58 protein-coding genes and 1 pseudogene (2 of these 59 cut by a window edge) are annotated in these 55,019 nt (G+C 66.4%); 23 read left to right on the forward strand and 36 right to left on the reverse strand.

From position 1 onward, the window contains the following. From flhA to motD, 6 genes are all read left to right on the forward strand, one after another. A protein-coding gene (flhA, locus tag ASC94_RS10195; RefSeq protein WP_056393930.1) for a flagellar biosynthesis protein FlhA crosses the window boundary here: on the forward strand, window positions 1-529 show its final stretch. The gene continues 1,619 nt to the left of window position 1, outside the view; the window shows 529 of its 2,148 coding nt (coding positions 1,620-2,148); its start codon lies beyond the left edge, outside the window; its stop codon occupies window positions 527-529. 218 nt (window positions 530-747) lie between these two features. Further along, window positions 748-2,148 (forward strand): flagellar biosynthesis protein FlhF, encoded by a 1,401-nt coding sequence (flhF, locus tag ASC94_RS10200; protein ID WP_056393933.1) that lies wholly within the window; start codon window positions 748-750, stop codon window positions 2,146-2,148. Beyond that, a complete protein-coding gene (locus ASC94_RS10205) occupies window positions 2,141-2,965 on the forward strand; it encodes a hypothetical protein (protein ID WP_056393935.1) in 825 nt (274 codons plus the stop codon). Before flhF ends, ASC94_RS10205 begins: the two co-directional genes overlap by 8 nt. Before the next feature lie 16 nt (window positions 2,966-2,981). Next, window positions 2,982-3,713, forward strand: a complete 732-nt coding sequence (locus tag ASC94_RS10210) for an RNA polymerase sigma factor FliA (RefSeq protein WP_056393936.1) — start codon at window positions 2,982-2,984, stop codon at window positions 3,711-3,713. Next, window positions 3,695-4,444 carry a flagellar motor protein gene (locus ASC94_RS10215; protein ID WP_056393939.1) on the forward strand — a complete coding sequence of 250 codons (750 nt, stop codon included), beginning with the start codon at window positions 3,695-3,697 and terminating at the stop codon, window positions 4,442-4,444. The genes ASC94_RS10210 and ASC94_RS10215 overlap by 19 nt, the downstream gene beginning before the upstream one ends. A 1-nt stretch (window position 4,445) precedes the next feature. Then, window positions 4,446-5,216: a flagellar motor protein MotD gene (gene motD / locus ASC94_RS10220; RefSeq protein WP_056393940.1), complete on the forward strand. Its 771-nt coding sequence runs from the start codon at window positions 4,446-4,448 to the stop codon at window positions 5,214-5,216. Window positions 5,217-5,286: 70 nt separating this feature from the next. Here motD and ASC94_RS10225 read toward each other — a convergent pair whose 3' ends face one another. The 4 genes from ASC94_RS10225 to flgA all read right to left on the reverse strand — a co-directional run bounded on the left by ASC94_RS10225 (window position 5,287) and on the right by flgA (window position 8,512). Continuing rightward, entirely contained in the window at window positions 5,287-6,873 is a 1,587-nt protein-coding gene (locus tag ASC94_RS10225) for a hypothetical protein (RefSeq protein WP_200955626.1), read from the reverse strand. Window positions 6,874-6,935: 62 nt separating this feature from the next. After that, a complete protein-coding gene (locus tag ASC94_RS10230; RefSeq protein WP_056393942.1) occupies window positions 6,936-7,400 on the reverse strand; it encodes a flagella synthesis protein FlgN in 465 nt (154 codons plus the stop codon). A 7-nt stretch (window positions 7,401-7,407) separates the two neighbouring features. Further along, window positions 7,408-7,713 (reverse strand): flagellar biosynthesis anti-sigma factor FlgM, encoded by a 306-nt coding sequence (gene flgM, locus ASC94_RS10235; protein ID WP_056393944.1) that lies wholly within the window; start codon window positions 7,711-7,713, stop codon window positions 7,408-7,410. Between the two features lie 82 nt (window positions 7,714-7,795). Continuing rightward, on the reverse strand, window positions 7,796-8,512 hold the full coding sequence (gene flgA, locus ASC94_RS10240) for a flagellar basal body P-ring formation chaperone FlgA (protein WP_056393945.1): 717 nt from the start codon (window positions 8,510-8,512) through the stop codon (window positions 7,796-7,798). 154 nt (window positions 8,513-8,666) lie between these two features. Here flgA and flgB point away from each other — a divergent pair, with 154 nt between their 5' ends. From flgB to flgL, 11 genes are all read left to right on the forward strand, one after another. Continuing rightward, on the forward strand, window positions 8,667-9,080 hold the full coding sequence (flgB, locus tag ASC94_RS10245) for a flagellar basal body rod protein FlgB (protein ID WP_056393947.1): 414 nt from the start codon (window positions 8,667-8,669) through the stop codon (window positions 9,078-9,080). Window positions 9,081-9,082: 2 nt separating this feature from the next. After that, a complete protein-coding gene (gene flgC / locus ASC94_RS10250; protein WP_025595533.1) occupies window positions 9,083-9,490 on the forward strand; it encodes a flagellar basal body rod protein FlgC in 408 nt (135 codons plus the stop codon). Between the two features lie 23 nt (window positions 9,491-9,513). Then, on the forward strand, window positions 9,514-10,194 hold the full coding sequence (locus ASC94_RS10255; protein ID WP_056393949.1) for a flagellar hook assembly protein FlgD: 681 nt from the start codon (window positions 9,514-9,516) through the stop codon (window positions 10,192-10,194). A gap of 34 nt (window positions 10,195-10,228) precedes the next feature. After that, a complete protein-coding gene (locus ASC94_RS10260; protein WP_056393950.1) occupies window positions 10,229-11,773 on the forward strand; it encodes a flagellar hook protein FlgE in 1,545 nt (514 codons plus the stop codon). Between the two features lie 19 nt (window positions 11,774-11,792). After that, complete coding sequence (flgF, locus tag ASC94_RS10265; protein WP_056393953.1) at window positions 11,793-12,536, forward strand: flagellar basal-body rod protein FlgF; 744 nt, start codon at window positions 11,793-11,795, stop codon at window positions 12,534-12,536. A gap of 68 nt (window positions 12,537-12,604) precedes the next feature. Beyond that, on the forward strand, window positions 12,605-13,387 hold the full coding sequence (gene flgG / locus ASC94_RS10270; protein ID WP_025595540.1) for a flagellar basal-body rod protein FlgG: 783 nt from the start codon (window positions 12,605-12,607) through the stop codon (window positions 13,385-13,387). A gap of 9 nt (window positions 13,388-13,396) precedes the next feature. Further along, complete coding sequence (locus ASC94_RS10275; RefSeq protein ID WP_056393954.1) at window positions 13,397-14,053, forward strand: flagellar basal body L-ring protein FlgH; 657 nt, start codon at window positions 13,397-13,399, stop codon at window positions 14,051-14,053. Between the two features lie 2 nt (window positions 14,054-14,055). Continuing rightward, window positions 14,056-15,174, forward strand: a complete 1,119-nt coding sequence (locus ASC94_RS10280; RefSeq protein ID WP_056393957.1) for a flagellar basal body P-ring protein FlgI — start codon at window positions 14,056-14,058, stop codon at window positions 15,172-15,174. A 10-nt stretch (window positions 15,175-15,184) separates the two neighbouring features. Further along, the gene (gene flgJ, locus ASC94_RS10285; protein ID WP_056393959.1) at window positions 15,185-16,180 is read left to right on the forward strand and encodes a flagellar assembly peptidoglycan hydrolase FlgJ; all 996 of its coding nucleotides are present in this window, start codon (window positions 15,185-15,187) and stop codon (window positions 16,178-16,180) included. Window positions 16,181-16,270: 90 nt separating this feature from the next. Continuing rightward, window positions 16,271-18,226, forward strand: coding sequence for a flagellar hook-associated protein FlgK (flgK, locus tag ASC94_RS10290; protein WP_056393961.1), 1,956 nt, complete (start codon window positions 16,271-16,273; stop codon window positions 18,224-18,226). A gap of 18 nt (window positions 18,227-18,244) precedes the next feature. Continuing rightward, entirely contained in the window at window positions 18,245-19,498 is a 1,254-nt protein-coding gene (gene flgL, locus ASC94_RS10295) for a flagellar hook-associated protein FlgL (RefSeq protein ID WP_056394992.1), read from the forward strand. Here flgL and fliR read toward each other — a convergent pair. The 13 genes from fliR to fliF form a co-directional block, all read right to left on the reverse strand. Then, complete coding sequence (fliR, locus tag ASC94_RS10300) at window positions 19,486-20,349, reverse strand: flagellar biosynthetic protein FliR (RefSeq protein ID WP_056393963.1); 864 nt, start codon at window positions 20,347-20,349, stop codon at window positions 19,486-19,488. The two genes, flgL and fliR, sit on opposite strands and share 13 nt — an antisense overlap. A 13-nt stretch (window positions 20,350-20,362) precedes the next feature. Next, the gene (gene fliQ / locus ASC94_RS10305) at window positions 20,363-20,632 is read right to left on the reverse strand and encodes a flagellar biosynthesis protein FliQ (RefSeq protein ID WP_056393965.1); all 270 of its coding nucleotides are present in this window, start codon (window positions 20,630-20,632) and stop codon (window positions 20,363-20,365) included. 12 nt (window positions 20,633-20,644) lie between these two features. Continuing rightward, entirely contained in the window at window positions 20,645-21,409 is a 765-nt protein-coding gene (gene fliP / locus ASC94_RS10310) for a flagellar type III secretion system pore protein FliP (protein ID WP_056393967.1), read from the reverse strand. Then, the gene (gene fliO / locus ASC94_RS31670; RefSeq protein WP_082616385.1) at window positions 21,399-22,184 is read right to left on the reverse strand and encodes a flagellar biosynthetic protein FliO; all 786 of its coding nucleotides are present in this window, start codon (window positions 22,182-22,184) and stop codon (window positions 21,399-21,401) included. Before fliO ends, fliP begins: the two co-directional genes overlap by 11 nt. After that, window positions 22,181-22,600 (reverse strand): flagellar motor switch protein FliN, encoded by a 420-nt coding sequence (fliN, locus tag ASC94_RS10320; protein WP_056393969.1) that lies wholly within the window; start codon window positions 22,598-22,600, stop codon window positions 22,181-22,183. Before fliN ends, fliO begins: the two co-directional genes overlap by 4 nt. Before the next feature lie 20 nt (window positions 22,601-22,620). Further along, window positions 22,621-23,601 (reverse strand): flagellar motor switch protein FliM, encoded by a 981-nt coding sequence (gene fliM, locus ASC94_RS10325; protein ID WP_056393971.1) that lies wholly within the window; start codon window positions 23,599-23,601, stop codon window positions 22,621-22,623. 33 nt (window positions 23,602-23,634) lie between these two features. After that, window positions 23,635-24,126: a flagellar basal body-associated protein FliL gene (gene fliL, locus ASC94_RS10330; RefSeq protein WP_056393973.1), complete on the reverse strand. Its 492-nt coding sequence runs from the start codon at window positions 24,124-24,126 to the stop codon at window positions 23,635-23,637. An 85-nt stretch (window positions 24,127-24,211) separates the two neighbouring features. Then, the gene (locus tag ASC94_RS10335) at window positions 24,212-25,840 is read right to left on the reverse strand and encodes a flagellar hook-length control protein FliK (RefSeq protein ID WP_056393976.1); all 1,629 of its coding nucleotides are present in this window, start codon (window positions 25,838-25,840) and stop codon (window positions 24,212-24,214) included. A 27-nt stretch (window positions 25,841-25,867) separates the two neighbouring features. Next, entirely contained in the window at window positions 25,868-26,308 is a 441-nt protein-coding gene (gene fliJ, locus ASC94_RS10340; protein WP_056393978.1) for a flagellar export protein FliJ, read from the reverse strand. A 35-nt stretch (window positions 26,309-26,343) separates the two neighbouring features. After that, window positions 26,344-27,750 (reverse strand): flagellar protein export ATPase FliI, encoded by a 1,407-nt coding sequence (gene fliI / locus ASC94_RS10345; RefSeq protein ID WP_056393980.1) that lies wholly within the window; start codon window positions 27,748-27,750, stop codon window positions 26,344-26,346. Window position 27,751: 1 nt separating this feature from the next. Continuing rightward, window positions 27,752-28,492, reverse strand: coding sequence for a flagellar assembly protein FliH (locus tag ASC94_RS10350; RefSeq protein ID WP_056393982.1), 741 nt, complete (start codon window positions 28,490-28,492; stop codon window positions 27,752-27,754). Window positions 28,493-28,506: 14 nt separating this feature from the next. Further along, window positions 28,507-29,505: a flagellar motor switch protein FliG gene (gene fliG, locus ASC94_RS10355; RefSeq protein WP_056393983.1), complete on the reverse strand. Its 999-nt coding sequence runs from the start codon at window positions 29,503-29,505 to the stop codon at window positions 28,507-28,509. Further along, on the reverse strand, window positions 29,498-31,240 hold the full coding sequence (gene fliF, locus ASC94_RS10360) for a flagellar basal-body MS-ring/collar protein FliF (RefSeq protein WP_056393986.1): 1,743 nt from the start codon (window positions 31,238-31,240) through the stop codon (window positions 29,498-29,500). Before fliF ends, fliG begins: the two co-directional genes overlap by 8 nt. 233 nt (window positions 31,241-31,473) lie before the next feature. On the opposite strand from fliF, the gene fliE reads away from it, so the two are divergent. Continuing rightward, the gene (gene fliE, locus ASC94_RS10365; RefSeq protein WP_056393987.1) at window positions 31,474-31,821 is read left to right on the forward strand and encodes a flagellar hook-basal body complex protein FliE; all 348 of its coding nucleotides are present in this window, start codon (window positions 31,474-31,476) and stop codon (window positions 31,819-31,821) included. A 67-nt stretch (window positions 31,822-31,888) separates the two neighbouring features. On the opposite strand, the gene ASC94_RS10370 is transcribed toward fliE, so the two are convergent. From ASC94_RS10370 to ASC94_RS10425, 12 genes are all read right to left on the reverse strand, one after another. After that, window positions 31,889-32,650, reverse strand: coding sequence for a flagellar brake protein (locus ASC94_RS10370; RefSeq protein ID WP_056393989.1), 762 nt, complete (start codon window positions 32,648-32,650; stop codon window positions 31,889-31,891). Then, complete coding sequence (locus ASC94_RS10375; protein WP_056393990.1) at window positions 32,650-32,988, reverse strand: EscU/YscU/HrcU family type III secretion system export apparatus switch protein; 339 nt, start codon at window positions 32,986-32,988, stop codon at window positions 32,650-32,652. Before ASC94_RS10375 ends, ASC94_RS10370 begins: the two co-directional genes overlap by 1 nt. Then, window positions 32,978-34,540 carry a flagellar hook-length control protein FliK gene (locus tag ASC94_RS10380; protein ID WP_082616386.1) on the reverse strand — a complete coding sequence of 521 codons (1,563 nt, stop codon included), beginning with the start codon at window positions 34,538-34,540 and terminating at the stop codon, window positions 32,978-32,980. The genes ASC94_RS10375 and ASC94_RS10380 overlap by 11 nt, the downstream gene beginning before the upstream one ends. A gap of 20 nt (window positions 34,541-34,560) precedes the next feature. Next, on the reverse strand, window positions 34,561-34,890 hold the full coding sequence (locus ASC94_RS10385; RefSeq protein ID WP_056393992.1) for a flagellar protein FliT: 330 nt from the start codon (window positions 34,888-34,890) through the stop codon (window positions 34,561-34,563). A 3-nt stretch (window positions 34,891-34,893) separates the two neighbouring features. Then, window positions 34,894-35,337, reverse strand: coding sequence for a flagellar export chaperone FliS (gene fliS, locus ASC94_RS10390; RefSeq protein WP_056393994.1), 444 nt, complete (start codon window positions 35,335-35,337; stop codon window positions 34,894-34,896). A gap of 17 nt (window positions 35,338-35,354) precedes the next feature. Continuing rightward, window positions 35,355-38,030 carry a flagellar filament capping protein FliD gene (gene fliD / locus ASC94_RS34015; protein WP_056393996.1) on the reverse strand — a complete coding sequence of 892 codons (2,676 nt, stop codon included), beginning with the start codon at window positions 38,028-38,030 and terminating at the stop codon, window positions 35,355-35,357. Between the two features lie 189 nt (window positions 38,031-38,219). Further along, window positions 38,220-38,600, reverse strand: a complete 381-nt coding sequence (locus tag ASC94_RS10400) for a flagellar protein FlaG (protein ID WP_056393998.1) — start codon at window positions 38,598-38,600, stop codon at window positions 38,220-38,222. A gap of 98 nt (window positions 38,601-38,698) precedes the next feature. Beyond that, window positions 38,699-40,216 carry a flagellin gene (locus ASC94_RS10405; protein WP_056394000.1) on the reverse strand — a complete coding sequence of 506 codons (1,518 nt, stop codon included), beginning with the start codon at window positions 40,214-40,216 and terminating at the stop codon, window positions 38,699-38,701. Between the two features lie 292 nt (window positions 40,217-40,508). After that, on the reverse strand, window positions 40,509-42,104 hold the full coding sequence (locus ASC94_RS10410; RefSeq protein ID WP_056394001.1) for a GGDEF domain-containing protein: 1,596 nt from the start codon (window positions 42,102-42,104) through the stop codon (window positions 40,509-40,511). 145 nt (window positions 42,105-42,249) lie between these two features. Further along, entirely contained in the window at window positions 42,250-42,897 is a 648-nt protein-coding gene (locus ASC94_RS10415) for a response regulator transcription factor (protein ID WP_056394003.1), read from the reverse strand. Between the two features lie 44 nt (window positions 42,898-42,941). After that, on the reverse strand, window positions 42,942-44,150 hold the full coding sequence (locus tag ASC94_RS10420) for a sensor histidine kinase (protein WP_056394996.1): 1,209 nt from the start codon (window positions 44,148-44,150) through the stop codon (window positions 42,942-42,944). Further along, window positions 44,147-44,743 (reverse strand): hypothetical protein, encoded by a 597-nt coding sequence (locus ASC94_RS10425; RefSeq protein WP_056394005.1) that lies wholly within the window; start codon window positions 44,741-44,743, stop codon window positions 44,147-44,149. The genes ASC94_RS10420 and ASC94_RS10425 overlap by 4 nt, the downstream gene beginning before the upstream one ends. 32 nt (window positions 44,744-44,775) lie before the next feature. Between ASC94_RS10425 and greB the strand changes: the two genes are divergently transcribed. Together greB and ASC94_RS10435 are read left to right on the forward strand one after the other, a co-directional pair. Continuing rightward, window positions 44,776-45,342 (forward strand): transcription elongation factor GreB, encoded by a 567-nt coding sequence (gene greB, locus ASC94_RS10430; RefSeq protein ID WP_056394007.1) that lies wholly within the window; start codon window positions 44,776-44,778, stop codon window positions 45,340-45,342. Between the two features lie 34 nt (window positions 45,343-45,376). After that, complete coding sequence (locus ASC94_RS10435) at window positions 45,377-46,228, forward strand: hypothetical protein (RefSeq protein ID WP_056394009.1); 852 nt, start codon at window positions 45,377-45,379, stop codon at window positions 46,226-46,228. A gap of 26 nt (window positions 46,229-46,254) precedes the next feature. Here ASC94_RS10435 and ASC94_RS10440 read toward each other — a convergent pair whose 3' ends face one another. The 7 genes and pseudogenes from ASC94_RS10440 to ASC94_RS10465 all read right to left on the reverse strand — a co-directional run bounded on the left by ASC94_RS10440 (window position 46,255) and on the right by ASC94_RS10465 (window position 53,180). Continuing rightward, the gene (locus tag ASC94_RS10440; RefSeq protein ID WP_056394011.1) at window positions 46,255-48,540 is read right to left on the reverse strand and encodes a bifunctional (p)ppGpp synthetase/guanosine-3',5'-bis(diphosphate) 3'-pyrophosphohydrolase; all 2,286 of its coding nucleotides are present in this window, start codon (window positions 48,538-48,540) and stop codon (window positions 46,255-46,257) included. A 70-nt stretch (window positions 48,541-48,610) separates the two neighbouring features. Beyond that, entirely contained in the window at window positions 48,611-48,814 is a 204-nt protein-coding gene (gene rpoZ, locus ASC94_RS10445; RefSeq protein ID WP_005665923.1) for a DNA-directed RNA polymerase subunit omega, read from the reverse strand. A gap of 40 nt (window positions 48,815-48,854) precedes the next feature. After that, the gene (gene gmk / locus ASC94_RS10450; protein WP_056394012.1) at window positions 48,855-49,502 is read right to left on the reverse strand and encodes a guanylate kinase; all 648 of its coding nucleotides are present in this window, start codon (window positions 49,500-49,502) and stop codon (window positions 48,855-48,857) included. 73 nt (window positions 49,503-49,575) lie between these two features. Next, window positions 49,576-50,877: an FAD-binding oxidoreductase gene (locus ASC94_RS10455; RefSeq protein ID WP_056394013.1), complete on the reverse strand. Its 1,302-nt coding sequence runs from the start codon at window positions 50,875-50,877 to the stop codon at window positions 49,576-49,578. Between the two features lie 10 nt (window positions 50,878-50,887). Continuing rightward, the gene (locus ASC94_RS10460; protein WP_373888111.1) at window positions 50,888-51,787 is read right to left on the reverse strand and encodes a saccharopine dehydrogenase C-terminal domain-containing protein; all 900 of its coding nucleotides are present in this window, start codon (window positions 51,785-51,787) and stop codon (window positions 50,888-50,890) included. Between the two features lie 120 nt (window positions 51,788-51,907). Then, window positions 51,908-52,305: pseudogene (locus ASC94_RS33625) on the reverse strand (saccharopine dehydrogenase NADP-binding domain-containing protein); the annotation flags it as partial. Between the two features lie 65 nt (window positions 52,306-52,370). Next, a complete protein-coding gene (locus tag ASC94_RS10465; RefSeq protein ID WP_082616387.1) occupies window positions 52,371-53,180 on the reverse strand; it encodes a DUF72 domain-containing protein in 810 nt (269 codons plus the stop codon). A 75-nt stretch (window positions 53,181-53,255) separates the two neighbouring features. Here ASC94_RS10465 and ASC94_RS10470 point away from each other — a divergent pair, with 75 nt between their 5' ends. The 3 genes in view from ASC94_RS10470 to ASC94_RS10480 are tightly spaced (at most 31 nt apart) and all read left to right on the forward strand, a layout consistent with a single transcriptional unit that may run on beyond the window. Then, a complete protein-coding gene (locus ASC94_RS10470; protein WP_229417233.1) occupies window positions 53,256-53,879 on the forward strand; it encodes a TetR/AcrR family transcriptional regulator in 624 nt (207 codons plus the stop codon). A gap of 17 nt (window positions 53,880-53,896) precedes the next feature. Continuing rightward, the gene (locus tag ASC94_RS10475) at window positions 53,897-54,898 is read left to right on the forward strand and encodes a serine aminopeptidase domain-containing protein (protein ID WP_082616388.1); all 1,002 of its coding nucleotides are present in this window, start codon (window positions 53,897-53,899) and stop codon (window positions 54,896-54,898) included. A 31-nt stretch (window positions 54,899-54,929) separates the two neighbouring features. Continuing rightward, window positions 54,930-55,019: the beginning of a serine hydrolase gene (locus tag ASC94_RS10480; protein ID WP_200955628.1), read on the forward strand. The gene runs 1,089 nt beyond the window's last position; 90 of the gene's 1,179 nt are visible here — the first part of the coding sequence; its start codon is at window positions 54,930-54,932; the stop codon falls past the right edge of the window.

The raw sequence follows: 55,019 nt of genomic DNA on the forward strand, positions 1-55,019 counted from the left end.
CAAGCTGGTGGAAGACCTGGTGCCGAAGATGCTGTCGCTGTCGACCCTGCAGAAAGTGCTGCAGAACCTGCTGGCGGAAGGCGTGCACATCCGCGACATGCGCTCCATCATCGAAACGCTGGCCGAGCACACCGTGCACACGCAGGACCCGAACGAGCTGACCGCGCTGGTGCGTATCTCGCTGGGCCGGGCCATCGTGCAGCAGCTGTTCCCGGCGGGCGGCGAGCTGTCCGTGATGACCTTGGACAACCGCCTGGAACGCCTGCTGATGCAGGCGCTGGCGGCCAGCGGCCCGGACGGCGCCGGCATCGAGCCCGGCCTGGCCGACACCATCGCCCAGCAAGCGCAGGCGGCGGCCGCGCAGCAGGAAGCGCTGGGGCTGACGCCGGTGCTGCTGGTGCCCGGTCCGCTGCGCACCTTGCTGTCGCGCTTCCTGCGCCGCGCGCTGCCGCAGCTCAAAGTGCTGTCGCACGCCGAGATCCCAGAAAACAAGACCATCCGCGTCACCGCCCTGGTCGGCGCGCAGTAAGTCCAGTATCTCCGCAACCCAAAATGGGGTCAGGGTTAATATTTCGCTGTGCGGAATATTAACCCTGCCCCCATTTTGGAGGCCCGGGTTCTGAATAGGGGGCGGTTTTCGGCCCTGTTCCTCCGATCGTTTCTCCTATGCATCAGCAATAATGAAAGCATGAGAGTGAGCCGCGCCCGACTTGACGGCGCGGCACTTGTGTAACAGGGGAACCGGTCATGAACGTCAAAAAATTTACTGCACCTACGTCGCGTGAAGCGCTGCGCAAAGTACGCGAGGCCCTGGGGCCCGATGCGGTGATCTTGTCGAATCGTCCTACCGACGGCGAGGTGGAAATCCTGGCCCTCGCCAACGACGACGCCGCTTCGCTGGCGCTGCCGTCCCTGGATTCGCCGATGGCGCGTCCCGAACCGTATCTGGATCTGCCGGAAACCCCGTCCTACCTGGCGCCCCTGGCGCCGGTCGCTGCCGTGGCGCCGGCGGCCCGTCCTGTTCCTAGGATGGCTGCTCCAGCCGCGCCGGCCGCAGCCGCGCCGCGCGCGCCCGCCCCGGCGCCCGCGCCGTCGCTGGACATGGACCGCATCACCGCCCTGGTGGCCGACGCCGTCAACAGCGCCAAGGCCAACGCCGCCGCCGAGATGAGCGGCATGATGAACGAAATCCGCGCCATGCGCGGCATGATGGAAACCCAGCTGGCCGAGCTGTCCTGGGGCACGACCCAGCAGCGCGAGCCGCAGAAGGCCGCCGTGCTGCGCGAACTGCTGGCGGCCGGCTTCTCGGCCAGCCTGGCGCGCTACCTGATCGAGAAACTGCCGGCCGGGCGCGACGCCGCCGACAGCCTGCGCTGGATCAAGACCGTGTTGACCCGCAACCTGTCGGCCATCGCCAATGAGGACGCGCTGATCGAGCAGGGCGGCGTGTTCGCCCTGGTGGGCCCGACCGGCGTGGGCAAGACCACCAGCACCGCCAAGCTGGCCGCGCGCTGCGTGATGCGCCACGGCCCGGACAAGCTGGCCTTGATCACCACCGACGCCTACCGTATCGGCGCCCACGAGCAGCTGCGCATCTACGGCAAGATCCTGGGCGTGATGGTGCACTCGGTGAAGGACGAGGCCGACCTGCGCATCGCCCTGAAGGAATTGAAGAACAAGCACACCGTGCTGATCGACACCGTCGGCGTGAGCCAGCGCGACCACATGGTGGCCGAGCAGGTGGCCATGCTGCAAGGCACCGACGCCAACGTCAAGCGCCTGCTGTGCCTGAACGCCACCTCGACCCAGGAAACCCTGAACGAAGTGGTGCGTGCCTACCAGGGCAGCGGCCTGGCCGGCTGCATCATGACCAAGCTGGACGAAGCGGCCTCGCTCGGCAACGTGCTGGACGTGGTGATCCGCCAGAAACTGAACATGTTCTACGTCTCCAGCGGCCAGCGGGTGCCGGAAGACCTGCACCTGGCCGACCCGGCCGCGCTGATCGAGCGCGCCTTCCGCCTCAAGCCGGCCAGCGCCGCCAGCCAGTACGCCGACAGCGAACTGCCGCTGGTGATGGCTGCCGCCAGCGCGGCCAACGCAGCCAATGCGGCCAATGATTTCGCCCTGCGCGAGGTGCGCCTTGGCTAATTTCGATTTCGACCAGGCCGAAGGCCTGCGCCGCATGCTGGCTGGGCCGCAGCCGCGCATCGTCACCTTCCTGTCCGCCACCCCGCAGGACGACAAGGGTTCCATGCTGGTGAACCTGGGCGCCTCGCTGGCGCGCGCCGGTAACGACGTGCTGCTGGTCGATGCCTGCGCCAGCGCGCACGGCGTCGCGTCGCGCCTTGGCGTGGACGACGGCGCCAGCCTGCTGGACGTGGCGCGCCAGGAGTGCGGCCTGAACCAGGTGATCCACCAGGTGCCGCAGGGCTTCGGTGTGGTATCCATGACACGCGGCGTGGCGCGCGCCGGCCCCGACGAAACGCGCCGCCTGGCCAAGGCCTTCGACGTGCTGGCCAAGCAGACCGGCCTGGTGATCGTGGACGGGGAGTTCGACGGCGAGGCGTTTCCGGTGCCGGTGATGGCCAGTTCCGACATCGTGGTGCAGGTCTCCAACAGCGCCACCTCGATCAAAAACGCCTACAGCATGATCAAGCGCCTGAACCACGAACTGGGCCGCCGTCCCTTCGGCATCGTGGTAACGGGCGCATCCGAGGCCGAAGCGAAGGTGGTTTACGATAATATGGCGCAAGCGGCGAGCCGATACCTGGCCGTCACCCTGGTTTCCATGGGTTCGGTGCCGGCCGATGAGTACTTGCAGCGCGCGGCGCGCCTGGGGCGCGCGGTGGTCGATGCCTTTCCTCTGGCCGGTGCATCGGTCGCGTTCCGGCAACTGGCAGGCCGTCTGGCGCTGGCCGGTGCGCCTCAATTCCGTACGGGGAGCAGCAACCATTTTAGCGTCTGAGAAAAATTAGAACGATATGTACACGGCCAAAGGGAAAGCGGACAAGAACTCGCTGCTGACGGAGCACATGCCGCTGGTGAAGCGGCTGGCCCACCATATGAAGGCCAAATTACCACCCAGCGTGGAAGTCGATGACCTGGTCCAGGCCGGCATGATAGGCTTGCTCGATGCAATCAACCGCTACGAGGAAACCCACGGCGCGCAGTTTGAAACCTATGCCGTGATGCGCATCCGCGGCGCCATGCTCGACGAGCTGCGCAACAGCGACTGGATGCCGCGCAGCATGCGCCAGGACATGCGCAAGATCGAAACCGCCATGGCCACCCTGCAGCAGCGCCTGGGCCGCCCGCCGAGCGAATCGGAAGTGGCCAAGTCGCTCAAGCTGTCGCTGGCCGACTACCAGGAAATGCTGTCCGAAGGCGGCGGCCACCAGCTGATCTATTACGAGGATTTCCGCGACGACGACGGCGGCGAAAGCTTCCTCGACCGCTTCCATAGCGACGAGGATGCCGACCCGCTGCGCGCGCTGCTCGACACCGACTTCCGCCAGGCCGTGATCGATGCCATCGACGCGCTGCCGCCGCGCGAGAAAATGTTGATGGGCTTGTACTACGAGGAAGAATTGAACTTGAAGGAAATTGGCGCCGTCATGGGCGTATCCGAATCACGCGTATCGCAGCTGCATACGCAAGCGGTAGCGCGGCTGCGCGCCTCGTTACGGGAGCAGGCATGGACTGGGCCAGCATAGCAGGACTGATACTGGGCGTGGCCGGCGTGCTGATCGGCCAGGGCCTCGAAGGCGGCAAGCTGAGCTCGCTGCTCCAGCCGGCCGCGTTCGCCATCGTGGTGATCGGTACCCTGGGCGCGGTGCTGCTGCAGACCCGTCCGGCCACCTTCGTGCGCGGGCTGCGCATGGCCAGGTGGATCGTGGCGCCGCCGCCCGACACCCGCATCGCGCTGGCGCGCGACATCGGCGCCTGGAACACCACTGCCAAGCGCGACGGCATGCTGGCGCTGGAGCGCTACATGCTCTCGTCCAAGGACAAGTTCAACGTCAAGGGCCTGCGCCTGATCGTCGACGGCATCAACCCCGACAAGCTGCGCAACCTGCTCGACACCGAAATCACCGCCTTTGAAACGGCCGAGCGCCAGGCGGTGCGGATCTGGGAATCGGCGGCCGGCTACTCGCCCACCATCGGCATCCTGGGCGCGGTGCTGGGCCTGATCCAGGTGATGGAGAACCTGGCCGACCCGGCCAAGCTGGGCTCGGGCATCGCCATCGCCTTCGTCTCCACCATTTACGGCGTGGGCCTGGCCAACCTGATCTTCTACCCCATCGCCAACAAGCTCAAGGTCATCGTCACGCAGCAGGTGCATCAGCAGGAAATCGCGGCGGCCGTGTTCTACGACATCGCCACGGGCGACCACAGCCGCGTGATCGACGAGCGCATCGCCACCTTGCTGCGCGAGTACCACTGAGATGGAACGCCGCGCGCGCAGGAAGTTCGACGACGAGCCTGAAAACCACGAGCGCTGGCTGATCTCCTATGCCGACTTCATCACGCTGCTGTTCGCGTTTTTCGTGGTGATGTACTCGATCGCCGCCGTCAACACCGGCAAGTACAAGATCTTTTCGGACGCGCTGGGCGACGCCTTCGGCGGCCAGGGCGCGGCCAAGCCCATCAACACCCAGGTGCAGAACCTGCCCATCCCCAATCCCGCGCTGCGCCGGCGCACCGAGCTGCTGCGCAAGGAAAAGGAGCAGATGACCAAGCTGGCGCAGGATTTGCTGTCCACGCTGGCGCCGCTGGTCAAGGAAGGCAAGGTGCGGGTGACGCAGAACAGCCGCGGCGTGAGCGTGGAAATCAACGCCAGCGTGCTGTTCGATCCGGGCGCGGCGGTGCTCACCAGCGAATCGCGCGAAGCGCTGCAGGCGGTGGCCGTGCTGCTCAAGCAAGACCCGCACGCAGTGCAAGTGGAAGGGCACACCGACAACCAGCCCATCCGCAACAACAACTTCCCGTCCAACTGGGAGCTGTCGGCCTCGCGCGCCGGCGCCGTGGTGCGGCTGTTCATCGACGCCGGCGTGGCGCCGTCGCGGCTGACGGCGGTGGGCCACGCCGACAACCACCCGGTCGCGCCCAACGAGCAGCCCGACGGCCGCGCCCGCAACCGCCGCGTGGCGGTCACCATCCTCTCCGGCATCCCCGACCCCGCCACCGAAGTCCCCACCACCCCGCCACCCCCGTAAAAAAATGGGGTCAGGGTTAATTATTCGAGAAACAATTGCCCGAATAATTAACCCTGACCCCATTTTTTATTCAGCTCCGGGCGCGTTTGCGGCGGCGGTGCCAGTGCCAGCCGGCGCCGGCCATGCCGAGCAGCATGCCGCCCACCGGGGCGGGGACCGGCAGGCTGCTTTCTTCGGCCGGCGCCGGGCCGTCGCGCAGTGCGGCGGGGAAGGGGCGCGGCGGGACTGGCACGATCTGCCATTGCGCCTGGTCTTGCGGCGCGCGCGCCATGTATTCGTCGATGGAGAACACGGGCGCGGAGCCGAAGGCGCGGCTGGAGGGCACTTGCGGGATGTGCACCAGCACCAGCGCTTCGACGTCCTCCTGCAGCTGGCGCTCGTAGGCGCTCAGGGCGCGGCCGGGCGGATTACCGCCGAGCAGCTGCAGCAGGTCCTGGCCCAGCGCGGCGAAGGCCACCGCAGGATAGAGCCGGGTCTGCTCTTCGGTGAAGTAGTCGTAGGCTCGGTGGCCGCTGGCCAGGCTCATGTCCTTGGCGGCCTTGTAGCCGTAGGCGCCGATGGCTTTCAGGCGGCCGGTGGGCCCCTGCTCGGGTACTTGCCAGCCGAGCGCCTTGAACACGTCCATGCTGATGCCGGCGCAGTTGGCGGCTGCGTGGCGGTAGCGGAAGTCGTGCCGGTAGAAGCGGCGGAAGGTGTCCTGGATGCGGCTTTGGTAGGCTCGCGCGGTGCGCGCGTCGCGCAGCAAGGCGACCAGCATGGTGGACGGGCGGTAGTATTGCTGGCCGCTGTTGAGGTCCATCAGGTAGTTGTCCATCGGCACCATGGCGGCGACGATGCCTTTTTCGCTGTAGCTGTCCAGGTTGTAGAAGTTGTTCACCATCCAGTCGGCCCATTCGCCTTGCCGGCCCAGGCGGCCGGTGGCAACCGCGAAGTGGCCGCCGTAGGCTTCGTCATCGTCGCCCTGGGCGCCGTTCAGCATGATGGCCAGCACGGCCTTGCCGCCCCAGTCGCGCGCGCCGGCTGGCTGGCGCTCCCAGACCAGGCGCGCGGCGTAGGGACTGCGCGCGCCGCCGTTGTCCTGGCGCACGAAGCCGGCCAGGCTGTCGCTGCCCGGGAGCGGCTGCGGGCGCAGCACGGCGGTGTCGATGACGAAGTCGCGCGGCCAGATGGTGCGTGCTTCGAAGATGGGCTGGCCGGCCTGCTCGCGCAGGGTGCCGCGTACGCGCACCTCGCGCTGGCGGAAGAAGTTCAGGCTGCTGGCGTCGAACCAGGAGCGGTTGGAAGCGAGCTTGGGCACCAGCCGCATGGGTAGCGCCGGCGCGCCGGCCACCTGCAGGGCCTGGCCGGACGGCGCCAGCGTGGCTTGCGGCACCAGTTGCGGCGCGCCCAGCCAGACCAGGTCCGGCAGGGCGGAGCCGGCGGCGGGCTGGCGCGGCACGGCCAGGCCTTCATCCTGGAAGTACCACAGCGCCTGGCGCGGCGCGCAGCCCTGGCAGCGGCCGTCGCTGTAGCGGAACTGGTTGCTGTCGTACAGGCCGAGCCGTTCGCCTTCGAGCGCGGACGCAATGGGCGCCGGTGGGAGGGCAGCGTGGGCCGCAGCCGCTGCGGCAAGGTTCAGCGCCAGGGCGCCGGCGGCAAGACGGGTTGGTGTGTGCATGGATGCATTATGCAAGACTTTGCATTAAATGCATCATTTCCGGCCGTCATGATTGACGTGCGTCAACCTGCCAGGAAGCCCCTGCGCGGGTTGGCCGGGGTGGGCTGGCCGCTTGGGCCGTAGAAATTGCCTTGCGCCTGGGGCCGCAGCGCTTGCAGCGCGCCCTGGGTGTGGCTGAGGTGTTTGCTGATGAGGGTGCCGTTCAGGCGGTTCAGTTCCTTGGCTTCGCGCGTCAGTTCCAGCACCTGCGCCCACAGCGGGGAGGCGTCGGCGTCGCCGCTGGCGGCCAGCCAGGCTTCCATGCCGGCTTCTTCCGCCTTGTAGCCTGCCGCGCCCAGCGCTGCATGGCGCTGGCTGGCCAGCACGGCCATGTCGTTGACGAGGGCGGATTTCCTCGGCGTCAATTCCGTCAGTCCATCGATGTCCGCCGTCACCAGTTGCTGTTGTTCCTGCTTCAGTACTTCCAGCAGGGCGGTGATGACGCGCTGTTCTTCGCGCAGGCTGGACATGGGCGAGACGGATTGCATGATTTACCTATCTTTTACGTGAGTGCAGCAGATCCTTGACCGTTTCCAGCAAGCCATCCGCCACTTTTTCAGAGTTGACCTGGAACTGCCCATCGGCAATCGCAAGCTTGATGCGTTCCACTTTTTTCGTGTCGAACACGGCGCTGTTGCCGCTGGCCCCGCTGGCGGCCATGGCCTGGCCCTGGGCCGACAGTTTGACGCTGTCGGTGCTGATGGGGGCGGTGCTGGCCTTGTCGGCGCCGCGCGCGGTGGTGTTCGTGGCAGGCGAGGCTGGCAGGCCCGGCGTGCTCTTGACTGAGTCGTTAATTTTCACAGCAATATCCTCGTCTGGTTGGGGTATACAAACCCCGGGATCTGAGTCATTAACGGCGCCGTGATCATAAACTTTAGCGGTTTTAAAACGCAACCTCCACCAGCCCTCCGGCTTTCGCCACACCGCTGACCTGCTGGCCCCCTGCGGTGCGCACCTGCACGATCTGTCCTTCGGACGCGGCGGCCACCGCGCGCGCCTCGGCCGAGACGCGGAATCCCGCCCCGCCCGAGACCACCCGCACCAGCTGCCCGGCCATGATGACCGGCTTGCTGCGCAGCGTGTCGAGCCGCATCGGCGTGCCGGCCGCCAGCGAGACGTTGCTGCTGCGGCCGGCGACCTGGCCGATGTCGGTGGCTATGCCGGCTGGCAATGTTGTCAGATCGCCCTTGACCAGCACCAGCTGGCCCGCCTCGATGGGCTGGCCCTGGGCCAGCGGCACGGCGCTGGCCACGTAGTCGGCCTGCACGGTCACGTTGGCTTGAATATACACCGTCCATGCGGAAGGGGCCGCACAGCGCACGCCCACCGTGGTCTTGCCCCAGGCGCGCGCGCCGGGCATGAAAAAGGTCTGCAGCTGGGGGCAGGGCGCCAGCGCCATGCGCTGGTCGATGGCGCCGACATTGACGGCCACCGTGCCGGGCAGGCCTACGGTTTGCGTCTGCAGGAACTGCTCCACGGCCTGGCGCAGGGCGCTCAGGTCCTGGCGCGCGGCCAGGGCCGGCACCGGGGCGGGCAATGGCGCTGCGGCCTGGGCGGCGGCGCTCAGCAATAAGAGTGCGGTGATCAGTATGCGTGTCATGGCGGCTTTCCTCGAATGTGGCCATGATAGCCCTCGCGCGCGCAGCCGAAGCGGGGAATAGGACGGCAATTCCGGGGCTGCTCGCCCGATCGGATGCGCGTGCCCGTCCGTATCATCGATCCTGTCACCAATAGAAAGTGGGCGGGAGGGAACGATGTTAGGGAAACTGGACGAATTCATGCGCTTCAACGAAACGGCCTTGAGCCTGCGTTCGCAGCGCCAGACCGTGCTGGCGTCTAATATCGCCAACGCCGACACGCCGAACTTCAAGGCCAAGGACATCGACTTCACGGCTGCGCTGACCAGCGCCATGGCCGGCGCGGCCCAGCCCCTGAAGACCACGGCGCAGAAACATTTCCCCGTCCCCCAGCAAGGAGCTGGCACGCTGCCCGACGGCACGCCGCTGCAGTACCGCGGCATCGTGCAGGGCGCGGTCGACGGCAATACGGTGGACATGGATGTGGAACGCAACCAGTTCGCCGACAACGCGCTGCGCTACGAGGCCGGCATTACGCTGATCAATTCCCAGATCAAGGGCTTGATGGCGGCGATCCAGGGAGGGCAATAATCATGTCGCTGTTTAGTATTTTCAATGTTTCCGGTTCGGCCATGAGCGCGCAGGCGCAGCGCCTGAACGTGGTGGCCAGCAACCTGGCCAATGCCGACAGCGCCACCAGCGCCAGCGGCGAGGCTTACCGCGCCAAGCAGGTGGTGTTCGAGGCGCAGCCGGCCGCCAATGGTGGCGCGTCCACCGGCGTGAAGGTGCAGCGCGTGATCGAGGATCCGTCGCCGCTCAAGCAGGTGTACGACCCCAAGCATCCCATGGCCGACGAGAAGGGCTATGTCAGCATGCCCAACGTGAACGTGGTGGACGAGATGGTCAACATGCTGTCGGCCTCGCGCTCCTACCAGACCAACGTGGAAACCATGAACGCCGCCAAGACCCTGCTGCTGAAAACACTGACCATCGGCCAGTAAACAAACAGAAGAGAAAGAGAATTATGCCCACCGCCGCCACTACCGCCGCCCCTGTTACCGATGTGCTGCTGAACGCTGTCAACCCGAAGAAGGCCGTTGCCACCGACAGCGTGCAGGCCGACACCGACAAGTTCATGACCCTGCTGGTGACCCAGCTGAAGAACCAGGACCCGATGAGTCCGCTGGATAACGCGCAGATCACCAGCCAGCTGGCGCAGCTCTCCACCGTGACCGGCGTGAACAAGCTCAACACCACCCTGGAATCGCTCAAGTCGAGCTACCAGTCGGCCGAGAGCGTGCAGGCGGCAGGCATGATCAACCATGGCGTGCTGTCCGAAGGCAAAAATATCGGCCTGGCCGACGGCAAGGCCATTTTCGGCATCGACCTGGCCACGCCGGCCGATACGGTCGATATCGTCATCAAGAACGCCGCCGGCAAGGAAGTGGACGTGATCCAGCTGGAGAATCAGCCGGCCGGTACCATGCCCATCACCTGGGACGGCAAGGCCTCCGACGGCAAGACGCTGGGCAACGGCAATTATGTATTCAGCGTGGAAGCGCGCTCCGGCGGCAAGGTGCTGAAGGACGCCGTCGGCCTGCAGTTCGGCGTGGTGGCCAGCGTGTCCACCGGCGCCGGCGGCGTCAAGCTGAACGTGCCCACTTCCGGACAGCTGAGCATGTCCGACATCAAACAAATCCTGTAACCACTTTGTCACCCACCACCGCATAGGGGAAATCATGTTCCAACAAGGACTCAGCGGCCTGAACGCCGCAGCCAAATCGCTGGACGTCATCGGCAACAACATCGCCAACGCCAGCACCGTGGGTTTCAAAGGCTCGCAAGCGCAATTCGCCGACCTGTACGCCAACTCGCTGAACGGCGTGAGCGGCAACAACGCCGGCATCGGCGTGTCGGTGTCGCGCCTGGCGCAGCAGTTCACCCAGGGCAATATCGAAACGTCCAACAATCCGCTGGATATCTCCATCAACGGCGGCGGCTTCTTCCGCACCACCACGCCCAGCGGCGGCGTGCAGTACAGCCGCAACGGCCAGTTCCAGCTGGACAAGACCGGCACCATCATCAACGCCCAGGGCAATGCGCTGACCGGCTATCCCGTGACCAAGGACGGCGTGGTGCTGCAGGGCGCGCCCGGCCCGATCAAGATCGACACCGCCGACCTGGTGCCGGTGGAAACCACCAAGGCCAACTTCGAGCTGAACCTGGATTCGCGCAGCAAGGTGCCGGAGAAAGTGCCGTTCAACGCGCTCGACCCGCTGACCTACAACAAGCAGACCGTGCTGGACGTGTACGACAGCCTGGGTAACGCGCACGTGATGTCCACCTTCTACGTCAAGACCGACGCCAACACCTGGGACGTCTACGTTGCCAGCGACGGCGTCGAGCAGGCGGCGGCGGCGGTGGCTGCCGTGGTCAACAACGACGCCACCCTGAAGCCGCTGCGCGCGGACTACCAGGCTGCCGTGCAGAGCGGCGACCCGGCCGCGATCGCCGCCGCCAACACTGCCTACTCGGCCGCCGCCGGCGCGCTGATGTTCGCCGAGCTGGACGCGTTGCCGAACGCCACCCAGGCCCAGCGCGACAGGCTGACTGCCGCCTTCACCGCCCCCACCGACGTGGGAGCCATTGTCGGCACCAGCCCGGACAAGATCAATGCGGCGCTGGCCGCCGCCATCAGCGCGCCCGCCAGCAAGGTCGGCACCCTGGTGTTCGACCAGAAGGGTTCGATCAGCACCACCGCCATGGCCGCGCTGACCCCGGCCCAGACGCTGCCGTTCAACATCACCTTGCCGATCTTCCCGGACACCGGCTCGATCGAGCCACTGGTGATTGAAACCTCGTTCACCGGCACCACCCAGTACGGCACCGCCACCAGCGAGAAGGCGTCCACCCAGGACGGCTACTCGTCAGGTCACCTGGAGCGCTTCGCGGCCGGCGCCGACGGCGTGATCCTGGGCCAGTACAGCAACGGCAAGTCGCGTCCGCTGGGCCAGATCGTGCTGGTTACCTTCGCCAACCCGGACGGCCTGACTCCGCTGGGCAACAATGCCTGGTCGGAAAGTTCGGCATCGGGCACGCCGCAGGTGGGCACGCCGGGCACCGGCGCCAACGGCCAGCTGCGCTCGGCCTCGGTGGAAACCTCGAACGTGGATCTGACGGCCGAGCTGGTCAACATGATCACCGCGCAGCGCGTCTACCAGGCCAACTCGCAGACCATCAAGACCCAGGACCAGGTCCTGCAGACGCTGGTCAACCTGCGTTAATTAAAAAAGGAAGCTAGCCATGGACCGCCTCGTCTACACCGCCATGACCGGCGCCAGGCATATCCTGGAGCAGCAGGCCACCACGTCGAACAACCTGGCCAACGCCACCACCACCGGCTTCCGCGCCCAGCTGGACTCGTTCCGCGCGGTGCCGGTGCAGTCGGAGGGGCTGCCCACGCGCACCTTCGTGGTCGATTCCACGGTGGGCGCGGACTTCCGCGCCGGACCGATCCAGACCACCGGGCGCGCGCTCGACGTGGCCTTGCGCGGCGACGGCTGGATGGCGGTGCAGGCGGCCGACGGCACCGAAGCCTACACCCGCAACGGCAGCCTGAAGGTGAGCGAGAACGGCTTGCTGCAAACCACCAGCGGCCAGACTCTGATGGGCGAGAACGGCCCCATCGCGATCCCGCCGCAAACCGAGGTGGCGATTGCCGCCGACGGCACCGTGAGCGCCATCGACACCAGCCAGACCAAGCCCGGCCCGGCCAATGTGCTGGGGCGCATCAAGCTGGTCAATCCGGACACGCGCGGCCTGGAGCGCGGCAGCGACGGCCTGTTCCGCCAGGCCAGCGGCTTGCCGGCCGCGCCGGACGTGAACGTGCGCCTGGTGGACGGCGCCCTGGAGGGCAGCAATGTCAACCCGGTGGACGCCATGGTCAACATGATTTCCCTGGGGCGCCAGTTCGAAACGCAAATGAGCTTGCTGAAGAATGCCGAGAATAACGCCGCGAAAGCCACCCAGATCCTCGCTTTGACTTAACGCTGCCCCCTGCATAATGGTGACGTGGAAAAAGCCTTGGCTGCCACGGCCATTATGGGAGAGAGCAAATGATACGATCGCTGTGGATAGCCAAGACCGGCATGGAAGCGCAGCAGACTGCGCTGGACACGGTTTCCAACAACCTGGCCAACGTCAGCACCAACGGTTTCAAGAAATCGCGCGCGGTGTTCGAGGACTTGCTGTACCAGAACGTGCGCCAGCCCGGCGCGCAATCGTCGCAGCAGACGCAGCTGCCGTCCGGCATGCAGGTCGGCACCGGCGTGCGCCCGGTGGCCATCGAGCGCATCCATACCCAGGGCAATCCACAGGCCACCGGCAACGATAAAGACCTGATGGTCAACGGCAACGGCTTCTTCAACGTGCTGCTGCCCGACGGTACCACCGGCTACACCCGCGACGGGTCCTTCCAGCGCGACAGCAACGGCCAGATGGTGACCTCCAGCGGCTTCGTGCTGCAGCCGGCCATCACCATCCCGATCAACGCCAACAGCATCACCGTGGGCCGCGACGGCACCGTCTCCGTCACCCTGCCGGGCCAGACCGCGCCGCAGCAGATCGGCAGCATCCAGCTGTCCACCTTCATCAATCCCACCGGCCTGGAGTCCAAGGGCGAGAACCTGTACGTGGAAACCGGCGCCTCCGGCGCGGCGCAGAACAACACCCCCGGCACCAACGGCACCGGCGTGATCCTGCAGGGCTACGTGGAAACCTCCAACGTCAACGTGGTGGAGGAGATGGTCAATATGATCCAGACCCAGCGCGCCTACGAAATCAACAGCAAGGCCATCACCACCTCGGACCAGATGCTGGCCAAGCTGTCGCAGCTGTAAGGAGCCGCCATGAACACCACCGCAACCGCAACCATGGCACTGCTGCTGGCGCTGGCCGGCTGCGGCACCGCGCCCACCTCCATCGTGCAGGGCGAGACCACCGCGCGCCCGCTGACCCAGGCGCAGATGACCGCGCCCACCAGCGGCGCCATCTTCCAGGCCCAGGCCTACCGCCCGCATTTCGAGGACCGCCGCGCGCGCCTGGTGGGCGACGTGATCAACATCGTCATCACCGAGCGCACCTCGGCCGGCAAGAACGGCGCCAGCGCCGGCGGCAAGTCGGGCAGCGTCAACTTCAAGGCGCCGGGCCAGCTGGCCGGCACTTTCGGCAGCCAGATCACCGCCAGCGCCGACAACAAATTCGCCGACAACGCCAGCCAGAGCGCCAGCAACACCTTTACCGGCACCATGGGCGCCACCGTGGTCGAGGTGCTGCCGAACGGCAACCTGATCGTGGCGGGCGAGAAGCAGATCGCGCTGGACAAGGGTGTGGAGTACATCCGCTTCTCCGGCATGGTCAACCCGGACACCATCGGCAGCGGCAACACCGTGGCCTCGACCGCCGTGGCGGACGCGCGCGTGGAATACCGCACCAGCGCCAAGATCGACCGCGCGGAAATCAATTCCATGGCGGCCCGCTTCTTCCTCAGCGTACTGCCGTTCTGATCATGAAAAATACTACCCGACTCCTGGCCGCCGCCGTGGCCGCCCTGTGCCTGCTGGCAGGCCCCGCCCCGGCCGCGCACGCCGAACGCCTGAAAGACCTGGCCAGCGTGGCCGGCGTGCGCCAGAACCAGCTGATGGGCTACGGCCTGGTGATCGGCCTGGACGGCACCGGCGACCAGACCACCCAGACCCCGTTCACGGTGCAGACCGTGATGTCCATGCTGCAGCAAATGGGCATCACCCTGCCTGCCGCCAACACCCTGCAGCTGAAGAACGTGGCAGCCGTCATGGTCACCACATCGCTGCCGGCCTTCGCCCAGCCGGGCCAGCTGATGGACGTCACGGTTTCGTCCATGGGCAATGCGAAAAGCCTGCGCGGCGGCACCCTGCTGATGACGCCCCTGAAGGGCGCGGACGGCCAGGTGTATGGCATGGCGCAGGGCAATGTGCTGGTGGGCGGCGTAGGCGCGCAGTCGGGCGGCACCTCGGTGGTGGTGAACCACCTGAGCGTGGGCCGCATCTCCGGCGGCGCCACGGTCGAGCGCGCCGTGCCGAGCGCGCTGGGCGAGGGCAACCAGATCCGTCTGGAACTGAACACCACCGATTTTTCCACCGCCAGCCGGGTGGTGGACGCCATCAACGACAAGTTCGGCGCCGGCATCGCCTACGCGCTGGACGGCCGCGTGATCCGCGTGCAGTCGCCCTCCAGCAGCGACCAGCGCGTGGCCTTCATCGGCACGCTGGAGAACCTGCAGGTCAATCCGGCCCAGATGGCGGCCAAGGTGATCATGAACGCGCGCACCGGCTCGGTGGTGATGAACCAGGCCGTGGCGCTGGAAACCTGCGCCATTTCGCACGGCAACCTGACCGTGTCGGTCTCGACCGACGCGCAGGTGAGCCAGCCCGGCCCGCTGTCCGGCGGCCAGACCGTGGTCACACAGAACGCCAATATCGACATCAAGAAGGATGCCGGCAAGGTGATGCTGCTCAAGGGCGGCGCCCAGCTGGCCGACGTGGTCAAGGCGCTCAACGCGATCGGCGCCACGCCGCAGGACTTGCTGGCCATCCTGCAGGCGATGAAGGCCGCCGGCGCGCTGCGCGCCGAGCTCGAAATCATTTGAGGACGCGGCCATGATACGCCAGAGCCCAAGCACGGTCCCCGCCTCGAACGACCTGAGCAATTCCCTGGCCGCCGACGTCAAGAGCGCCGGCGCGCTGCGCAAGGGCGCCAACGCCGGCTCGCCGGAGGCGCTCAAGGGCGCAGCCACCCAGTTCGAAGCCATGTTCATCAACATGATGATGAAAAGCATGCGCGAAGCGTCGCCCGGCGAGGGCATGCTGGACAACCAGCAGACCAAGATGTTCACGTCCATGCTGGACCAGCAGACCAGCCAGAACCTGGCCAAGAAGGGCGTCGGCCTGTCCGACATCCTGGTGCGCCAGCTGTCCAAGCAAAACGAGCAGGCGCTGGCGCTGGGCGCCGAGCCTGCGGCGTCGGACGCCTCCGGCATACGCAACGCCGGCAACGTGGCCAGCGCGGCGGTGGCGGCGAAGCTGCAGCGCGCCATCGAGGCGGCCGGCGGCGCGGCGGCCGCCGCCAGGACCGATGCCCAGTCCGGCGTGCCCGGCGGCAGCGCCGCCGCCATGGACAGCGGCAAGGGCTCGCAGGCGGCCCACGTGCGCGCCTTCCAGTCCAAGCTGGGCAGCCACGCCGACGAGGCCAGCAAGGCCACCGGCATCCCGGCCAAGTTCATGCTGGGCCAGGCCGCGCTGGAGAGCGGCTGGGGCAAGCGCGAGATCAAGGGCCGCGATGGCAGCGAGAGCCACAACCTGTTCGGCATCAAGGCCGGCCCGGGTTGGAAAGGCAAGACCGTGGACGCGGTCACCACCGAATATGTGAACGGCAAGCCGCAGCAGCGGGTCGAGCGTTTCCGCGCCTATGACAGCTATGCGGACAGTTTCAAGGACTACGCGAAGTTGCTTACTGATAACCCCCGCTATGAAAAAGTGCTGGCCAGCGCCGGCGATGCCAGCAAGTTTGCGCACGGCCTGCAGAAAGCCGGCTACGCCACCGACCCGCAGTACGCCAGCAAACTGACCCGGATTATCAAGCAATCCCTTGCGTAAACGGCAAGGAATGGCACACTGTTGCCCCCGCGAATTTCAAGTTTTGGCGGCCGCTGCCGTAGACTAACCATATATCGAAAGTCATACACCATGAGTCTCCTCAGCATCGGCAAAAGCGGTTTATTGGCAGCGCAGGTCGGCCTGTCCACGACCGGGCACAATATCGCCAATGCAAACGTGCCCGGCTACAGCCGCCAGACCGTGGTCCAGTCCAATACCACGCCGCAGGGCAGCGGCGGCTATTTCATCGGCACCGGCACCGAAGTCAGCCAGATCAAGCGCCAGTACGACGATTTCCTCACCAAGCAGCTGCTGGGCGCGGAAACCAATGCTGCCAGCCTGAACAGTTTCTACGCCCAGGTCAGCCAGATCGACAACCTGCTGGCCGACAGCACCTCGGGCCTGTCGCCGGCCCTGCAGGACTTCTTCAAGGGCGTGCAGGACGCCACCGCCAACGCCGCCACGGACGCGTCGCGCAGCGCCATGTTGTCCTCCGCCAATACCCTGGCGGCGCGCTTCCAGGGCTTGAACGACCGCCTCAACGAGATCAGCGACGGCGTCAACAGCCAGATCACGGCCACCGTCACCCAGATCAATTCCTACGCCGAGCAGATCGGCAAGCTGAACAACGACATCGCCGGCTTGACGGTGGACCCGTCCAAGGCCCCCAACGACTTGCTGGACCAGCGCGACCAGCTGATCAGCGAGCTGAACAAGCTGGTCAAGGTCAATGTGGTCAAGGGCGACTCGAACACGCTCACGGTGTCCATCGGCACCGGCCAGCCGCTGGTGATCGGCAACCGCAATTTCGAGCTGGCCACCACCCGCTCGCTGACCGACGTCAGCCGCGTGACGGTGGGCTATTCCACCGGCAACCAGATCTCGCCGCTGCCTGAAGGCGCGCTGAGCGGTGGACAGCTGGGCGGGCTGCTGGAATTCCGCAGCGGCGCGCTGGACCGCGCGCAGAACGAGCTGGGCATGGTGGCGGCCGGCCTGGCGGCCAGTTTCAACGCGCAGCACAAGCTGGGCCAGGACCGCAACGGCGCGCTGGGCGGCAACTTCTTTTCCGACATCAACGCCTATATCGGCGTAGACAGCCGCAATTCCGACATCAGCACGGCGGTGGTGACCGGCGTGGTGAAGGACGCCAGCGCGCTGACCTCCAGCGACTACGACCTCAATTTCGACGGCACCAACTACGTGCTCACGCGCGCCTCGGACGGCCAGGCCACCGTCCTGACCTACCCGCAAACCACGGGCCCGCAAATGGTGGACGGCGTGGAGTACACGCTGAGCGGCACGCCCGAGGCGGGCGACCATTTCCAGATCCGCCCGACCTTCCAGGCGGCTTCCGACTTCAAGGTGGCGCTGACCGACGTCGGCAAGATCGCGCTGGCCGCACCCATCGTCACCAACGCACCGCTGGCCAATACCGGCAGCGGCAAGATCACCCCCGGCACGGTGGACGCCAACTACCTCACGCCCGGCAATGCGCTGACCGCGCCGGTCACGCTGACCTTCGATTCCGCAACCGGCGAGCTGAGCGGCTTCCCGGCGGGGCAGGACGTGGTGGTGACGGCCGGCGGCGTGAGCACCACGTATCCGGCCGGCACCAACGTGCCGTACACGGACGGCGCCAGCATCAGCTTCGGCGGCGTCAACATCGCCATCAGCGGCACACCGGCCAACGGCGACACCTTCACGGTGGCGCCCAACACGGGCGGCACGCGCGACAACCGCAACGGCGCGCTGCTGGGCGACCTGCAGGCCAAGAACATCCTCAACGGCGGCAAGACCACCTTCCAGAGCGCCTACGCGTCCATGGTCAACTTCGTCGGCAACAAGACCAGCGAAGTGCTGATCGGCGCCAGCGCGGCGGAGGCGGCCGTCAAGCAGGCCAGCAATGCCCAGCAAAGCGTGTCCGGCGTCAACCTGGACGAGGAAGCGGCCAACCTGCTGCGCTACCAGCAGGCTTACCAGGCGTCCGGCAAGGTCATGCAGATCGCCAGCACCCTGTTCGACACGCTGCTGAGCCTGGGCAATTAAGGAAGAGTCATCATGAGCATGCGCATCAGTTCCAAAACCATTTTCGACAACGGCGTGGGCCAGCTCGGCACCTTGCAGTCTTCGCTGGCCAAGACCCAGCAGCAGCTGGCCACCGGCCGCCGCGTGCTGACCCCGGCAGACGATCCCATCGCCTCGGCGCGCGCGCTGGAAGTCACGCAGTCGCAGTCGATCAATACCCAGCTGGCCACCAACCGCTCCAACGCGCGCTCGTCGCTGTCGCAGGAGGAGGTGGCCCTGACCTCGGCCACGCAGCTGTACCAGGACGTGAAGGAGCTGGTGGTCAAGGCCGGCGCCGGCTCGCTGACCAACAAGGACCGCGAATCCATCGCGGTGGAACTGGAAGGCCGGCTGCAGGACTTGCTGGGCATTGCCAACACGGCCGATGGCTCGGGCGGCTACATTTTCTCCGGCTTCAAGGACAGCATTCCCTTCACCTTGAACGGCACCGGCGCCACTTACCAGGGCGACCAGGGAGAGCGCACCCTGCAGGTCGGCTCCTCGCGCAAGATCAGCATCAGCGATTCGGGCACCGCCATTTTCGAGAACAACACTACCGGCAACGGCCGCTTCAAGACCGGCGCGGACCCGGCCAATTACGACCGCGGCGGCACCGGCATCATTTCCCCGGGCGCCGTGACGGACCCCAGCGCGCTGACCGGCCACCAGTACGCCATCAATTTCACGGTGGTGCCGGCCACCCCGGGCGTGCCCAAGGTGACCACCTATACCGTGATGGACCTGACGCTGGGCACGCCGGTGCCGCCCGCGCCGGACCCGGCCGACCCGATTCCCTACACCAGCGGCAAGAGCATCAGTTTCGACGGCCTGCAGTTCGAGATCAAGGGCGACCCGGCGGATCTGGACACGTTCAGCGTGGACCCGAGCGACCAGAAGTCCGTGTTTGAAACCATGACCGACATGCTGAAGGCGCTGCGCCAGAACGGCGAGGGTGCGGCCGGGCAGGCGCGCCTGACCAATGTGCTGAACCAGGTCAATTCCAGCATCGACAATGCCTCGGACAACCTGCTGGCGGTGCGCGCCTCGGTGGGCGCGCGCATGAAGGAGCTGGACTACCTGGACAGCTCGGGCGAGGACTTGAACATCCAGTACGCCACCACCCTGTCCAACCTGACCGAGGTGGACACCATCCAGGCCATCTCCCTGTTCACCCAGCAGCAGATCAACCTGGAAGCGGCGCAAAAGTCGTACAAGACGCTGACCGGGCTCTCGCTCTTCAATTACATCGGCTGATTCAGCGTGCGCGGCGGCGCCGCTGGCGGCGTCCGCGCCGCCGGTTGCGCCGGCGGCCGCGGCTCGCGCTCGGCCCAGTTGCGCGGGAATTGCCGCGCGCTCTCTATGCCCTGGTTAAACAGTTTCTCCAGCGGCGTCGCCATGTACGGCAAGGTCGTGGCCAGCACCAGGAAGCCGATGCCCAGCGTAATCGGGAAGCCGATGCCGAACAGGTTCAGCTGGGGCGCCGCCCTGGTCAGGATGCCCAGCGCCACGTTGGTGATCAGCAGCGCCGCCACGATGGGCAGGGCCAGTTGCATGCCGGCGCTGAACACCCGCCCGCCCCAGTCCGCCACCGACTTGAAGCCGCCGCCGGCAATCGGCACGCCGGACACCGGCAGCGTCTGGAAGCTTTCGGCCAGCGCCGACAGCAGCACCAGGTGGCCGTTCACCGACAGGAAGGCCAGCGTGGCCACCAGCGCCAGGAACTGGCTGATGGCCGACGAGCGGCCCTGGGTGTTGGGGTCGAAGAAGGTGGCGAAGCCCAGGCCCATGGTCAGGCTGCTGATTTCGCCCGCCATCTCGATGGCGGCAAACACCACGCGCAAGGTGAAGCCCATGGCCACGCCCACCAGCATTTCCTGCACCAGGATCAGCAGGCCGGCATAGGACATCGGATCGGCGGCGGGCACCGCCGGCACGGTGGGCGCGATCACCATGGCCAGCAGCACGCCCAGCGCCACCTTGACGGTGGTGGGCACGCTGCGGTTGCCGAACACGGGTGCGGCCGTGATCAGGCCGAGGATGCGGGTAAGCGGCCACAGCAGGGAAGCGATCCACGTGTTGATGTCGGCAGTGGAGAGCGTGATCACAGTCGCGCCATCGCTAATTGACCAGGCCGGGGATGCCTGTGAACACGTTGCGCATATAGTCGAGCATGACCGACAGCATCCACGGCCCGGCCACCACCAGCGCCACGAACACCCCCACCAGCTTGGGGATGAAGGACAGCGTGGCTTCGTTGATCTGGGTGGCGGCCTGGAAGATGGACACCACCAGGCCGATCACCAGCGCCACCAGCAGCATGGGCGCGGCCACCATCAGGGTGACTTCCATGGCGACGCGGCCCATGGTCATGACGCTTTCGGGTGTCATGCGCGCTCCTCTCTAGTAGAAACTCTGGGCCAGCGAGCCGATCAGCAGCTGCCAGCCGTCCACCAGCACGAACAGCATCAGCTTGAAGGGCAGCGAAATGACGGCGGGCGACATCATCATCATCCCCATCGACATCAGCACCGACGCCACCACCATGTCGATGATGAGGAAGGGGATGAAGATGGCGAAGCCGATCTGGAACGCGGTCTTCAGTTCGCTGGTGACGAAGGCGGGAATCAGCACGCGCAGCGGCACGTCCTCCGGCCCCTGCAGGGCGGGCGTGCGCGACAGCTTGACGAACAGCGCCAGGTCGGCCTGGCGGGTCTGCTTGAGCATGAAGGACTTGAGCGGGGCGGCGCCTTTTTCCAGCGCCTGCTGCATGGTGATCTTGCTTTCCTGCAGCGGCAGGTAGGCTTCGCCGTAGATCCTGTCGAGCACCGGGCCCATCACGAACAGGGTCAGGAACAGCGCCAGGCCCACCATCACCTGGTTGGGCGGCGCGGACTGGGTGCCCATGGCCTGGCGCAGCAGCGACAGCACGATGATGATGCGGGTGAAGCTGGTCATCATCAGCAGCGCGGCCGGAATGAAGGTCAGCGCCGTCATCAGGATCAGCGTCTGCAGCGACAGCCCGTAGTTGGTGCCGCCGCCGCCGGCCGGGGTGGCCGTGAAGGCCGGAATGGTCGGGTCTGCCCCGGCCCACAGCGGCACGGCCGCCAGGCCCGCCGCCAGCAGGCACTTCAGGACAGCGGCGGACTTGCCTTGCTTATTTGCCATTACGTTTTTCTATCGTCTGTTTGAACCATTCGGCGAAGTTGCCACCGGGTAGGGCGGACGCGCCGTTGGCCGCCATGTCGAAGCCGGCCGCATTTTCCTGGCGCGGCAGCGTGGCCAGTGCGTTCATGCGGCCGGGCGAGGCGCCCACCACGATCCAGTGTTCGCCCACTTCCACCACCAGGATGCGCTCGCGCGCGCCGACGCTGAGCGCGCCGACCAGCTTGACGTTGGCGCCGCCGGTAATGGTTTTCGGACCGAAGCGCTTGAGCAGCCAGGCCAAGCCGACCAGCAGGGCCAGCACCAGGATCAGGGAGAAGATGGTGGTCAGCAGGCTGCCGGTGGCGGTGGGCGCCTGCGCCGGATCGATGGTGCTAGGCGCCGGGCGCGCGCCGGCCAGCGCGGCTTGCTGTTCGGGCGTGGCGGCCGGGGTGGCCGATGTGGCCGGTGCAGTGGTGCCGGACGCGGGGCCGGCGGCAGTGGGCGCGGCGGGCTGGGCCGCCGCAGGAGCGGAAGCGCCGAGAGGGCCGGCCGTGCCGGCAGTCCCCGCCGTGCCTGTGGTGGCGGCGGCTGCGGCGCTGGCCGCTTGCGCGGCAGCGGCGGGCAGGGCGGCCGGGTCGGCCGGCGGGATAGCAGGCGGGACGGCAGGCTTGCTGGCGGAAGAAATCGAACCGGAGGCGGTTTGCGCCGCTAGCGCCGGTGCGCCGGCCAGCAGGGCGGCTGCGGCCAGGGCGGCCAGCGCAGCCCCCGGCGCGGCAAACGGGAAAGCAGGCTTCATTTATTGAGTTTTCGGATACGTTCGGACGGCGTGATGATGTCGGTCAGGCGGATACCGAACTTGTCGTTCACCACCACCACCTCGCCCTGGGCGATCAGGCAGCCGTTCACCAGCACGTCCATCGGCTCGCCGGCCAGGCCGTCCAGTTCCACCACCGAGCCCTGCGCCAGTTGCAGCAGGTTCTTGATGGCGATCTTGGTGCGGCCCAGTTCCACCGTCAGCTGGACCGGGATATCGAGGATGAAATCGATATCGTTGTGGGTCTCGGTCTTGGAAGGCTGCTTGGAAAAGTCCTGGAACACGGCCGCCTGCGCGGCTTGCTGGTTCTGCAGCGCTTCGGCTTCCGCCTTGGCCTGCTCGGCGATCGCGGCGCCCCAATCATCATCCAAGCTTTGATCGTCTTGATTATCCGACATGTTTCTCTCCAGTTACTTCGTTACTTCGTATTATCGGCGTTCGCCAGCAGTTTCTCTACCTTCAGCGCGTACTGTCCGTTCAGCACGCCGTACGTGCAGTCCAGCACGGGCACGCCGTCCACGGTGGCTTCTATGCTGGCCGGAATATTGAGCGGGATGATGTCGCCCACGCGCATGTTCAGGATTTCGTCGAACGACACCTTGGCCGTGCCCAGCGAGGCCACCAGTTCCACTTCGGCGATCTGGATCTGCTGCGTCATCAGGCGGATCCAGCGCTTGTCCACTTCCAGCGCCTCGCCCTGCAGCGAGGAGGTCAGCGCGTCGCGGATCGGCTCGATCATCGAGTACGGCATGCAGAAGTGGATCTGGCCGGACACCGAGCCCAGCTCCACCGTGAAGGTGGACGCCACCACCACCTCGTTCGGCGTGGCGATGTTGGCGAACTGCGTATTCATTTCCGAGCGGATGTACTCGAACTCCACCGGATACACCGGTTCCCAGGACTTGGTGTAGGCCTCGAACACGATATCGAGGATGCGCAAAATGATGCGCTGCTCGGTCTGGGTGAAGTCGCGCCCCTCGACGCGGGTGTGGAAACGGCCGTCGCCGCCGAACAGGTTGTCCACCAGCAGGAACACCAGGCCTGGATCGAACACCATCAGCGCGGTGCCGCGCAGCGGCTTCATGTGCACCAGGTTGAGGTTGGTCGGCACCACCAGGTTGCGGATGAATTCGCTGTACTTGGACACCCGCACCGAACCCACCGACACTTCCGCGCTGCGGCGCAGGAAGTTGAACAGGCCCACGCGCAGCAGGCGCGCGAAGCGCTCGTTGATGATTTCGAGCGTCGGCATCCGGCCCCGGACGATGCGCTCCTGGGTCGCCAGGTTATAGGTTCTGACTCCCGCGACTTCTTCCGGCGCCGCGGCGTCGTCCTGGTCGCCATTGACGCCCTTTAAAAGGGCATCAACTTCTTCCTGGGAGAGAAAATTATCAGCCATGGCTTTCTACTGGTTGGGCTTTGCTAACACTGGTTACTGAATGATGAAGGAAGTGAACAGCACTTCCGTCACGTCCTGCTGCGGGCCGCGCTCTTCGAACGGCGCGCGCACCTGTTCCATGATCTCCGCGCTCAGCTGCTGCTTGCCTTCCGGCGTGTTGATCTCGGACGCCTTCTTGCTCGACAACAGCAGCAGCAGGCGGCTGCGCACCTTGGGCATGTTGTTCTTGATGACTTCCACTTCCTCCAGGCCGCTCACCTGCAGCGTGAACGCCAGCTGCAGGTATTGCTCGCCGTTTTCCGGCTGCAGGTTGACGGTGAACGGCTCGATGGTGACGTACACCGGCGGCCCGGCCTTGGGCGCGGATTTTTTGTGCTTGACCGGCGCGTCCTCGCCGCCGCCTTTCAGCATGAACCAGGCCCCGCCGCCGCCGGCAGCCGCCAGCACGGCCACCAGGCCGAGGATGACGACCAGCTTCTTGGAGTTGGCCGGCGCGGCAGCCTCTGCTTTAGGTTCCGCTTTCAATTTTGGACTCGCTTTCAAGATTACCCTTGCAGCTGAAGTGGATCATGTCGCCATTATGGCACGCCTTGCGTGCCGGTCAGAATGGTCAGGCGAAGGTATCGACCATGCCGAGCGTGCGCTGGCGCGGCGCGGGCGCAACAGGCGCGCCATCGTCGCTGCCGCCGTCTCCGGCGACGCCGCCCCGGTTGCCGCGGCCGCCGCCTTGCTGCGCCGCGCCGGCCTGGCCGGAGCCGTTGTTTTGATCCGACATGCCGGCCGACACGGTGGCGTTGCCGAGCTGGATACCGGCCTCGCTCATCATTTCACGCAGGCGCGGCATGGCCGCTTCGAGCGCGGCGCGCACTTCCGGCTGGGCCGAGGTGAAGCTGGCGCTGGCCGAGTCGTTCGACACGTTCAGCACCACTTGCAGCGGGCCCAGGTCGGGCGGGTTCAGTTCCAGCGTGGCGCTCTGCTCGCCGCCGCCCACCATCCAGATGACCTTCTGGCCCACCTGCTGGTCCCAGGCGGTGGTGCCGACGCGCGCCTGCAACTGGCTGGACGCGGCGGGGCTGGCCGCGGCGGCCTGCGTGGTGGCTAGCTGGGCTTGCGCGGCGGGCGCCACGGTGGGCTGCGCGGCCGGCGATGCATCCTTGAGCAGGGCGGCAAAGTCGGCCCTGGCGTCACGCGCGGCGGCAGGCTGGCCGCCGGCGTCCGGCTGGGCGCGGCCGGTTTGCGCCAGGGCGCCGTCCGGCACGGCCTGGGCGCGGCCGGCACCCGCTTCGGCGTCCTGGCCGGTGCCGCTTGCTGCGGCGCGGTCCTGCGCGTTCGCGTGCTGTTTGGACGCGGCCTGGGCTGCCGCTTCCAGCGCGGCCTTGATGGCGGCGTCGTCTGGCGTGGCGCCGGTGCCGCCGGCGGCGGTTTCGGCGCTCAGGGCGAGGGCGCCGTCCGCCGTGGCGGCATCGGCTGCGTCGCTGGTGCTGTCGGCGGCGAGGGCGGCAAGCGCGGCGGCTGCTGCAGCATCGCTGGCGCCGCCGTCCGGCTGGTGGCCTGCCAGCGCGTCGGCGGAAGCGCCCGTCATGGCGCCGGCCTCGCCGTCGGTTACTGCTGCTGGCTGGTTGAAGGCGGCCATCATGGCCAGCATGGCGGCCATGGGATCGGCCGCCTGCGCTGCGGCTGCTTCGGCTGCGGCAGCGCAGGCGGCCGCGTCGGCGGCTGCGGTATCCGCCGCAGCATCGGCCGCGCCCTTGCCGGCATCGGCGCCGGCTTGTGCGTCGGTTTGTGCGCCGGTCGCGCCGGCCGCGTCCGGCGCCGTGCTATCAGCGCTTCGGGCGGTCTGGGCATTCTGGTCTGCCGCGCCAGCCGGCTTGCCGTCGCCGGCCCTGGCAGGGTTGGCCTGGGCATTGGGGGCGGGCGGGGCGGGCGCGGCGGGCGCTTCGGCAGGTTGCTGCGCGGCCGCCTGCCTGGCCTGCTCGGCTGCGCGCGCTTGCTGGTTCTGGCTGGCGGCCGCGTTGCGGGAAGCGTTCTGCTGCTGAGCCGCCTTTGCCTGGGTCTGGCTGGAGCGCGTGGACGATGCGGCGCCGGCGGGCGCTGCCGGGCGCGCCCATGCCTGGCGCTGCTCGATCTGGCGGGTCAACGCTTGCTGGAACTGGTTGTCCGGCGCAGCGGACGTGGCCTTGGCCGCAGGGGCGCTGTTCGCGCCGGTGCCGGTGTTGGTCGTGATGAGCGGTGTCTGCATGGTGGCGCCGTAGGTGTGGTAGCTAGATCAACGTTTATAAAATGCTTGCCTTGCGGCGTGTTCGTCCATGGCCTTCTGGTCGCGCTTGGCTTCCAGCTTGAGCGCCTGCGCCTGCGCGCGGTCGTTCAGCGTGGAGTAGGACATGCGCTTGCGTTCGGCGTCCTGCCAGGTGCTCTTTTCCTGCTCTCCCCTGCGCTGGCTGTGCCGCACCACTTCCTCCTGGCCCTTGATCGCATTGTCCAGCTTCTCCATGAAGGCCTGGAAATTACGGTACGCCATGGGTGTGATGCCGGCCAGCTGGCTGGCCTCGAAGCGCTTGCCGTATTCGTCGCGGTAGCCCACCAGCATGTTCAGCTTTTCCTCGGCATCCGCCACCGCCTTCAGGGCGACGCCCAGGCGCTTGGCGGCGTCGTCGGTTTCCCGGCGGGCCAATTCGATCAGCGTTTCAAGTTGAGATTGGGAGGCCATGATGGTTCATTATAGGCGTCCGGGCCGGCAGTCAATCAATCGAACAGAGCGGACAATTGCCCCAAACTCTCAAGCATGTCCACGCGCTCGGTGATCTGTTGTTGCAGGAAATGCTCGATACTTTCGTGCAAGCTGATGGCCTGGTCCAGCACCGGGTCGCTGCCCGGGCTGTAGGCACCCACGGCAATCAGGTCGCGGCTGCGCTCATAGCGCGAGAACAGCTGTTTCAGGTGGCGCGCGCGGGTCTGGTGCTCGTGCGAGGTGATCGAGTGCATGGCGCGGCTGATCGACTGCTCGATGTCGATGGCGGGGTAATGGCCGGCCTCGGCGAGGCGCCGGTTCAGCACGATGTGGCCGTCCAGGATGGCGCGCGCCGAGTCGGCGATCGGATCCTGCTGGTCGTCGCCCTCGGTCAGCACGGTGTAGAAGGCGGTAATCGAGCCGCCGCCCATTTCGCCGTTGCCGGCCCGTTCCACCAGGATGGGCAGTTTGGCAAATACCGACGGCGGATAGCCCTTGGTGGCGGGCGGCTCGCCGATGGCCAGCGCGATCTCGCGCTGCGCCATGGCGTAGCGGGTCAGGGAATCCATGATCAGGAGCACGTTCTGGCCCTGGTCGCGGAAATACTCGGCAATGGCGGTGGAATAGGCCGCGCCCTGCATGCGCATCAGCGGCGGCGTGTCGGCCGGGGCCGCCACCACCACGGAACGCGCCAGGCCTTCCTCGCCCAGGATCTGCTCGATGAATTCCTTCACCTCGCGGCCGCGTTCGCCGATCAGGCCGACCACGATCACGTCGGCCTCGGTGTAGCGCGCCATCATGCCCAACAGCACGGACTTGCCGACGCCGGAGCCGGCGAACAGGCCCATGCGCTGGCCGCGGCCCACGGTCAGCATGGCGTTGATGGAGCGCACGCCCACATCCAGCGTTTCCACGATGGGCGCGCGGCCCAGCGGATTGGCGGGACGCACATTGATGGGGGCGCTTTCCGTGGTGTGCAGCGGACCCAGGTTGTCCAGCGGGCGGCCGGCGCCGTCCAGCACGCGGCCCAGCAGCTCGGGGCCCACCGGCAGGTGGCGCGCGCGGTCGCTGGGGCGGCGGCGCGGATGGGCCACGCTGCCGGGGCGGGGAATGGTCGGTTCGATGGGGAACACCCGCGTGCCCGGCACAATGCCTTCCACGTCGCTTTGCGGCATCAGGAACAGGCGGTCGCCTTCAAAGCCCACCACCTCGGCCTCCACCTTGCCGCCGGAGGGCAGCGGCACCGTGCAGGCCGCGCCCACGGCCAGGCGCAGGCCCACCGCTTCCATGACCAGCCCGGCCACGCGCGTGACGCGGCCGGACACCTGCATCGGCTCCACGAACTCGGTCAGCGCGGCGCAGTCGTTCAGGTAGGCGCGCCAGCGGCCGGCATGCAGGTTGGGTTGCGAGGCGGCGCCCATGTCAGTCCAGCCAGCTCACGTCTTTGCCCAGCGCGTAGGTCAGGCGCTGCCAGCGGGCCGAGGCCTGGGCGTCGATCTGGTTGCTGGCGGTGTCGATCTTGCAGCCGCCGCGTTCGATCTGGGCGTCCTCGATCACGCGCCAGCCGCCCTTGTCGAGCTCCTCGCCTATGCCTTCGCGCACGGTTTTCGCGTCCTCCGGGTTGAGCATCAGCAGCGCGGGCTGCTGCAGCACCGGCAGGTATTCGATGGCTTCGCGCACGATGGGCAGGATCAGCTCGGGCTTCACCTGCAGCGACTGCTTGAGCATGCCCTTGGCCAGCTGCAGCGCCAGTTCCAGCACGTCGGCCGAGATCAGCTGGTCGGCGTCCTGCAGCGCAGTGCTGAAGTTGCCGGCCAGCTCGCGCAGCGGCGCCAGCTCCAGGTCGGTGGCTTCCTTGCCCAGCGCGATGGCGTCCGCATGGCCCTCGGCGTGACCGGCCGCATAGCCCTTGTCGTAGCCGTCAATGCGGGCCTGCTCGCGGATGGCGGCCAGCTCTTCCTCGGTAGGGTAGTCGGGCGGCGGCGGTTCCTGCTCCAGGTAGTGTTCCTGCTCGGCCTCGGCATGCACCGGCGGCGGCGCCAGGGCAGCCTGGGCGGCCGCTTCGGCTTCGCGCGCGGCCACGGCACTGGGGCGGAAGTCGCCAAAGGACTTCATTTCCCAGCGCTGGAATGCGGTCTGCTGCTCTTTCGGTATCTGTGCCATGTAATTCTATCAACTTAGACGAAGGAATCTTCGCCTTTGCCGCCCAGCACGATCTGGCCTTCGTCCGCCAGCCGGCGCACGATCTGCAGGATCTGCTTCTGCTGCGTTTCCACTTCGGACAGGCGCACCGGGCCTTTCGATTCCAGGTCTTCGCGCATCATTTCGCTGGCGCGCGCCGACATGTTCTTGAAGATCTTGTCGCGCAGGTCCTGCGACGCGCCTTTCAGGGCGATGATCAGCATTTCCGACTGCACCTCGCGCAGCAGCAGCTGGATGCCGCGGTCGTCGATGTCGATCAGGTTGTCGAACACGAACATCTCGTCCATGATCTTCTGCGCCATGTCGTTGTCGTAGTTCTTGATGTTGTCCATCACCGAGCTTTCCTGCTCGCCGCTCATGAAGTTCAGGATCTCGGCCGCCGCGCGCACGCCGCCCAGGGTCGATTTCTTGATGTTTTCATTACCGGACAGCAGCTTGGTCAGCACGTCGTTCAGTTCGCGCAGCGCGGCCGGCTGCACGCCGTCCAGGGTGGCGATGCGCAGCACCACGTCGTTGCGCAGGCGGTCCGTGAAGTGTCCCAGAATTTCGCAGGCCTGGTCGCGCTCCAGGTGCACCAGGATGGTGGCGATGATCTGCGGGTGCTCGTTGCGGATCAGTTCGGCCACCGACTGGGAATCCATCCACTTCAGCGATTCGATGCCGGAGGCGTCCTTGCCGCCCAGGATGCGCGACAGCAGCACCGAGGCCTTGTCGTCGCCCAGCGCCTTGGTCAGCACCTGGCGGATGTACTCGTCCGAATCCAGGCCCACGGTGGAGGCGGCCGCCACCTGGTCGCGGAAGTCGTCCAGGGTGTCCACCACCTGTTCGTGCGGCACGTTTTTCATGGTGGCCATGGCCGCGCCCAGCTTCAGCACCTCGCGCGGGCCGAGGAATTTCATCACCTCGGCAGCTTCGCTCTCGCCCATCGCCAGCATCAGGATGGCCGCTTTTTGCAGTCCGGTAGAATCAGTCATTTGCGCCTATCCATGCTTTGATGACGTTGGCGACGATGCGCGGATCGTCCGCGGCCAGTTTCTTCGCCAGCGCCAGGTTGTCGCGGTATGTCCGCGCGGTATTTTCTTCCATTTTAGCCATTTCCTCGGCCATGATCTCTTCCGGCGTCGGGCCCACCGGTTCCTCGATGACCGGCTCTTCCGGTTCAGGCTCGGGCTCGTTGATCTCGTCGATCTTCTTGAACACCGGCCGCATCATCGGCCGCACGATGCGCAGCAGGATGTACAGCAGGATCAGCGCGGTGATCAGGAACTTGGCCAGCTCCTTGGCCAGCGGCAGGTTGGCCGGGTCGCGCCACCAGTCCAGCACCACCGGCGGCTCGAAGGGCTTGTCCACGCCGTCGAAGGGCGCGTTGGCCACGCTCAGCGAGTCGCCGCGCTCCTGGTTGTAGCCCATGGCTTCCTTCACCAGGCTGTTGATCTTGGCCATTTCCTCCGGCGTGAACGGCTTGATGGTGACCTTGCCGGTCTTGGCGTCCACGATGCGGCGGTAGTTGATGACCACGCCCACCGTCATGCGCTTCAGGCCGGCCATGGCCTTCTGCTCGTAGCGCACGGTCTTGTCCACTTCGTAATTGGTGGTCGATTCCTTGTGGTTCGGCAAGCCGTTGGCGGCGCCGGCCACCGTGCCCGGCGGCGTGCCCGGGGCAGGGGCGGCGCCCGGCGGCGTGGTGGTCAGCGGTGCGGTGGCCGTGCCCGGCGGCTGGTTCGACAGCGCGCCCGGCACGCCGTTGGGGTTGGCGTTGCCGGCGCCGTTGGTCTCGCTGCTCTGCTGGCTGCGGATGGCGGACGCTTCCGGCGGCGAATTCGGCTTGTACGATTCGTTGGCCTGCTCCACGGCGGCAAAGTCCACGTCGGCCACCGCCTCGGCGCGCACGTTGCCCTCGCCGACGATGGGCAGCACGATGGATTCCACCTGCTTGATCACCTGCTTCTGCAGTTCCTGCACGTATTTGAGCTGGCTGGCATCCAGGTTCTTGTTGGCGCCGGCGCCATTCTTGTTGGTATCCGACACCAGGTTGCCGGCCTGGTCCACCACCGTCACGTTGGACGGCATCAGCTGCGGCACCGAGGAGGCCACCAGGTGCACGATGGCCTGCACCTGCGCCGGCTCGATCTGGCGGTTCGGGTGCAGGTGCAGCATCACCGAGGCGGTGGGCTTCTGCTGTTCGCGCACGAACACGCTGTCCTTGGGCATGGCCAGGTGCACGCGGGCCGAATCGACCGCCGCGATGGACTGGATCGAGCGCGCCAGTTCGCCTTCCAGCGCGCGCTGGTAGTTGACCTGTTCCAGGAACTGGGACACGCCCAGCTTCTGGTTCTCCATCAGTTCGAAGCCCACGTTGCCGCCCTTGGGCAAGCCCTGCGCGGCCAGCTTCAGGCGCGCGTCGTGCACCTGCTCGCTGGGCACCAGGATGGCGGTGCCGCTTTCCGAGAACTTGTGCTTGATCTGCATCTGGTCCAGCGCCGCCGTGATGGCGCCGCCGTCGCGGTCGGTGTAGTTCGAGAACAGCACGCCATAGGCGGGCGGCTGGTTCCACAGCCACAGCGCGATGATGATGGCCACCACGCCGGCCGCGCCGGCGCCCATCATGACGCGCCTGCCCAGCGGCGTCTGGAAGAACGGCGGCTTGGCCTCGGGCTGCGCCGGGTCCGCTGCTTCGTCGATGTCGATTTGTTCGGCTGCTGCTGCCATGGCTGGTGTGTGTGCTCGTGAGTTGATGGGATGGGCCGGGTCTTGGCCTGTTGCACATTATGGTGGCAAGCGGTCCCGGCCCATCGCAGGAAAAGCAGGCTGTTTACCGGCCTGCTTCTGGCAGCGGCTTGCCAGGTGGACAGGTATTCTGGCAGCACTGATCATTCCGCCGCCTATTGTAGCGCGGCGCCACCGCATGATTGTTCCGCGGAAGCAACAAATTTGGAGTTCACATGAAAACAAGCGGCCTGGGCATAGACAGCAGCAGGATACAAGCGATGATGGAGCAGCTAAAGGCGCACGCGGCCAAGCCGCAGGCGTCGGTGCCGGCCATCCAGACCGAGGCGCCGGCCGCCAAGGTGCAGTTCTCGGACGCGCTCAAGGACGCGCTGGACGCGGTGTCGGCCAGCCAGACCAAGGCCGAAGGGCTGGGCAAGCGTTTCCAGATGGGGGACGATTCGGTCAGCCTGTCGGACGTGATGGTCTCGATGCAAAAAGCCAGCATCAACTTCCAGGCCACCATCCAGGTGCGCAACAAGCTGGTGTCGGCCTACCACGACATCATGAACATGCAGGTGTAAAGCATAAAAAATGGGGTCAGGGTTAGTTTTCGAGGCAACGAAAAACTAACCCTGACCCCATTTTTTTTCAGCCGAGGCCGGCGATGCGGGCGTTGCGTTCGCGTTCGAGGCGGGTAATGTAGCGCTGCACGGAATTGAGCGCGCCGCGCGCCATGTCGGTGAACTGGCAGCCGAGGCGGCGGTTGGACTTGTTGTTGAGCAGGGTCATGTCGATGCAGTTGCGGATCTGCAGGCCGGTGACGATGGGGCCCACTTCCGGCAGCTCGATGCGGCAGTCGCCGTATTGCTTGCCGATGCTGTCGCCCAGCAAGAGCTTGTTGTCCAGAATGGCGATGCCGCCGCAGCTGATGTCGGCCAGCGGGAAGCTGGTGCTGCCGCCGCCCAGCTCGGCAGGCAGCGGGATGACCACGCGCACCGGGTTGCTGACCGGCGTGCTCATGCGGTAGTACTCGCGCCGCTGCAGGCGGATCAGGGTAGGCGGCAGGGCGATCTTCAGCGCCGGCGCGCCCTCGAACGTGCATTTTTCCACCCGCTCGCTGGAGAACAGGATGCGGATCTTGTCCAGCGTGGTTTCATAGGACAGCGACCTGGCGTTCAGAAGGCGCTGGTTTTGCTCGGTGTTGATGGAGCAGTCGAGGATGACGCTGTTGTGGTCGGCGTCCACGTCCAGGATGGAGGTCACGCACACGTCCGCTTCGCCATCCACCAGCATGCGGATCAGCTGGTTTTTCTCGCTGATGCTGCGCAGCAGCGCAATAATCTCCCTGCGCGATTCCACCTCAAAGTCGTGCCAGTTTTCCAGGTCCGCGTCTTGTCTGTTTGGGTGCATTATTGTTCTGGGTCTCTGAGTGGAGAGCTGGTGTCCGGGGCCGGGGGCGGGGGCTGGCCGGATTTTTGCGCTGATTCAATATGATATAGCCACGCTAATAGTTCCGCAATTGTCCGGTAGAGCGCTGGCGGGATTTGTTGATCTAAATCCACATCCATTAACAAAGAGACTAGCTCCTTGCTTTCGTGGATGTGCACGCCGTGCTCGTTGGCCACGTGGATGATCTGCTCGGCCACCAGGCCGCGCCCCTTGGCCACGACTTTCGGTGCCGGCGAATTGTTCTTGTAGGTGAGGGCCACCGCGCTTTGCAGCGGGCGGCGCGGCGCGTCATTCGCCATGGCTGTCTCCGGGCAGGGCAGAGACGGCTGGCACGGCCGCGCCGGCATCGGCAGCGGGCGCCGCCGCGCCTGGGACGCTTTCGGCGGCGATGGTGAGCGAGGCCAGCGGGGAACCGGCTGCTTCCATGGCTTGCTGCAGCTGGCCAGCCCAGGCGCGCAGGGTGGCGGCGCTGTCGTCCTCGCCGGTCTGCACCTGGATGTGGACCTGTTCGCCCACCAGGGTCACCGCTGCCGAGATCTTGCCCAGCAGCGGCAGGCGAAAGCGCACGCCGCTGCGCCACACCGGTTCCTGCTCGCGGCCGTCGGCCTGCTCCTGCTGGCTGCCTTCGCGCTGGTCGCGCTGCACTTCCCATTGCATGGGCTGGCCTGGCCAGGCCTGGCCGTTCCACTGCACGCGCTGCTGTTCGTGCGCGTGCAGCTGCTGGTTGATCATTTGCGCCGCGCTCAGGTCCGGGCCGGCCAGGGCGGCGCGCGCCAGGCTTTCGCCGGTCTGCGGGCCGCTGGCCTGGGACTGCGCCTGGGCGCGCTGGTTTTGCGGCTCGCGCATCAGTTCCTGCAGTGGCCGCTTGCCTTCAGCCCATTCGGCGACGTGGGATTCATAGAACAGGCCGCTTTCGCCGAGGGCGTTTTTGAGGCTGTCCGTGAGCTGGTCGGCGTCGGGTACGCCGGACGAGATCAGCGGCGTCTTGCCGTTGATGGTGGCCGGTACGCCCGGCGCGCTGTAGGCGGTGGCGAGCGCGCTGGCGATGGTGCGGGCTGCTGCGCTCAGGGTTGCGGCGGGGGCGTCGCGGCCGAGGTCGGGCAGCTGGTCGGACGGCGTGAGCGGGGCACGGCCCAGCAGGGCGGCGGCCAGGCTTTGCGGGCGCACCTGGGCAGCGGATTGGCCGCCCGCTTGCATGGCGGACTGGGCTGCTTGCTGTGCCGCGCCCTGTGCGCCTGCAGGCCCGGTGCCGGCGGCTAGCTGGGCTGCCACGCCGGCGCGGGTCTGGGCGGCGCTGGCTGCGGCATTGGCTGCCGCGTTGGCGGCTGGATTGGCCGCAGCGTTCGCGGCTGCACTGTTTGCGGTATTGCCCGGGCTTGTTGCCGCGTTGCTTGCGGCGTTTGCTGCGGCGTTGGCGTTGCCTGTGCCGGGCTGGCGGCCGGTTAAAGTGGTGGTGTCTTGCGAGGGCAGCCGCCCTTGCGGCGCGGTGTCGGGGCCGTCGCCGGGCGGCAGGCCGTTTTCAGTGTAGAGCTGGGCGGTCTGGGCCTGCGGGCCGGTGCCGACCTGGAAGGTGGGGCGGGGCGTGACGGAAATCAGCGTCAGCGGCACTTCGGCGCCCACTTGGGCGCCGCCGGGCAGCTGCATGCGGGCCGAGTTGCCCGCCACGCGCACCAGGTAGCTGCCGTCGTCGTACTTGGACAGCACCTCGCCCTTCATCGGCTGGCCCACCATGCCGCTCAGCGCGCGCTGGAACGCGGCCTGGCGCGCATCGCTGACGGGGATGGCCGCCGGCGCAGGGGAGATTGCGCCGGCAGGCCTGACGCCGGTGGCGTCCAGACGCGGCGGCAACATGGGCTGTCCTTATTCCGGCTTTACACGCTGCCGTAGGCGTTCACCAGGCGCCGCTCGGTGCCGGTGCTGTTGATCAGGGCCGACAGCTGCGCCATCCATGGCATGGCCAGGTCGCGGATCTGGCGGTCGGCGGTCAGCATCTGGCGGATCAGTTCGACTTTGCGCTCGCGCTCGGCGCCCTGCATGGGGCGCGGATCTTCCTGGCCCTGCAGCGTACGCACGTGGACGGCGCAGCGCTGTTCCAGTTCCACCATCTCGTCCCATTCGGCGCGCATGGCGTGCGCCAGCATCTGCTCGGTCAGCGATGCCATGTCGGCGTACACGGATAAAACTTCTTGATTCGTCATCATAAATCAGGCGCTCGCGTATTTGCTCATGTTGGTCGGTGCGGCGGCGGGCGCGCGCGCGGTGTCGCCGATCTGGTTCCAGGCGTCGCGCAGTTCCACCAGCAGGCGCTGCACTTCTTCCAGGATGGCCGGGTCGTTCTTCAGGTTGGCCGTCAGCAGGCGGCCGCTCATGTATTCGTACAGCGCGTCCAGGCCTTCGGCAATTTCGCCGCCCACCTTCTTGTCGAGCGCGGCGCGCAGGCCGCTGTCGATAATCATGATGGCCTTGGAAATGGCCTTGCCTTTTTCACCGATATTGCCGGAACGCATGTTTACCAGGGCGTTGCTGATGGAGACCAGCGCGCCGTCGAACAGCATGACAATCAGTTTGTGCGGGCTGGCGGCCACCACGCCGGTTTCCATTCCCACCTTGGCGTAGGCGTTGACCCCGGTTTGCCTTGATCCGAACATAGTCTGTCTCCCTTAAATTAACTGTTTGCCATGTTCGCGAACTGCTGCGCGAGGAACGAGGCGGTGGTGCTCATGCTCGACAGGGCGGTGTCGAGCGCGGTGTACTGCTTGCGGTAGCGCGCTTCGATATCGACCAGTCTCGCATTGAATGCATCTTTTTGCTTGGCGATATCCTGCACGCTCTTGTTCAAGCCTGCGGTGCGGCCGGTGATCACGCCTTTCGCGCCCAGGTAGCTGCCGGCCAGGTTGTTGAGCTGGTAGGCATAACCCTGCGAGAAGCCGATGGTGCCGCGCTCGCCGGTGGTGTCGCCCTTGACCAGCAGCTTCAAGCCTTCGATGGGCGCGCCAGGGGCGCCGGTCAGCGTCTGGCCGTCGCCGACGGCGGAATAGCCGCCGATAGTGCCGGCCACGTCCACGCCGTCCACCGAAGCGGCGCCGCCGAAGACAGTGGCCACCGAGGTGCCGGTGTCATTGGTGAGCGTGATGTTGGACTTGGAGCCGTAGCGGTTGGAGGTCACGCTCAGGGTGCCGTCGTCCTCCACTTTCACGGCCACGGCCGAGCCGAGGTTGGTGAAGGTGGTGGCGCCGTTGATGGACGACTGCAGCATGGTAGCCAGGCCGGCCGGCGTGTAGGTGCCGGCTGCCAGCTTCACGCTGGCGGTGTTGGCTGCCGTGCTGGGCAGGGTGTCGTTCAGCTTCACGGTCCAGACCGTATCGGCGCCGATCACCACCGAGTCGGGCACGGGGGCGGCGCTCTTGATGCTGCCCTGCGTGGCCAGCGTGGTGATGTTCAGCGCGTAGTCGCCGGGCTTGGTGGCGGCGGTGGAGCTGGTGAAGCTGATGTCGGCATCCGTGCTTTTACCGACCGCGGCGAACAGTCCGGCGATGTCGTTGAAATTGCTGGCGATTGCCTTGTTCAGCTTGCTCGAATCCAGGGTCAGCGTGCCATCCTTCTGGAAGCCGATGCCGACGTCGGTCAGCGAGGTCAGTTTGCCCTGCAGGCCGGTGATGCTGGCCGACATTTGGCGCCGCAGTGCGCTCTGCAGGTTTTGCACGGTCGAGTCGCCCAGCAGCGGGCCGCCGGTCTTGGTCTCGGCGTTGTAGCCGTTCAATTGCTTGATCTGGGCGTTGAGTTCGTTGTAGCCCTTGATGAAGCCGTTGATCGAGGTGGTCAGCGTGGCGGTGTCCTTGGCCACGGTCAGGCTGGCCGTACCGGTCTTCACGGCGGTGAAGGAGATGCCCTCGACCGCGCCGCTGATGGTGGTGCTGGTGCTGGTCACCGGGATGCCGTTGATGCTGGCCTTGGTGTCCTGCGCGGCGGTCTTCTGGCTCAGGCTTTGCACACCGCCCGGATCGTAGCCCAGCAGGGCCACCAGGTCGGCGTCGGGCGGATTGCCGTCCGCGCCGGTCAGCGCGATCTTCATGGTCGACGTGGCGCCGGTGGCGCTGGAAGTCAGCACCAGGTGGTTGGGCTTGTCGGTGCTGCCGTCGGACACGATGCTGGCGGTGACGCCGAAATTGGCCTTGTTGATGGCGTCGCGGATGCCGGTCAGGGTGTTGTTCTTGTTGTCGATGACAATATTGCCGCTGCTGCGGGTGCCGTCCTGGGCAAAGGTGGCGCCCAGGTAGGCGCCGCCCACGCCAGCCGTCAGCCCGGCGGCGGCCGGATTGGTGCCGCCCACGGTGACCTGGCTGCCGCTGGCCGACACCAGCGAGATGGTGCTCATGGCCGTGACGCTGGAGCCGGCGTTGGCGGTGCCGCTGTTGGCGATGCCGCCCTGGACGTCGCCGGTCACGTTTTCCGCCACCACCACATTGGAGCCGTCTTCATTCTTGAACTGCAAGGTGCCGGCGGCGGCCGAGCCGGTGAAGGTGATGTTGGCGTCGGCCAGCGCGCGCGTGGTGGCGTTGTCGCCGCCCAGGGTGGTGTCGAGCTCGGCGGCGGTGATGCCGGCGCCGCCCGCCACGCCGGCCACCTGGCTGGCAATGGTCACGCCGCCCACGCTCAGCGCGTAGGTACCGCCCAGGGAGGTGTCGATGTCGCCGAAGGTGCTGGCGCCGCCGGTGCCGAACAGGTCCGCCGCAGTGGTGGTGGTGGCGGCCTTGGCCGACACGCCGGTGGTGGTGCTTTTCGCATTGATGGCGTCGGCCAGCAGCTTGGCGCTGCGGATCGAGCTGTCGGTGGCGATCACGGTGCCGTTGATGGACAGCGCGCCGGGCGTGATGCCGCCGCTGAGCACGCCTGCGCCCAGGGTGCCGCCGGTCACGCCGAAGCTGCCGCCGGTGACCGTGCCGAGCTGGATGGTCAGATTCGTGGTGGCGCCCAGGCCGATGGCGGCCGTGGTGCTCTTGAAGCCGCCCGAGGCCAGCGTCTGCGCCTGCGCCAGCTGGCTGATGTCCACCTTGTAGTTGCCGGGCAGCGCCTTGCCGGTGGCGCTGCCGGTCATGATGGCGGTGTCGCTGGATGTGCTGCTGAGTGCTTGGAAACTGGACAGGGAAGTCAGGCTGCTCAGCGCGCTCTGGAAGGAGCCCAGCGCCCCGGACAGGCTGCCGAATGCCGACACCTTGCCCAGGAAGCTGGCCGACTTCTTGTCCATGTTGGCCAACGGCTGTGCTTCAACGGACATCAGCTTGCTGATGATGGCGTTGACGTCCAGTCCATTGGAACCGATGCCAGGAGAAGAAATGCCCACGAGGAACTCCTAAGGAAAACGATAAGATAAGTCATTATCGGCAGAATCAAAGCCGACTTGAGAAGGGGATTTACCGGCCAGTTCCAGCGTCGCTGAAAAAGTGGGCAGCACGCAGGGTGATCGGCGCTTGGGGTCGCCACCATGATGCCATGGCGGGAAAAAAAATGGCGCGCCGGGCGGCGCGCCCATTCAGGCGGTCTGGCTGATCAGCAGACCCTTGGTGTTGTCGAGCGCCTTGGCGATCTGCAACGCTTCGGGCGAGGGCATCTGCCGCAGCACTTCCTTGGTGGTCTGGTCGATCACCTTGACGATGGTGCGCTTGCTGTCGTTGTCGATGGAAAACTCCAGGCCTTGCGACTTGGCCAGCGGCGACTTGTTCAGGTCCGATACTGCCTGGTTGACCTGCTCCAGCGTGGGCGCCGGCTCGGCGCCGCGCACGGCTGCCGCCGTTTCCAGCACCGTGGCGGCGGGCGCGCGGCCAGCAGACTGCGGCGCCACGTTTTCCGCGCCACTGACCGGACGCTCCGTGCTGCGCAGCGGGGCAGCCGCGCTGATGGAATCGATAGTCATGATGCTTCCTTTACGAAAAAACCCCGGCTGAACAAGTCAGCCAGGGTGCTGGTCGGCAATGATGGTTGCCCATCATTGCATTACCGGCTTAGCGGCGATTAGCCACGCAGCAGGGACAGCACGCCGTTCGGCAGCGAGTTCGCCTGCGCCAGAATCGCGGTACCGGCTTGTTGCAGGATCTGGCCACGGGTCAGGCTGGCCGTTTCCGCTGCGAAGTCGGTATCCTGGATGCGGCTACGGGAAGCCGACAGGTTTTCCGTGGTCGTTTGCAGGTTCGAGATGGTCGAAGCGAAACGGTTCTGGATCGCACCCAGTGCTGCGCGGTTGCTGTTGATCGAGTTCAGTGCCGCGTCGATGGTCAGCAGGGCCTTGTTCGAGCCGTCAACGGTGCTCACGTCCAGGTCGGACACCGCATCCAGTTCGCTGCCCACGTCGGAAGCGCCGGTGATGGCGGTGCCGGTGCTGGCGATCGAGAAGCCGCTGTCGGACGAGAACTCCACACGGCCGCCAACGGTGATGTCGGCGCTGGTCATGTCGACGTCGGCACCAGGACCGGCTGGCAGGTCAGCGCCGCGAATTTTCGCGTTGGTGAAACCCGTGCTGGTGCCTGCTGGCTGGATTTTAATGTCGTCGCCAGCATTGTTGTCCAGCTGCAGTTCCTTGGCGCCAGTGGCCTGGTCGACTTTGATGCTCGCGGTGACGTTGGTGGTGCCGGTCTGCGCATTGATCGCCTGCGCCAGGGCCGAGAGGTCGCCGCCTTTGACCGACGACGAGATGGTCACGGTCTTGCCGTTGGCACTGGTCAGGTCGAACTGAAGCGAGCCATCGTTCGAGCCGTCCGCCGCGGCCACACCCGTCGCATCGGTACCGATGTTCTTGATGGTAGCAGTGGTCTTGGCTTGTGCAGTCACACCGCTGGTGGACGACAGGGCATTGACCTTATCGGCAACTACTTTGGCGCTGTCGCCAATGGCGGCGTTGACCGTGGTGGTGGTGCCGGAGCCGGAGCTGATCGTCAGCACTTCAGCAGCCGCCACCAGGTTGTTGGCGGTAGCGGTTGCTTGCGATTGCGAGGTGGCGGTGTCCACCGGACGGATCACGTTGTTGCCGATGTCCGAAGCCTTGGCGCTCTGCACGCCGACCGAGATGGTCTGGTTGGAGTTGGCGCCAACCTGGAACTGGGTGCTGGTCAGCGAACCGTCCAGCACGTTCTGGCCGTTGAACTGGGTGCTGGTGGCAACGCGGTCCAGTTCTTTCGACAGCGACGATACCTCGTTCTGGATCGACTTGCGGTCCGAAGCGGAGTTCGAGCCGTTGGCCGACTGCACGGCCAGTTCGCGGATACGCTGCAGCAGGTCGCCGGCGGTGCTCAAACCACCTTCAGCCGTCTGCGCCAGCGAGATGCCGTCGTTGGCGTTGCGCGCTGCCTGGTTGTTGCCGCGAACTTGCGAAGTGAAGCGTTCCGAAATTGCCAGACCAGCAGCGTCGTCTTTGGCGCTGTTGATGCGCAGGCCGGAAGACAGGCGTTGCAGGGAGGTGCCCAGAGCGGCTTGCGACGAATTCAGGTTACGTTGCGAGTTCAGCGAGGCAATGTTGGTGTTGATGGTTTGTGCCATGATGTGTTTCTCCGAAACTTGTACTGCGAGTTGGGCTACTTGCTCATTTCACTTTGGCCCGCCCCGCTGTTCCGGGACGATCAAGCCGCTGTTGTAATGGGTAACGGTTGCCCCATGGGAAAATTAAGGGAGAAAAACCCGCTAAATTTTTTCGTTTCGCCCTCAAATTCACTCAGCAGTACACGCTTAAGCGGCGCGTTTTTGCCGAACTTTAGGGCCAAAAATAATTTATTTTGGGCATAAAAAAGGCCCGCACAGCGGCGGGCCCTGGGTATTTTTGGCAGGAAATTAGTTATTCGGCAACCACCACGCGGTTCTTGCCGGTCTGCTTGGCCTGGTACATGGCCTTGTCGGCCCGCTTCACCAGGTCGGTCTGGTCCTCGTGCGGGCGGCGCAGCGCCACGCCGGCCGAGAAGGTGATCAGCACTTTCTCGTTGTCGTGCATGAAGAAGTGGCGCGTCAGTTCGCGCTGCAGCCGCGTCATGGTCTGGGACGCGGCCTCGATGCTGGTTTCCGGCAGCAGGATCAGGAATTCCTCGCCGCCGAAGCGCGCAATCACGTCCATCGACCGCAAGGTGTCCTTGACGATCTTGACCAGGTGCTTGAGGGCGGCGTCGCCGGCGATGTGGCCGTAGGTGTCGTTGAGCTTCTTGAAGTCGTCCAGGTCCAGCACGGCGATGCACAGCGGGGTGCCGCGCCGGTCCGCGCGCGCGGTTTCGCGCTCGAACACGTCGTCCAGGCCGCGCCGGTTCAGGCTGCCCGTCAGCTGGTCTTCGCGCACCAGCTCGCTCATATGCTGCAGCTTCGCTTCCAGCTGGTGGATGCGCGCCTCGGCGTCCTGCACTTCCTGGCGCGCCATCACCATGTTGTCGCGCGCCTTGAGCGCTTCGCCCTGCACGATGCGGGTTTCCTTCAGCACGTCGTCGAGGATCTGGTTCAGCTCGGTGATGTTCTCGGCCTGGCTGATCTTGGCCGAGTAGCCGCCGATCTTCTCGTGGAAGTCGCCGGTCGAGGCGGCCACCTGGCCCAGGCGGTCGATAAAGGTCATCATCATGTTCTTGACGGTGAGCTTGACGTCCGACAGGCTGTGCTTGAGCTGGCTTTGCTTGTAGATCACATCCTTCAGGCTGCGGGTGGCGTCCTCCAGCGCGCGCTGGTCCAGCGGGCCCGCAATCAGCGCCTGCACCGCGTCGATCTGGCCGCGCAGCCAGGAATCGTCGTCCAGCAGCTCGCCCACGTTTTCCAGCAGCAGGCGGAACAGGCGCAGCAGCAGTTCCTGCTGTTCGGCCGTGTCGCCGCTCTTGAGTTCGATCTGGTAGCACAGCTGTTTCAGGCGCAGCGCGATTTCCGACAGCGCCGCCTCGGTGTGGGCTTCCTTGGTGGCCGCGCCCAGCGCTTCGGCCTCGGCCACCAGGGCCGGGGTGCCGCTGAGCAGGGAGGCCACCGCGAAGCTGAGCGTACGGCTGAGCATTTCGCGCAGCGCCTTGGTGTGCTCGCCGTCCGGGATGTCGGCCATGTCGATGCCGCGCTTGACGGCGGCCGGGCGTTCAGCCAGCTGGGACAGGGTGCGGGCATAGCCTTCCCAGTCGCGCGCCTTGACGGCGCGGCTCAGGCGGCGGCCGTAGTCGGCCAGGTCGCCGGGCTGGTCGCCCAGGCGGCTGGCGAACTGGTACAGCATCAGTTCCGGACCGGCGTCGGCGGGCGCGGCGGTGCCGGCCAGCACCGGGGCCGGGGTCGGCACCGGAATGCCGGCGATCTCGTGGTATATGTCGCGGTAGGCCTCCGGCGTCGGCGCGATGCGGCGCGTGGCGAGGCGGCGGAATGCTTCGCGTGCGATGTCGGCCGGGTTCTGCTCGTTCGCGGCGGGTGGTGACGATTTGCTGGACATGACGCACGGCCTTTTATCTGGTTTTACTGACTGGCTTCATGATAGTTCAGGCCAGCGCCCGTTTATGCGCGGATAAGCGGGCAGAACAGCACTTACTTTTAAGCATGAGACAATATCGAACCAGCAATACTTGTTTCCTGCGCCGCTATTCGATCAGCTGGTTTTTGATCGCATAGTGGGTCAGCTCGGCGCTGTTTTTCAGTTTCATCTTGGCCAGCAGCCGGGCGCGGTATTCGCTCACCGTCTTCACCGACAGCGACAGTTCCTTGGCGATGGCGCCCACGGTCTTGCCGGAGGCGATCATGGTCAGGGTCTGGTACTCGCGGTCGGACAAGGTTTCATGGGGCGGCGCCTCGTGGTCTTCGCCCACGTGGTTGGCCAGTTCCTGTGCCAGGGCCGGACTGATGTATTTTAACCCGCCGGCGACCTGGCGGATCGCCGTCACCAGTTCTTTCGGTGCGCTCTGCTTGGTCAGGTAGCCGGCCGCGCCCGCCTTGAGCGAGCGGATGGCGTACTGGTCCTCGCGGTGCATGGACAGCATCAGCACGGCCAGCTCGGGTTTGTCCTTCTTGACCTGCTTGAGCACCTCGATGCCGCTGCGGTCCGGCATCGAGATGTCGAGCAGCAGCACGTGGCAGCCCGATTTGCGGAACAGCTTGACGGCGTCGAGGCCGTTTTCCGCTTCGCCGGCCACCACGATGTCGCGGGTGTCGGCCAGGATTTGCTTCAAGCCTTCGCGCACGATGGCGTGGTCGTCGGCAATGAAGACTTTGATGAGGGCTTTGTCTGACATGGGTGCGCGTTTGCGGCCGAGCTATTTCATTTCGGCAATAAGTTTCAACGGACTATTGTAGCGCCGCCGGGCGCAGCGGGCGAGGGCGCTGCGGCGCTTTCGTGCGCATGGTGTCTGTTTGGCGGCGTGTTTTCGCTTTTTATCTTGATGGCGACCACCGTGCCGCCGCCCGGGGCCTGGCCCAGGGTCAGGGTGCCGCCCAGCGCGCGCGCGCGTTCGGCCATGCCGCGCAGGCCGAAGGACTGCGGCTTGGCGCGGTCGGCCGGCGCAATGCCGCGCCCGTTGTCGCGGATTTTCAACAGAATGTACTGGCGCGTGCGGCTCAGGTGCAGCGCCACCTTGCTGGCGCGCGCATGCTTGGCGATATTGTTGAGCGCCTCCTGCACGATGCGGAACAGGGCGCTGGCGCGGTCCGGGTCCAGCTCGATCTCGCCCGGCCCGCTGTCGAAGCGCACTTCGATGCCGGCCTGGGTGCCGAATTCCTTGGCCTGCCACTCCAGCGCCGCCACCAGGCCGAAGTCCAGGATGGAGGGGCGTAGGTCCAGCGAAATGCGGTGCACCGCGTCGATGGTGCGGTCCACCAGGGAATCGACGTAGGCAGCCTTCTCCTGCAGCGCGGCGTCCTCCTGCGGCAGGCGCCGGCTCAGCATGGCCAGCGCCATCTTGATGGCGGTCAGGTTGCCGCCCAGGTCGTCATGGATCTCGCGCGCGATGCGGGTGCGCTCCTGTTCCTTCACGTTTTCAATGTGGGCGGTCAGCTCGGCCAGCCGGGCGCGGCTCTGGCGCACTTCCAGCTGCTCCAGCTTGCTCTCGGTGATATTGGTCATGATGCCTTCCCAGCGCACCGTGCCGGCGCCCGGCAGCAGATGCGGGGTGCAGCGCAGGTTGATCCATTTCACGTCCTTCCACGCGTCCACCCAGATGCGGCCTTCCCAGTTCCAGCTCCACAGCGAGGCGGCCGAGGCCTGCATGGCGTCCAGGTAGGACTTGCGGTCGTCCTCCAGGATCAGCTGGAAGAAGCGTTCCGGCTGGGCGTGCAGCTCGGCGGCCGCCACGCCCAGCAGGGCCTGGCAGCCGTCGCTCAGGTAGGGGAAGGCCACGCTGCCGTCGGCGCGCCGCTCGAACTGGTACACCAGGCCGGGCATATTGCGCACGATGGCGTCGAAGCGCGCCTGGGCTTGTTCCAGCGCCTGCGCAATGGCCGGTTGCGTGGTCTGCGCAGCTTGCTGTGTCTCACTCAGCGGTTTGCTCATGGCGCGCGGCGGCGGGCGCGCCACTGGGTAATGTAGCGGCGCAGCACGCGCCACAGGCGGTTGCCGTTGCGCGCATGCGCGGCCGGGTGCAGGCGCTGCCACAGCGCCTGGCGCCAGGCGCGCGCGGCGGCGGCCAGGGCCGACACTTCATGCCAGGCCCGCGTGGCGCGCAGGCGCCCGGTCCAGTCCTCCTTGAGCGCCATGAAGCGGCCGTGGCACCAGGCGAACCAGCGCAGGCACAGCAGGGCCGGCAGGGTCAGCGCATAGATGCGCGCCACGGCGGCCGCGCCGGCCAGCTTGGCCGCCAGGATGGTGCACACGCCGGTGAAGGCGTGGCCCTTGGCGATGGCCAGCAGGGCCAGGATCTTGACCGGGAACAGCAGCAGCCCCGGCAGCACGAACAGGCACAGCGCGGCCAGCGGGCCGAGGCCGGCGATCCAGCGCGCCAGGCGCGGCAGCGGCACCACGCGGGTGACGGCCGCCATGATGCGCGCGCCCACATCCCACAGCCATTCCTCGATCAGCAGGATGATGGCTGCCAGATAGACCAGGGGCGCCAGCAAACGGCGCCTGAATGTGTACAATCGCTTCATGCAGTCATGATACGTGAAAGTAGTACAAAGTTATGAGCAAAGCCTTCACCAAAGAAACAGACAACGACGATGACGACGACGCGGCGGCGCTGGCGCTGGCCATCCCGCCCGGCTCCAAGAACTACATCACGCCGGCCGGCTACCAGCGCATCAAGGACGAGCTGCTGCAGCTGATCGACGTCGACCGCCCGGAGGTGGTGCGCGTGGTGCACTGGGCCGCCTCCAACGGCGATCGCTCCGAGAACGGCGACTACATCTACGGCAAGAAGCGGCTGCGCGAAATCGACCGCCGCATCCGCTTCCTCACCAAGCGCATGGACCTGGCCGAAGTGGTCAATCCCAGCGTCCATCATGGCAGCGACCAGGTGTTCTTCGGCGCCACCGTGACGTATAGCAACCCCAGCGGCGAAGAGCGCACCGTCACCATCGTGGGTATAGATGAGCTCGATCCGCTGAAAGGCAAGATCAGCTGGATCTCGCCGGTGGCCCGCACCTTGACCAAGGCGCGCGAAGGGGATACTGTGACCTTGCACACCCCGAACGGGGTGGAAGAGCTCGATATCCTGAAAGTAAGCTATCCTGCGCCGGCAGACGAATAGACTGCGCCGCCAGCTGGCGGCGGCACTTGGCACGATGCTGGTGCTGCTGCCCTCTCTTGTGCTCGCGCGTGCGCCGGACGTCTACACCATCGACCACAACTTCAGCCGCGCCGACCTGCGCGACCGCTACACCTACCACCTGCTGACGGCCGCGCTGGACGCGTCCAGCGCCCAGTACGGGCCCTACGACCTGCGCACCTCGCCGCTGGCGATGGAGCGCGACCGGCTGATGCAGGAAATGGTGCTGGGCAAGCTGGTCAACCTGAGCGCCCAGATCACCTCGCCGGACTGGGAACACAAGCTGATCCCGATCCGGATTCCGGTCGACAAGGGCCTGGCCGGCTACCGCGTGTCGCTGATCGATGGGCGCCGCCAGGCCACCTTCAGCGCGGTGCGCACCCTGGAGCAGCTGAAACGCATTCCGCTGGGCGTGGGGCGGCAATGGAGTTCGGCCGCGGTGTTCCTGGACGCCGGTTTCGCCGTCGCGCTGGGCAATTCGACTGCAGGCCTGCACAGCATGCTGGCGGCAGACCGCTTCCAGCACTTCCCGCGCGGCATCGAGGAGGCGCTGTACGAGCAGGGCGCGTATGCGCCGTCCTTTCCGGAGCTGGCGCTGGAGCGCAGCTTCGTCATCTACATGCCCTTGCCGCGCTATTTCTTCGTGGCGCCCGGCCACGCGCGCCTGGCCGAGCGGCTGGAGGCTGGCCTGCGCGCGCTGATGGCCGACGGCAGTTTCGACCAGATCTTCCATGAGTTTTACGACGAGCTGATCGAGAAGGTGGGCTTGCGCAAGCGGCGCGTGTTCAGGCTGGAAAACCGTACCCTGCCGCCGCAGACGCCGCTGGCCAACAAGGCCTACTGGTACGAACCGCTGGAACACAAGTAGGCGGGGCAGGGCACAGGCCCCGGTGCTCAGCTGCGTTCGCGCAGGATGCGGTTTACGCCCGCCACGCGGCGCACATTGCGCAGCAGCCCGGCCAGGTGCACGCGGTCCTTCACCTGGATGGTGAAGCGCAGCTGGTGCAGCACGTGTTCCTTGTCCTCGTCCATGCCGACAAAGGTGATGTTGCCGTCCGACTCGCCGATCTCGGCCGCCACGCGCGCCAGGATGCCCTTCTCGTTGTTGATGAGCAGCTTGATGCGGCTGTCGAAGCGGCGGTTGATGTCCGCGCCCCATTTCACGGCGATCCAGCGGTCCGGCTCCTTCTGGCGCTGGCGCTTGGCCACCGAGCAGTCGCTGGTGTGCACCAGCAGGCCCTGGTCGCGCCGCAGCTGGCCGATGATGGCGTCGCCCGGGATCGGCAGGCAGCACTGCGCCAGCTGCACCGACACGCCTTCGCTGCCGCAGATGGTGACCGGGTCCAGTTCCGCCGCGCTGTTGTGGTCCACCGGCGCGGCCGCCGATTCGCCGCCCAGCAGGCCGAAGATGTGGCGCGCCACCAGCGCCGCCATGCGCTTGCCGATGCCGATGTCGGCGTACAGCTCGTCCATGGACTTGGCGCTCGATTCGTTCAGCAGGCGCTCGGCCAGCGGCTCGGGCAGGTCCGGATCGATGCTGACGGACGCCAGCGCCTGCGACAGCAGCTGGCGGCCCAGCGCGATCGATTCGGGCAGGTTGATGGTGCGCAGGTGGTGGCGGATGGCCGAGCGCGCCTTGCCGGTGCGCACAAAGGACAGCCAGCTCGGGCTCGGGCGCGAGGACGCGTCCGTGACGATTTCCACGATGTCGCCGTTGCGCAGCTCGCTGCGCAGGGTGGACGGCTCGCCGTTGATGGTGACCGACACCGTGTGGTCGCCGATGCCGGTGTGGATGGCGTAGGCGAAGTCGATCGGCGTGGCGCCGCGCGGCAGCGCGATGATCTTGGATTTGGGCGTGAACACGTACACCGAGTCCGGGAACAGGTCCACCTTCACGTGCTCCAGGAACTCGGCCGAGTCGCCGGTCTGCTGCTGGATGTCGAGCAGCGACTGCAGCCAGGCGTGGGTGCGCTGCTGCATGTCGGACAAATTGATGTCGCCGGTCTTGTACAGCCAGTGCGCTGCCACGCCCGATTCGGCGGTGCGGTGCATTTCCTGGGTGCGGATCTGGAATTCCACCGGCGTGCCGTAGGGGCCGATCAGCGTGGTGTGCAGCGACTGGTAGCCGTTCAGCTTGCGGATCGCTATGTAGTCCTTGAACTTGCCCGGCATGGGCTTGTACAGCGAGTGCAGGGTGCCCAGCGCCACGTAGCAGTTGGGGAAGCTGTCCACCACCACGCGGAAGCCGTACACGTCCAGCACCTGCGAGAAGGACAGGTGCTTGCTGCGCATTTTCTTGTAGATGCCGTACAGGGTCTTTTCGCGGCCGTACACCTCGGCCTCGATCTCGGCCATGGCAAGGGTGTTCTTGACCGACTCCAGGATCTTCTTGACCACCTCGCGGCGGTTGCCGCGCGCCGCCTTCACGGCCTTGGCCAGCACGTGGTAGCGCAGCGGGTACAGGTGCGAGAAGGAGATTTCCTGCAGCTCGCGGTAGATGTTGTTCAGGCCCAGGCGGTGCGCGATGGGCACGTACACTTCCATGGTTTCGCTGGCGATGCGGCGCTTCTTGGCCGGGGTCATCACGTCCAGCGTGCGCATATTGTGCAGGCGGTCGGCCAGCTTGATGAGGATGACGCGCACGTCCGAGGCCATGGCCAGCAGCATCTTGCGGAAATTCTCCGCCTGCGCTTCGATCTGGCTCTGGAACTCGATCTTCTCCAGCTTGGACAGGCCGTCCACCAGGTTGGCCACCGGCGCGCCGAAGCGCTCGATCAGCTCGTCCTTCTTGACGTCCTGGTCTTCCATGACGTCGTGCAGCAGCGCGGCCATGATGGCTTGCGCGTCGAGCTTCCAGTCGGCGCAGATCTCCGCCACGGCGATCGGGTGCGAAATGTAGGGCTCGCCCGATTTGCGCACCTGGCCCAGGTGCATCTCGTCCGAGAAACGGTAGGCTTCCTTGACCTTTTTCAGGTCGGCTGCCGTCATGTACTCGGACAGTTTTTCAGTCAGGTGCGTGACGGACGCAACGCCCGCCGTCAAAGTGGGAGTAGCGAGTGGCGAAGAGGTCACAGGTGGCAGTGCGGAAGGTGCAGAAGTGGGAACGCCCGGCTCAATCTTGGCCGGGCGCCGTGCCCGGCTGGCGGGCTTGCCTGTAACATCGGTGTCAGTCAGGTCCATACATGTCCAGTGTCGGTGTGCTTGGGCTTGAACCTCGAACTACACTGGGCGGGAAGCGCAGGCTCCCAACTTACATGGGGACCTTTTTCAGCATTTCCAGGCCGACCTTGCCGGCGGCGATTTCACGCAGTGCGACCACGGTCGGCTTGTCCTTGGCTTCCACTTTAGGGGTGTGGCCTTGCAGCAGCTGGCGGGCGCGGTAGGTTGCAGCCAGGGTCAGCTGGAAGCGGTTCGGTACATTCTTCAGGCAATCTTCAATCGTAATACGGGCCATCTTAACTCCTAAAAGTACGGCTGGTGCGTTGCTGCACCGGTTATTCTGCGTGGTCGGCGTGGATGCCCAGCTGGGCGAAGAGTGCTGCGCTGCGGGCCGCTTGTTGCGCAAACCGGCAACGGGCCGCTCTCACAATCGCGCTCAGTTCGGACAAGGCGACCGGAAAATCCTGATTGATAATAACATACTCGAACTCCGGCGCGTGTGCGATTTCGCCGCCGGCCGCCAGCAGGCGGCGGGTGATCACGTGCGGTTCGTCCTGGCCGCGCTTGTGCAGGCGCTCTTCCAGCGCGGCGATGGACGGCGGCAGGATGAAGATGCCGGCCGCCTGCGGGAACTGCTTCTTCACCTGGCGCGCGCCCTGCCAGTCGATCTCGAGCAGGATGTCGGTGCCGGTGCGCATCTGCTCTTCCACGAAGATGCGCGAGGTGCCGTAGTAATTGCCGTGCACTTCGGCCCATTCCAGGAATTCGCCCGCCTGCGCGCGCGCCACGAAGTCTTCCGGCGTGGTGAAGAAATATTCGCGGCCGTGTTCCTCGCCCGGACGCGGGGCGCGGGTGGTGGTCGAAATCGACAGCTTGATGGTGGGTTCCTGCGCCAGCAGCGCATTGACCAGGGTCGACTTGCCGGCGCCGGAGGGGGCGGCCACCATGAACAGGCTGCCGGAGAAGGCGGAAGTTTGGCTCATGTTGTTCTTTCGGAAACGGTGCGGGCAGCTAAGCGTTTGCCCAAAGGCGTATTTTATCACTTGCCCTGCATCACTACAGCATATCCTTGAGCTGGAAATACAGCTTGCCCAGCACCAGCGCGGGCGTGCGCATCAGCGCGCCGCCCGGGAAGGCGTGGTGCTTGAGGCGGGCGAACACGTCGAAGCGCGCGGCCTGGCCGTCGATGGCTTCGGCCGCCAGCAGGCCGGCCATGCCGGTGAAGGCCAGGCCGTGGCCGGAAAAGCCCTGCAGGAAATAGATGTTGGCGTCCAGCCGGCCCAGGTTGGGCGCGCGGTTGGCGGTGATGTCGATGAAGCCGCCCCAGGCGTGCTCGACCTGCAGGTCGGCCAGCTGGGGGAACACGGCCAGCACGCGGCTGCGCACGCGCGCCACCAGGTTGCTGGGCGTATTGCCGGTGTAGCTGTCGCCGGCGCCGAACAGCAGCCGGTGGTCGGCGCTCAGGCGGAAGTAGTCGAGCACGAAATTGGTGTCGGACACGGCGCTGCGCTGCGGCAGCAGGGCGGCGGCGCGCGCGGCCGCCATCGGCTGGGTGGCCACCATATAGGTCCCCACCGGCATGATGCGCGCGCTCAGCTGCGGCGCCAGGTCGCCGTATTCGGCCAGGTAGACATTCCCGGCCAGCACCACGAAGCGCGCCCGCACCTGGCCCTGGGCGGTCTTGACCACCGGCGCGGCGCCGCGTTCCAGCACGAACACCGGCGAGTCCTCGTAGATGCGCACGCCCGCTGCCAGTGCCGCGCGGCCCAGGCCCAGGCTGTATTTCAGCGGGTGCAGGCTGCCGGCGCCCAGGTCCGCCACGCCGCCGCAATAGCGGCCGCTGGCGATCCACTGGTCGAGCTCGCCCGGCGCAATCCACTGCAGCGGGTAGCCGTAGCGCTCGCCCACGTGGCGTACCCAGTGTTCCAGCTCGCGCAGCTTGCGCGGCGTGACGGCCAGGCTCAGCGCGCCCGGCGTGAAGTCGCAGTCGATGGCATGCCGCGCGATGCGCTCGCGCAGCAGCTGCACGCCCAGCACCGAAGCATCCCAGGCGCGCTGCGCGTCCTCCCTGGGCAGCTGGCGCTCCACGGCGCGTTCGCCGTCGGCGCCGAAGCCCGGCAGCACCTGGCCGCCGTTGCGCCCCGACGCGCCCCAGCCCACCCGCTGCGCTTCCAGCAGCACCACGCTATAGCCGCGCTGCGCCAGCTCCAGCGCGGCCGACAGCCCCGCCAGCCCGGCGCCCACCACGCACACGTCGGCCGCCACGTGGCCGGACAGCGGCGGCAGCGGGGCGGGGCGCTCGACGCTGGCCTCGTAGTACGAGTCCTCGATCACGCCCAGTTCTTTTTGCAGCAGCACGGCGCACCGCCTAGCCGACGCGGAAGTTCAGGAACTGCCAGGGGTCGCTGGCGTCGACAGCTTCCTGGTACAGCGGGCTGCGGTCCTTGAGCGGCGACCAGTCGCCGTACTCGCCCACCAGCTGCCCCAGGTAGGGCGCGGCGATGCGCAGCACCAGGTCGTAGTCGATGTCGTCCGGCTCCACCACGCCGGCGCGCGGATGGCGCATGGCCCACACCATGCCGGCCAGCGCGCCGGCCGCCACCTGCAGGCTGGTGGCCGAATTGTGCGGCGCCAGCAGGCGCGCCTGTTCGATGGTGAGGCGCGAGCCGTACCAGTAGACGCCCTTGCGGTTGCCCATCAGTAGCACGCCCAGCTCGTCCATGCCGCTCTCAATCTCCTCGCGCATGATGCGGCGCTCCGGCTGCAGCCCCCAGTTGCGGCCCGCTATCTCATGCAGCGACAGCACCGCATCGTCGCAGGGATAGTAGGCGTAGTGCACGGTGGGGCGGTACACCACTTCGCCCCGCTCGCGCAGCGTCAGGTGGTCGGCGATGGAGATCGATTCGCCGTGCGTGACCAGGAAGCCGTGGTAGGGGCCTTCCAGCGGGGTCCAGCTGCGCACCCGGGTGGCGATGCCCGGGCGCTGCAGGTAGATGGCCGCGTCGCAGCCGTAGCCGTGGCGGCAGGCGTCGTCCGGCCAGTGCCGCTCATGGCTGCCCCAGCCCAGCTCGGAGGGCTGCAAGCCCTCGCTGACAAAACCGCGGACCGACCAGGTGTTGACGAATTCGCCGCGCTGCTTGCGGCGGCTGGAGAGCTGCGTATCGCGCTCGGCGATGTGGATGGTCTTGATGTCGAGCCGCTGCGCCAGCGCAGCCCAGTCTTCGTAGCAGCGCGGCTGGCCGGGATCGATGTCCTGGCTTGTGGCCATGGCCAGCAGGGCCTGCTTGACGAAGGCAGACGCCAGGCCGGGATTGGCGCCCTGCGTGACGACCGCGGTGGCGCCGTCGCGCTTGTCGAGCCGGAACGCCAGCACCGCTTCGCGCAAGGCGTAGTTGGAGCGCTGCGACAGGGTGCGCTGCGGCGCATCGTAGCTGCCGGGCCAGGGTTCGATGCAGGTGTCCAGGTAGAGCACATTGTGCCGCCAGCAATAGCGGATCAGTTCCAGGCTGGCCACCTCGACCGACAGGTTGAGCAGGAAGTCGCCGTCGCGCACCGCGCCTCAAGCACGCTTTCATAGTTGCTCTCCGTGAGCGGCTGGGCCTGGAATTCCACGCCGTACTCGGCGGCGATGCCGCTGCGGTCGGGGCTGCGTGAAATGATGCGCACCTGGTCCGGGCGCAGGGTGATGTGGCGGAACAGCAGCGGCAAGATGGCCTGGCCTATGCTGCCGAAGCCCAGCATGATGATGCGGCCGCCGAATTCCGCGTATTTTTCCGGCTTGTCCATGGGATCCTCCTTTCCGCTCCCTCAGCCATGTTCAAGCCGATTATGGCGGCCTGCGCCGGGCTGTTCTATGCGCCAGCTAACAAAGCGAGCAGGGTGGTGGCCGCGGCTGGCGCGCGCTCCTTGGCGCCGTTGATGAAGTAGACGAAGACGTCGCGCCCGGCGGCGGCTTTGGCCGCGGCCGGTGCAGGGCCGGCATAAGGCAGCGCGTCCGGCAGCGCGCCGGCCTGCCACTGCGCCGCGCGCTGGGCCCACTGTGTCAGCGCCGGCTTGCTGTAGCCGGTGGCGAGTTCGCTGCGCGCACACATCAGGCGGGCGTAGATGAAGTCGGCGGTCGGGTCGGCGTAGGAGGGGAATTTGTCGGAGTCGGTGAACACGGTGGCCACCTTGTGTTTGCGCGCCAGCTTCAGGTAGTCCGCGCACATGAAACTGTCGTGCCGCGTGTCCAGCACGTGGCGCAGCTTGCGCGCGCCCAGCTTGGCCGGCAGCAGCTGGAAGAACGCCGCCAGCTCGTCCGCATCGAAGCGCTTGGTGGGCGCCAGCTGCCACAGGATGGGGCCCAGCTTGGCGCCCAGTTCGTCCAGGCCGCTGGCCATGAAGCGCTCGATGGATTCGCCCGCTTCGCCCAGCGCCTTGCGGTTGGTGCAGTAGCGGCTGGCCTTCACGGCAAACATGAAATCGTCCGGCGTCTGCGCGGCCCAGTTGGCGAAATGCTCGGGCTTGGCGTTGCGGTAATAGGTGCCGTTGATTTCGATGCTGCTGACCTGGCGGCTGGCGTATTCCAGCGCGCGCTTCTGCGCCAGCCCGGCCGGGTAGAACGTTTCGCGCCACGGCGCGAAATCCCAGCCGCCGATGCCCACCCTGATGTGTTTGCTCATGTCTGCCCTCCTTGCCTGGATGATAACGTTAGATAGCGCTTGACGGCTAGACCGACCGGTCTATAGAATCCAGTCATGACCACGCCCACCACATCCACACCCGCCGCGCCCGCCGCGCCCGCCGCACCGGAAGCGCCCACCACGCGCGAACGCCTGATTGGCGCCATGATCCACACGCTGCAGCACACCGGCCTGCACGGCGCCGGCCTGAGCGACATCCTGGCCAAGGCGCAGGCGCCCAAGGGCGTGCTGTACCACCATTTCCCCGGCGGTAAAAACGAACTGGCGGTGGCCGCCATCGACAGCACCGTTTCCTATATGTGCGCCATGCTGGACAAGCTCATGCAGAGCGAGCCGGACGCCCGTTCCGCCATGAAGGCCTGGATCGCACGCGCGCTGCGCGGCCTGGACGGCAGCGGCTTCGAGCGCGGCTGTCCGCTGGCGGCGGTGGCGCTAGAGTCCACTGCGGCCGACGTGGCGCTGCGCCAGGCGCTGGCCGAAGGCTTCGCCGCCATCCGGGCCCGCATCACGGCCGCGCTGGTGGCGGGCGGGCATGGCCAGGCGCGCGCGCAAGGCTTCGCCGCGCTGACCGTTGCCGCCTATGAAGGCGGGCTGCTGCAGGCACGCGTGGCGCACGACGCCACGCCCATGCTGCAAGCCACCGAAACCCTGCTGTCCCTGCTCGACGCTGAATTCTGACTTCAACGAGGAATGCCATGAACGCTGTCACCGCCCGAGTTACCGCCGTCCCCGCCGCGCCCGTTGTTACCGCTGCCGCCGCTGCCCCTGCCGCCCCCGGCAAGCCCGAGCGCCTCACCCTGCACGCCGCCGACGGCTATCCGCTGGCGGCGCTGCGCTACCGCAGCCACGGCGCCGAGCGCGCGCGCCTGATCGTCGCTGGCGCCACCGGCGTGCCGCAAGGCTTCTACCGCCGTTTCGCCGAATACGCCGCCGGCTGCGGCTACACCGTGCTGACGCTGGACTACCGCGGCATCGGCCTGTCCAGGCCGAAAACCCTGCGCGGCTTTCGCATGGACTACCTGGACTGGGGCCGGCTCGACCTGGCGGCAGCGGTGGACGCCATGGCGGCCGGCGAGGGCCAGGGCAGCCGGGCGGGGCCCGGCCAGGCCGTGCCGCTGTACATGGTGGGCCATTCGTACGGCGGCCACGCCTTCGGCCTTTTGCCCAACCACGACAAGGTGGACGGCCTGTACACCTTCGCCACCGGCGCCGGCTGGCACGGCTGGATGCCGCTGGCCGAGCGGCTGCGCGTCAAGCTCATGTGGAACCTGATCGGCCCGCTGCTCACGCGCTGGAAAGGCTGCCTGGCGTGGAGCAAGCTGGGCATGGGCGAGGATTTGCCGCTGGACGTGTACCGCCAGTGGAAGCACTGGTGCCGCTACCCGCACTACTTCTTCGACGATCCCGAGATGGCCCGGGTGGCGGCCGGTTTCGCCACGGTGCGCGCGCCCATCATGGCAGTCAACGCGGCAGACGACCTGTGGGCGCCGCCCAACTCGCGCGACGCCTTCATGCGCGGCTACCGCAACGCGCCCTGGTTCGGCATCACCATCGACCCGGCCGCGTCCGGCATCGGCAGGATAGGCCACATGGGCTACTTCCGTCCGCAGGCGCAAGCGCTGTGGAGCGCCGCGCTGGACTGGTTCGAAGGCATCGGCCGCGAGCGCCTCCAGCCGCACCCGCCGGTTGGAACTTGAGCTTGCTCCCCGCATGCGCTACCGTGCAGGCATGAGCACACAATTCAAGGCAGTACACGGCGCCATGCAGGCCTGGGTGGATGGCGGCATCCTGGCGGGCGCGTCGTGCGCGCTGCTGTCC

Origin of the sequence: Massilia sp. Root418 (assembly GCF_001425265.1) — a bacterium.
Classification (GTDB): domain Bacteria; phylum Pseudomonadota; class Gammaproteobacteria; order Burkholderiales; family Burkholderiaceae_D; genus Rugamonas.

Bases quoted from the DNA above. Each gene is read 5' to 3' on its own strand.
- flhF (WP_056393933.1), top strand. From the start codon at position 748: ATGAACGTCAAAAAATTTACTGCACCTACGTCGCGTGAAGCGCTGCGC.
- ASC94_RS10210 (WP_056393936.1), top strand. From the start codon at position 2,982: ATGTACACGGCCAAAGGGAAAGCGGACAAGAACTCGCTGCTGACGGAG.
- ASC94_RS10215 (WP_056393939.1), top strand. From the start codon at position 3,695: ATGGACTGGGCCAGCATAGCAGGACTGATACTGGGCGTGGCCGGCGTG.
- motD (WP_056393940.1), top strand. From the start codon at position 4,446: ATGGAACGCCGCGCGCGCAGGAAGTTCGACGACGAGCCTGAAAACCAC.
- ASC94_RS10225 (WP_200955626.1), bottom strand. From the start codon at position 6,873: ATGCACACACCAACCCGTCTTGCCGCCGGCGCCCTGGCGCTGAACCTT.
- ASC94_RS10230 (WP_056393942.1), bottom strand. From the start codon at position 7,400: ATGCAATCCGTCTCGCCCATGTCCAGCCTGCGCGAAGAACAGCGCGTC.
- flgA (WP_056393945.1), bottom strand. From the start codon at position 8,512: ATGACACGCATACTGATCACCGCACTCTTATTGCTGAGCGCCGCCGCC.
- flgB (WP_056393947.1), top strand. From the start codon at position 8,667: ATGTTAGGGAAACTGGACGAATTCATGCGCTTCAACGAAACGGCCTTG.
- flgC (WP_025595533.1), top strand. From the start codon at position 9,083: ATGTCGCTGTTTAGTATTTTCAATGTTTCCGGTTCGGCCATGAGCGCG.
- ASC94_RS10255 (WP_056393949.1), top strand. From the start codon at position 9,514: ATGCCCACCGCCGCCACTACCGCCGCCCCTGTTACCGATGTGCTGCTG.
- ASC94_RS10260 (WP_056393950.1), top strand. From the start codon at position 10,229: ATGTTCCAACAAGGACTCAGCGGCCTGAACGCCGCAGCCAAATCGCTG.
- flgF (WP_056393953.1), top strand. From the start codon at position 11,793: ATGGACCGCCTCGTCTACACCGCCATGACCGGCGCCAGGCATATCCTG.
- flgG (WP_025595540.1), top strand. From the start codon at position 12,605: ATGATACGATCGCTGTGGATAGCCAAGACCGGCATGGAAGCGCAGCAG.
- ASC94_RS10275 (WP_056393954.1), top strand. From the start codon at position 13,397: ATGAACACCACCGCAACCGCAACCATGGCACTGCTGCTGGCGCTGGCC.
- ASC94_RS10280 (WP_056393957.1), top strand. From the start codon at position 14,056: ATGAAAAATACTACCCGACTCCTGGCCGCCGCCGTGGCCGCCCTGTGC.
- flgJ (WP_056393959.1), top strand. From the start codon at position 15,185: ATGATACGCCAGAGCCCAAGCACGGTCCCCGCCTCGAACGACCTGAGC.
- flgK (WP_056393961.1), top strand. From the start codon at position 16,271: ATGAGTCTCCTCAGCATCGGCAAAAGCGGTTTATTGGCAGCGCAGGTC.
- flgL (WP_056394992.1), top strand. From the start codon at position 18,245: ATGCGCATCAGTTCCAAAACCATTTTCGACAACGGCGTGGGCCAGCTC.
- fliQ (WP_056393965.1), bottom strand. From the start codon at position 20,632: ATGACACCCGAAAGCGTCATGACCATGGGCCGCGTCGCCATGGAAGTC.
- fliP (WP_056393967.1), bottom strand. From the start codon at position 21,409: ATGGCAAATAAGCAAGGCAAGTCCGCCGCTGTCCTGAAGTGCCTGCTG.
- fliO (WP_082616385.1), bottom strand. From the start codon at position 22,184: ATGAAGCCTGCTTTCCCGTTTGCCGCGCCGGGGGCTGCGCTGGCCGCC.
- fliN (WP_056393969.1), bottom strand. From the start codon at position 22,600: ATGTCGGATAATCAAGACGATCAAAGCTTGGATGATGATTGGGGCGCC.
- fliM (WP_056393971.1), bottom strand. From the start codon at position 23,601: ATGGCTGATAATTTTCTCTCCCAGGAAGAAGTTGATGCCCTTTTAAAG.
- ASC94_RS10335 (WP_056393976.1), bottom strand. From the start codon at position 25,840: ATGCAGACACCGCTCATCACGACCAACACCGGCACCGGCGCGAACAGC.
- fliJ (WP_056393978.1), bottom strand. From the start codon at position 26,308: ATGGCCTCCCAATCTCAACTTGAAACGCTGATCGAATTGGCCCGCCGG.
- fliI (WP_056393980.1), bottom strand. From the start codon at position 27,750: ATGGGCGCCGCCTCGCAACCCAACCTGCATGCCGGCCGCTGGCGCGCC.
- ASC94_RS10350 (WP_056393982.1), bottom strand. From the start codon at position 28,492: ATGGCACAGATACCGAAAGAGCAGCAGACCGCATTCCAGCGCTGGGAA.
- fliG (WP_056393983.1), bottom strand. From the start codon at position 29,505: ATGACTGATTCTACCGGACTGCAAAAAGCGGCCATCCTGATGCTGGCG.
- fliF (WP_056393986.1), bottom strand. From the start codon at position 31,240: ATGGCAGCAGCAGCCGAACAAATCGACATCGACGAAGCAGCGGACCCG.
- fliE (WP_056393987.1), top strand. From the start codon at position 31,474: ATGAAAACAAGCGGCCTGGGCATAGACAGCAGCAGGATACAAGCGATG.
- ASC94_RS10370 (WP_056393989.1), bottom strand. From the start codon at position 32,650: ATGCACCCAAACAGACAAGACGCGGACCTGGAAAACTGGCACGACTTT.
- ASC94_RS10375 (WP_056393990.1), bottom strand. From the start codon at position 32,988: ATGGCGAATGACGCGCCGCGCCGCCCGCTGCAAAGCGCGGTGGCCCTC.
- ASC94_RS10380 (WP_082616386.1), bottom strand. From the start codon at position 34,540: ATGTTGCCGCCGCGTCTGGACGCCACCGGCGTCAGGCCTGCCGGCGCA.
- ASC94_RS10385 (WP_056393992.1), bottom strand. From the start codon at position 34,890: ATGATGACGAATCAAGAAGTTTTATCCGTGTACGCCGACATGGCATCG.
- fliS (WP_056393994.1), bottom strand. From the start codon at position 35,337: ATGTTCGGATCAAGGCAAACCGGGGTCAACGCCTACGCCAAGGTGGGA.
- ASC94_RS10400 (WP_056393998.1), bottom strand. From the start codon at position 38,600: ATGACTATCGATTCCATCAGCGCGGCTGCCCCGCTGCGCAGCACGGAG.
- ASC94_RS10405 (WP_056394000.1), bottom strand. From the start codon at position 40,216: ATGGCACAAACCATCAACACCAACATTGCCTCGCTGAACTCGCAACGT.
- ASC94_RS10410 (WP_056394001.1), bottom strand. From the start codon at position 42,104: ATGTCCAGCAAATCGTCACCACCCGCCGCGAACGAGCAGAACCCGGCC.
- ASC94_RS10415 (WP_056394003.1), bottom strand. From the start codon at position 42,897: ATGTCAGACAAAGCCCTCATCAAAGTCTTCATTGCCGACGACCACGCC.
- ASC94_RS10420 (WP_056394996.1), bottom strand. From the start codon at position 44,150: ATGAGCAAACCGCTGAGTGAGACACAGCAAGCTGCGCAGACCACGCAA.
- ASC94_RS10425 (WP_056394005.1), bottom strand. From the start codon at position 44,743: ATGAAGCGATTGTACACATTCAGGCGCCGTTTGCTGGCGCCCCTGGTC.
- greB (WP_056394007.1), top strand. From the start codon at position 44,776: ATGAGCAAAGCCTTCACCAAAGAAACAGACAACGACGATGACGACGAC.
- ASC94_RS10435 (WP_056394009.1), top strand. From the start codon at position 45,377: ATGCTGGTGCTGCTGCCCTCTCTTGTGCTCGCGCGTGCGCCGGACGTC.
- ASC94_RS10440 (WP_056394011.1), bottom strand. From the start codon at position 48,540: ATGGACCTGACTGACACCGATGTTACAGGCAAGCCCGCCAGCCGGGCA.
- rpoZ (WP_005665923.1), bottom strand. From the start codon at position 48,814: ATGGCCCGTATTACGATTGAAGATTGCCTGAAGAATGTACCGAACCGC.
- gmk (WP_056394012.1), bottom strand. From the start codon at position 49,502: ATGAGCCAAACTTCCGCCTTCTCCGGCAGCCTGTTCATGGTGGCCGCC.
- ASC94_RS10460 (WP_373888111.1), bottom strand. From the start codon at position 51,787: ATGGCCACAAGCCAGGACATCGATCCCGGCCAGCCGCGCTGCTACGAA.
- ASC94_RS10465 (WP_082616387.1), bottom strand. From the start codon at position 53,180: ATGAGCAAACACATCAGGGTGGGCATCGGCGGCTGGGATTTCGCGCCG.
- ASC94_RS10470 (WP_229417233.1), top strand. From the start codon at position 53,256: ATGACCACGCCCACCACATCCACACCCGCCGCGCCCGCCGCGCCCGCC.
- ASC94_RS10475 (WP_082616388.1), top strand. From the start codon at position 53,897: ATGAACGCTGTCACCGCCCGAGTTACCGCCGTCCCCGCCGCGCCCGTT.